The 57,240-nt window shown below is 72.2% G+C and carries 48 protein-coding genes and 1 pseudogene (1 of these 49 only partly in view); 17 read left to right on the top strand and 32 right to left on the bottom strand.

Annotated features, from left to right (window positions below; all coding sequences use genetic code 11):
* Together BIV57_RS08860 and BIV57_RS08855 are read right to left on the bottom strand one after the other, a co-directional pair.
* Window positions 1-574 carry the 5' portion of a hypothetical protein gene (locus BIV57_RS08860; RefSeq protein ID WP_079170157.1) on the bottom strand. It extends 89 nt beyond the left edge of the window, so only the first 574 of its 663 coding nucleotides appear in the window; its start codon is at window positions 572-574; its stop codon lies beyond the left edge, outside the window.
* A gap of 18 nt (window positions 575-592) precedes the next feature.
* Window positions 593-814, bottom strand: a complete 222-nt coding sequence (locus BIV57_RS08855) for a hypothetical protein (RefSeq protein WP_071656133.1) — start codon at window positions 812-814, stop codon at window positions 593-595.
* A gap of 108 nt (window positions 815-922) precedes the next feature.
* Here BIV57_RS08855 and map point away from each other — a divergent pair, with 108 nt between their 5' ends.
* Complete coding sequence (gene map / locus BIV57_RS08850) at window positions 923-1,771, top strand: type I methionyl aminopeptidase (protein WP_071656132.1); 849 nt, start codon at window positions 923-925, stop codon at window positions 1,769-1,771.
* Here map and BIV57_RS08845 read toward each other — a convergent pair.
* Both BIV57_RS08845 and BIV57_RS08840 read right to left on the bottom strand, forming a co-directional pair.
* On the bottom strand, window positions 1,758-2,456 hold the full coding sequence (locus tag BIV57_RS08845; RefSeq protein ID WP_245797488.1) for a bifunctional DNA primase/polymerase: 699 nt from the start codon (window positions 2,454-2,456) through the stop codon (window positions 1,758-1,760). The genes map and BIV57_RS08845 overlap by 14 nt on opposite strands.
* 144 nt (window positions 2,457-2,600) lie before the next feature.
* Window positions 2,601-3,536 carry a proteasome assembly chaperone family protein gene (locus BIV57_RS08840; RefSeq protein ID WP_079170155.1) on the bottom strand — a complete coding sequence of 312 codons (936 nt, stop codon included), beginning with the start codon at window positions 3,534-3,536 and terminating at the stop codon, window positions 2,601-2,603.
* Window positions 3,537-3,745: 209 nt separating this feature from the next.
* Here BIV57_RS08840 and BIV57_RS08835 point away from each other — a divergent pair, with 209 nt between their 5' ends.
* Entirely contained in the window at window positions 3,746-6,205 is a 2,460-nt protein-coding gene (locus BIV57_RS08835) for a polysaccharide lyase 8 family protein (protein WP_139275557.1), read from the top strand.
* Between the two features lie 11 nt (window positions 6,206-6,216).
* Here the strand turns inward: BIV57_RS08835 and BIV57_RS08830 are convergent, their stop codons facing one another.
* Window positions 6,217-6,666, bottom strand: a complete 450-nt coding sequence (locus BIV57_RS08830; protein WP_071656130.1) for a hypothetical protein — start codon at window positions 6,664-6,666, stop codon at window positions 6,217-6,219.
* A 323-nt stretch (window positions 6,667-6,989) separates the two neighbouring features.
* Here BIV57_RS08830 and BIV57_RS08825 point away from each other — a divergent pair, with 323 nt between their 5' ends.
* Window positions 6,990-7,739 carry an endonuclease/exonuclease/phosphatase family protein gene (locus tag BIV57_RS08825; protein ID WP_071656129.1) on the top strand — a complete coding sequence of 250 codons (750 nt, stop codon included), beginning with the start codon at window positions 6,990-6,992 and terminating at the stop codon, window positions 7,737-7,739.
* 6 nt (window positions 7,740-7,745) lie between these two features.
* Here the strand turns inward: BIV57_RS08825 and BIV57_RS08820 are convergent, their stop codons facing one another.
* Complete coding sequence (locus tag BIV57_RS08820) at window positions 7,746-8,666, bottom strand: bifunctional DNA primase/polymerase (RefSeq protein WP_071656128.1); 921 nt, start codon at window positions 8,664-8,666, stop codon at window positions 7,746-7,748.
* A 103-nt stretch (window positions 8,667-8,769) separates the two neighbouring features.
* Here BIV57_RS08820 and aspT (BIV57_RS08815) point away from each other — a divergent pair, with 103 nt between their 5' ends.
* The gene (aspT, locus tag BIV57_RS08815) at window positions 8,770-10,467 is read left to right on the top strand and encodes an aspartate-alanine antiporter (RefSeq protein ID WP_245797486.1); all 1,698 of its coding nucleotides are present in this window, start codon (window positions 8,770-8,772) and stop codon (window positions 10,465-10,467) included.
* A 38-nt stretch (window positions 10,468-10,505) separates the two neighbouring features.
* On the opposite strand, the gene BIV57_RS08810 is transcribed toward aspT (BIV57_RS08815), so the two are convergent.
* The 5 genes from BIV57_RS08810 to BIV57_RS08790 all read right to left on the bottom strand — a co-directional run bounded on the left by BIV57_RS08810 (window position 10,506) and on the right by BIV57_RS08790 (window position 17,648).
* A complete protein-coding gene (locus BIV57_RS08810) occupies window positions 10,506-12,326 on the bottom strand; it encodes a bifunctional aspartate transaminase/aspartate 4-decarboxylase (protein WP_079170154.1) in 1,821 nt (606 codons plus the stop codon).
* A 16-nt stretch (window positions 12,327-12,342) separates the two neighbouring features.
* The gene (gene aspT / locus BIV57_RS08805; protein WP_071656126.1) at window positions 12,343-14,022 is read right to left on the bottom strand and encodes an aspartate-alanine antiporter; all 1,680 of its coding nucleotides are present in this window, start codon (window positions 14,020-14,022) and stop codon (window positions 12,343-12,345) included.
* 157 nt (window positions 14,023-14,179) lie between these two features.
* Complete coding sequence (locus BIV57_RS08800; RefSeq protein WP_071656125.1) at window positions 14,180-15,937, bottom strand: carbohydrate binding domain-containing protein; 1,758 nt, start codon at window positions 15,935-15,937, stop codon at window positions 14,180-14,182.
* A 140-nt stretch (window positions 15,938-16,077) separates the two neighbouring features.
* Complete coding sequence (gene pepE / locus BIV57_RS08795) at window positions 16,078-16,803, bottom strand: dipeptidase PepE (protein ID WP_071656124.1); 726 nt, start codon at window positions 16,801-16,803, stop codon at window positions 16,078-16,080.
* 32 nt (window positions 16,804-16,835) lie between these two features.
* Complete coding sequence (locus BIV57_RS08790; protein WP_071656123.1) at window positions 16,836-17,648, bottom strand: IclR family transcriptional regulator; 813 nt, start codon at window positions 17,646-17,648, stop codon at window positions 16,836-16,838.
* A gap of 104 nt (window positions 17,649-17,752) precedes the next feature.
* On the opposite strand from BIV57_RS08790, the gene BIV57_RS08785 reads away from it, so the two are divergent.
* The 4 genes from BIV57_RS08785 to BIV57_RS08770 all read left to right on the top strand — a co-directional run bounded on the left by BIV57_RS08785 (window position 17,753) and on the right by BIV57_RS08770 (window position 22,182).
* Window positions 17,753-18,736: a DUF1177 domain-containing protein gene (locus tag BIV57_RS08785; RefSeq protein ID WP_071656122.1), complete on the top strand. Its 984-nt coding sequence runs from the start codon at window positions 17,753-17,755 to the stop codon at window positions 18,734-18,736.
* 131 nt (window positions 18,737-18,867) lie between these two features.
* On the top strand, window positions 18,868-20,457 hold the full coding sequence (locus tag BIV57_RS08780) for an OPT family oligopeptide transporter (protein WP_245797490.1): 1,590 nt from the start codon (window positions 18,868-18,870) through the stop codon (window positions 20,455-20,457).
* 45 nt (window positions 20,458-20,502) lie between these two features.
* Window positions 20,503-21,228: an AroM family protein gene (locus tag BIV57_RS08775; protein WP_071656120.1), complete on the top strand. Its 726-nt coding sequence runs from the start codon at window positions 20,503-20,505 to the stop codon at window positions 21,226-21,228.
* A gap of 294 nt (window positions 21,229-21,522) precedes the next feature.
* On the top strand, window positions 21,523-22,182 hold the full coding sequence (locus BIV57_RS08770) for an aspartate/glutamate racemase family protein (protein ID WP_071656119.1): 660 nt from the start codon (window positions 21,523-21,525) through the stop codon (window positions 22,180-22,182).
* Here BIV57_RS08770 and BIV57_RS08765 read toward each other — a convergent pair.
* The 7 genes from BIV57_RS08765 to BIV57_RS08735 all read right to left on the bottom strand — a co-directional run bounded on the left by BIV57_RS08765 (window position 22,155) and on the right by BIV57_RS08735 (window position 27,470).
* Window positions 22,155-23,114: a hypothetical protein gene (locus BIV57_RS08765; protein WP_139275553.1), complete on the bottom strand. Its 960-nt coding sequence runs from the start codon at window positions 23,112-23,114 to the stop codon at window positions 22,155-22,157. The two genes, BIV57_RS08770 and BIV57_RS08765, sit on opposite strands and share 28 nt — an antisense overlap.
* A gap of 133 nt (window positions 23,115-23,247) precedes the next feature.
* On the bottom strand, window positions 23,248-24,123 hold the full coding sequence (locus BIV57_RS08760) for an SAM-dependent methyltransferase (RefSeq protein WP_079170153.1): 876 nt from the start codon (window positions 24,121-24,123) through the stop codon (window positions 23,248-23,250).
* A 58-nt stretch (window positions 24,124-24,181) separates the two neighbouring features.
* Entirely contained in the window at window positions 24,182-25,135 is a 954-nt protein-coding gene (locus BIV57_RS08755; RefSeq protein ID WP_079170152.1) for a helix-turn-helix domain-containing protein, read from the bottom strand.
* Between the two features lie 108 nt (window positions 25,136-25,243).
* Entirely contained in the window at window positions 25,244-25,513 is a 270-nt protein-coding gene (locus BIV57_RS08750; protein ID WP_071656117.1) for a DUF397 domain-containing protein, read from the bottom strand.
* 143 nt (window positions 25,514-25,656) lie between these two features.
* Entirely contained in the window at window positions 25,657-26,010 is a 354-nt protein-coding gene (locus BIV57_RS08745; protein WP_071656147.1) for a DoxX family protein, read from the bottom strand.
* 77 nt (window positions 26,011-26,087) lie between these two features.
* The gene (locus BIV57_RS08740) at window positions 26,088-26,927 is read right to left on the bottom strand and encodes an alpha/beta hydrolase (RefSeq protein ID WP_217651713.1); all 840 of its coding nucleotides are present in this window, start codon (window positions 26,925-26,927) and stop codon (window positions 26,088-26,090) included.
* A 120-nt stretch (window positions 26,928-27,047) separates the two neighbouring features.
* Window positions 27,048-27,470 (bottom strand): Fur family transcriptional regulator, encoded by a 423-nt coding sequence (locus tag BIV57_RS08735; protein WP_071656146.1) that lies wholly within the window; start codon window positions 27,468-27,470, stop codon window positions 27,048-27,050.
* A gap of 171 nt (window positions 27,471-27,641) precedes the next feature.
* On the opposite strand from BIV57_RS08735, the gene katG reads away from it, so the two are divergent.
* On the top strand, window positions 27,642-29,876 hold the full coding sequence (gene katG / locus BIV57_RS08730) for a catalase/peroxidase HPI (protein ID WP_071656115.1): 2,235 nt from the start codon (window positions 27,642-27,644) through the stop codon (window positions 29,874-29,876).
* A gap of 81 nt (window positions 29,877-29,957) precedes the next feature.
* Window positions 29,958-30,845, top strand: a complete 888-nt coding sequence (locus tag BIV57_RS08725) for a hypothetical protein (protein WP_107409513.1) — start codon at window positions 29,958-29,960, stop codon at window positions 30,843-30,845.
* On the opposite strand, the gene BIV57_RS08720 is transcribed toward BIV57_RS08725, so the two are convergent.
* Complete coding sequence (locus BIV57_RS08720; RefSeq protein WP_071656114.1) at window positions 30,838-31,590, bottom strand: helix-turn-helix domain-containing protein; 753 nt, start codon at window positions 31,588-31,590, stop codon at window positions 30,838-30,840. The two genes, BIV57_RS08725 and BIV57_RS08720, sit on opposite strands and share 8 nt — an antisense overlap.
* A gap of 47 nt (window positions 31,591-31,637) precedes the next feature.
* Between BIV57_RS08720 and BIV57_RS08715 the strand changes: the two genes are divergently transcribed.
* Entirely contained in the window at window positions 31,638-32,111 is a 474-nt protein-coding gene (locus BIV57_RS08715) for a PaaI family thioesterase (protein ID WP_071656113.1), read from the top strand.
* Here BIV57_RS08715 and BIV57_RS08710 read toward each other — a convergent pair.
* A complete protein-coding gene (locus tag BIV57_RS08710) occupies window positions 32,082-33,236 on the bottom strand; it encodes a GDSL-type esterase/lipase family protein (RefSeq protein ID WP_217651712.1) in 1,155 nt (384 codons plus the stop codon). The genes BIV57_RS08715 and BIV57_RS08710 overlap by 30 nt on opposite strands.
* On the bottom strand, window positions 33,233-33,817 hold the full coding sequence (locus BIV57_RS08705; RefSeq protein WP_071656111.1) for a TetR/AcrR family transcriptional regulator: 585 nt from the start codon (window positions 33,815-33,817) through the stop codon (window positions 33,233-33,235). Before BIV57_RS08705 ends, BIV57_RS08710 begins: the two co-directional genes overlap by 4 nt.
* 104 nt (window positions 33,818-33,921) lie before the next feature.
* Here BIV57_RS08705 and BIV57_RS08700 point away from each other — a divergent pair, with 104 nt between their 5' ends.
* A complete protein-coding gene (locus BIV57_RS08700) occupies window positions 33,922-34,536 on the top strand; it encodes a DUF1345 domain-containing protein (RefSeq protein WP_139275551.1) in 615 nt (204 codons plus the stop codon).
* 48 nt (window positions 34,537-34,584) lie between these two features.
* On the opposite strand, the gene BIV57_RS08695 is transcribed toward BIV57_RS08700, so the two are convergent.
* The 6 genes from BIV57_RS08695 to BIV57_RS08670 form a co-directional block, all read right to left on the bottom strand.
* Window positions 34,585-35,019 carry a VOC family protein gene (locus tag BIV57_RS08695; protein ID WP_071656109.1) on the bottom strand — a complete coding sequence of 145 codons (435 nt, stop codon included), beginning with the start codon at window positions 35,017-35,019 and terminating at the stop codon, window positions 34,585-34,587.
* A gap of 38 nt (window positions 35,020-35,057) precedes the next feature.
* Window positions 35,058-36,137 carry a glycoside hydrolase family 130 protein gene (locus tag BIV57_RS08690; protein WP_071656108.1) on the bottom strand — a complete coding sequence of 360 codons (1,080 nt, stop codon included), beginning with the start codon at window positions 36,135-36,137 and terminating at the stop codon, window positions 35,058-35,060.
* 210 nt (window positions 36,138-36,347) lie between these two features.
* Window positions 36,348-36,614 carry an acyl carrier protein gene (locus tag BIV57_RS08685; RefSeq protein ID WP_071656107.1) on the bottom strand — a complete coding sequence of 89 codons (267 nt, stop codon included), beginning with the start codon at window positions 36,612-36,614 and terminating at the stop codon, window positions 36,348-36,350.
* 35 nt (window positions 36,615-36,649) lie between these two features.
* Complete coding sequence (locus tag BIV57_RS08680; RefSeq protein ID WP_071656106.1) at window positions 36,650-37,669, bottom strand: beta-ketoacyl-ACP synthase III; 1,020 nt, start codon at window positions 37,667-37,669, stop codon at window positions 36,650-36,652.
* Between the two features lie 78 nt (window positions 37,670-37,747).
* The gene (locus tag BIV57_RS08675; protein ID WP_079170151.1) at window positions 37,748-38,788 is read right to left on the bottom strand and encodes a 3-oxoacyl-ACP synthase III family protein; all 1,041 of its coding nucleotides are present in this window, start codon (window positions 38,786-38,788) and stop codon (window positions 37,748-37,750) included.
* Complete coding sequence (locus BIV57_RS08670) at window positions 38,785-40,518, bottom strand: ThiF family adenylyltransferase (RefSeq protein ID WP_217651711.1); 1,734 nt, start codon at window positions 40,516-40,518, stop codon at window positions 38,785-38,787. The genes BIV57_RS08675 and BIV57_RS08670 overlap by 4 nt, the downstream gene beginning before the upstream one ends.
* A gap of 305 nt (window positions 40,519-40,823) precedes the next feature.
* Between BIV57_RS08670 and BIV57_RS08665 the strand changes: the two genes are divergently transcribed.
* Entirely contained in the window at window positions 40,824-41,210 is a 387-nt protein-coding gene (locus BIV57_RS08665; protein ID WP_079170150.1) for a type II toxin-antitoxin system RelE/ParE family toxin, read from the top strand.
* A complete protein-coding gene (locus BIV57_RS08660) occupies window positions 41,207-41,542 on the top strand; it encodes a helix-turn-helix domain-containing protein (RefSeq protein ID WP_071656103.1) in 336 nt (111 codons plus the stop codon). The genes BIV57_RS08665 and BIV57_RS08660 overlap by 4 nt, the downstream gene beginning before the upstream one ends.
* 402 nt (window positions 41,543-41,944) lie before the next feature.
* Here the strand turns inward: BIV57_RS08660 and BIV57_RS26740 are convergent.
* The 5 genes and pseudogenes from BIV57_RS26740 to BIV57_RS08640 form a co-directional block, all read right to left on the bottom strand.
* Window positions 41,945-42,139: pseudogene (locus BIV57_RS26740) on the bottom strand (hypothetical protein); the annotation flags it as partial.
* A 126-nt stretch (window positions 42,140-42,265) separates the two neighbouring features.
* Window positions 42,266-42,388, bottom strand: coding sequence for a hypothetical protein (locus tag BIV57_RS26380; RefSeq protein ID WP_265736983.1), 123 nt, complete (start codon window positions 42,386-42,388; stop codon window positions 42,266-42,268).
* A gap of 331 nt (window positions 42,389-42,719) precedes the next feature.
* Window positions 42,720-43,928, bottom strand: coding sequence for an McrC family protein (locus BIV57_RS08650; RefSeq protein ID WP_071656101.1), 1,209 nt, complete (start codon window positions 43,926-43,928; stop codon window positions 42,720-42,722).
* Window positions 43,925-46,246: a DUF4357 domain-containing protein gene (locus tag BIV57_RS08645; RefSeq protein ID WP_336445800.1), complete on the bottom strand. Its 2,322-nt coding sequence runs from the start codon at window positions 46,244-46,246 to the stop codon at window positions 43,925-43,927. The genes BIV57_RS08650 and BIV57_RS08645 overlap by 4 nt, the downstream gene beginning before the upstream one ends.
* A 99-nt stretch (window positions 46,247-46,345) precedes the next feature.
* Window positions 46,346-47,791 carry a serine/threonine-protein kinase gene (locus BIV57_RS08640; protein ID WP_071656100.1) on the bottom strand — a complete coding sequence of 482 codons (1,446 nt, stop codon included), beginning with the start codon at window positions 47,789-47,791 and terminating at the stop codon, window positions 46,346-46,348.
* A 316-nt stretch (window positions 47,792-48,107) separates the two neighbouring features.
* Here BIV57_RS08640 and BIV57_RS08635 point away from each other — a divergent pair, with 316 nt between their 5' ends.
* The 3 genes from BIV57_RS08635 to BIV57_RS08625 form a co-directional block, all read left to right on the top strand.
* Window positions 48,108-49,274, top strand: coding sequence for a serine/threonine-protein kinase (locus tag BIV57_RS08635; RefSeq protein WP_245797485.1), 1,167 nt, complete (start codon window positions 48,108-48,110; stop codon window positions 49,272-49,274).
* 159 nt (window positions 49,275-49,433) lie between these two features.
* A complete protein-coding gene (locus BIV57_RS08630) occupies window positions 49,434-52,415 on the top strand; it encodes an SNF2-related protein (protein WP_079170147.1) in 2,982 nt (993 codons plus the stop codon).
* On the top strand, window positions 52,412-57,240 hold a 4,829-nt coding region (locus BIV57_RS08625), incomplete at its 3' end, for a DNA methyltransferase (protein WP_071656098.1). The genes BIV57_RS08630 and BIV57_RS08625, both read left to right, overlap by 4 nt.

The raw sequence follows: 57,240 nt of genomic DNA, 5'->3' as shown, positions 1-57,240 counted from the left end.
GCGGATGGTCCGGGAACTCCTCGTCGTACTCGTAGGAGTCGGCCTCGTTGAAGGGCAGCGCCCCGCGCAGGCCGGGCTGGTAGGGGTGGTCCTGGAAGAGCCCCATCGGGTTGCCCGAGCGGGCGGCGACGGTGGCCTCGCGCATGCCCGTCACGCCCTGCTCCGGCGCCTCGATCTTCAGCACCGCGCTGCACCGGTCGCGCGGCAGCACCAGCACGCCGCCGAAGAGCAGCCCGTGGCCGGGCCCGCCGGGCAGCGGCTGCTTGGCGACCATCCGGACCGCCCGGACGCCGTCCACCACCGCCTGGTCGGCCTCGATCAGGCAGCCGGAGGAGGCGTAGCGCTGCGCCATGGCGGGCCGCAGCAGGTGGATGTCGTCGGGGGACGCCGGCAGGTCCGGAACGGCCGCGTAGTAGTGCGCCGAGATGGTGTGGCCGTAGGGCGTCACCCACGCCCCGAGGACGTCCGGGGCGCCGCCGAAGGCGGCCGGGTCGGCCGGCCGCAGGCCCGTGGTGTCGATGAACACCGGCTGCGGGCGCTGCGGTTGCTGGGGGGCTTGGGGGTGCGGCAGCATGCCCCGCACCCTACCGACTCAATCCGCGTCGTCGGCGCGCCGGTCCTGTGCGTCCCAGGCCTCGTTGCGCTTCTCGGCGGTCTCCAGGGCGTGCGCGGCCTCCTCGCGGGAGGCGTAGGGGCCGAGCCGGTCGGCGGCGCGGCACTCCGGGCCCTCCTCCACCTTGTGGTGCCGGACGCAGTAGTACCACTCGCCGGGTTGCCCGACGGGGTCGGTCGCCTTCCTGCGGAAGATCGGCACGGCGGTCTCCTCTCCTTCGTTTCCCGTGTTGCGTCGACGGTGCTCCGTCGCTGCCAGTCTGCCCAGGGCCGCGCCGCCGGGCGCGCGGAGAACCGTAGACTCGGCCGCATGGCTCCTCTCGTTCCCGGCACCCTCACTCCCACTCGTCCCGTTCCGGCGCACATTCCGCGTCCGGAGTACGTGGGCAGGAAGGCCCCGACGCCGTACACCGGCCCCGAGGTGCAGTCGGCGGAGACGATCGAGAAGATGCGGGACGCCTCGCGGATCGCCGCGCGGGCGATGGAGGAGGCGGCCAAGCACATCGCGCCGGGCGTGACGACGGACGAGCTGGACCGGGTGGCGCACGAGTACATGTGCGACCACGACGCCTACCCGTCCGACCTGGGCTACCGGGGCTTCCCCAAGTCCATCTGCACCTCGCTCAACGAGGTGATCTGCCACGGCATCCCGGACTCCACGGTGATGCGGGACGGCGACATCGTGAACCTGGACGTCACCGCGTTCATCCACGGGGTGCACGGGGACACCAACGCCACCTACTTCGTCGGCGACGTCGACGAGGAGTCGAAGCTGCTGGTGGAGCGGACCCGGGAGTCGCTCAACCGGGCGATCAAGGCGGTCCGGCCGGGGCGGCAGATCAATGTCATCGGACGGGTGATCGAGTCGTACGCCAAGCGGTTCGGCTACGGCGTGGTGCGGGACTTCACCGGTCACGGCATCAACGAGTCCTTCCACTCCGGCCTGATCATCCCGCACTACGACGACCCGCGGGCCGATCTGGAGATCCAGCCCGGCATGACGTTCACCATCGAGCCGATGCTGACGCTGGGCACCTACGAGTGGGACCAGTGGGAGGACGGCTGGACGACGGTCACCAAGGACCGCCGCCGCACCGCCCAGTTCGAGCACACCCTGGTCGTCACCGACACCGGCACGGAGATCCTCACCCTGCCGTGAGTTCCTCCTCCGGCTCCTCGGAGGCGTCCAGCTCCTCCCAGACCTCCGCGATGGCCGCCAGCACCCGCACCGGGTCGGGCGGCGCCGCGCCCGCGACGGGCGCCCGGAACCAGGAAACCGCCGCCCCGGACATGTGTCGGGACGGCGGCAGCAGGACGTAGCTCCCCCGGCAGTGCCAGCGCAGGCCGGGATGCTCGTCGACGGTCTCGGGGTGGCAGTCGAGCTCGCAGGGCCACCACTCGTCCTCGTCGATCGCGGCCCGGCTCGCGGTGAAGAACTGGTAGCGGTCCGGCTCGGTGATGGCCACCGGACCCGCCTCCGGCGCGTCCGCGGCGATCCGGGTCAGCGCGGCGCGCCCGATCGGCCCGGGTACGTCCAGCACGTCGTGGGTGATGCCGGTGGCCGCGACGAAGTTCGCCTCCGGGTCGGCGGCGAGCCACCGCTCCAGATGCGCGGGGTCGTCGGAGGCCTGCGTCTGCCAGCCGAAGGAGACCGGGTGCGCGGCGGGCGTCGGGCAGCCGACGCGGTCGCAGGAGCAGCCGTAGCCGAGGGGGTGCGCGGCGGGGGCGATCAGCAGCCCCGCGGCCTGCGCCGCGGCCAGCAGCCGGGCCCGCTCCTCGGGCCCCGGCCCCGCGCTGTCCGGGGCGGACCGGCGGCGCGGCAGGAGCCGGCTGACGGTGCGCACGGGTTCACGGAGAGGCCGCAGGGGCAGTTGGGGAAGCCGCATCGAACTCCTCTGGCGTGAGCGGGGATCCCCCCATCATCCTCCACCCGCCGCCCGCGATGCACCGTGGTCCGTCGGATTCCACCGGAATCCGTCACGGTTCCGTCATTCGCCGCCGGTTCCGGACTCCCGTTCGGCGAGGAACTGCTCGAACTCGGCGGCCAGTTCGTCGCCGGTGGGAAGCTCGTCGGTGCCGTCCAGCAGCAGGTTGCCGCGGGCCGCGCCGCGCTCGAAGGCGTCGTACTGCTCCTCCAGGGCCGCGACGACCTCCTGCACCTGGCCGGATTCCGCGACCTGCTCCTCGATCTCCTCGCGGGCCTTCTCCTCGCAGGCGCGCAGCTCGCCGACCGGGAGCCGCAGCCCGGAGAGCCGGGAGACGTGCTCCAGCGCGGAGACCGCGGCCGTCGGGTACTCGGAGCGGGCCAGGTAGTGCGGGACGTGGACGGCGACGCCGGCCGCGTCGTGCCCGGAGCGGCCCAGGCTGTACTCGATGAGATTGTCGACGCTCGCCGGGACCTCGAGGCGCTCCTCCATCGGCTGGTGGCCGGCGAGCAGTTCGGGGCGGGTGGCGTGCAGGGTGGCGCCGGTGGGCCGGGTGTGCGGGACGCCCATCGGGATGCCGTGCAGGCCGACGGTGAGGCGCACGCCGAGCCGCTCCACCAGGTGGCGGACGGCGCCGGAGAAGCGGTTCCACTGCCAGTCCGGCTCGGGGCCGGTGAGCAGCAGGTACGGGTTGTCGTCGAGGTCGTGCAGGAGGTGCAGCTCGATCGCGTGGGGCTCGTAGTCCTCGAAGCGGTCGCCGTCGAAGACCATGGTGGGCCGGCGGGCCCGGTGGTCGACCAGCGCGTCGGCGTCGAAGGTGGCGATGAGCAGCCCGTCGTCGGAGGCGAGCAGGTGCTCGGTGGCGAGCACGCCCGCGTTGCCGGCGTCCATGTATCCGGTGAGGTGGTGGATCAGAACGGGGCCGCGTCCGTCGGGGGCACGCAGGACGAGCCGCTCGGGCGCGGACTTGAGCTCGTACAGCTCCTCGGGATTCGCCACAGCGATCGCTGCCTTCCTGACGTCACTGCTTGCAACTGCATTGCACTGTCATGGTGGACAACGCCCGAGGGGCCCCGCCTCTTCCCGTTTCCGGGGGAATTCCCGCGAGCGGACGGCGATTCCCGGCCAGCGGTCCCGCAAAATGATCGATCGATCATTCTGTCGAAGTTATTGACGTTCGATCACTATGGTTCCTAGATTCTGCTGCCGTGACGCATCCCACACCACGCCGCGCCGTGCTCCTCGGCGGTACCGCGCTGGCGGCCGCCGCAGCCGTCCCCTTCGCCCTCGCCGCCCCCGCGGGCGCCGCATCGGCCTCGTCGGCCTCGTCGGCCTCGCCCGCCTCGTCCGCCGCTTCCGGCGCGGACGACTTCGCCGCCGGGCGCGCCCAGTGGCTCGGCATGCTGGTCGGCTCCGGGTGGGACCCGGGGAATCCGGCCCTCGCCGCCGCGCTCCAGCAGATTGAGACCGCGGCCACCGCGGCCCGCGCCAAGCTGGTCCCCGCCGGGCAGCGCACCACCAGCCTCTTCAGCGACGTCACCATCCCCGCCGACCACTCCAGCTCCAGCCCGGTGAGCACCACGGCCGCCCGCCTCAAGGCCCTCGCCCTCGGCTGGGCCACCCCGGGCACCGCTACTCACGGGGACGCCGGGCTGCTCGCCGACATCGCCGACGGCCTGGACTGGTTCACCGCCAACCCCTACGCCACCGGCGTCACCGAGTGGGCCAACTGGTTCGACTGGGAGATCGGCGTCCCGCTCGCCCTCAACGACGCCGTCCTGCTGATCTTCGGCTCCGCCGAGGCGACCGCCGACCGGGTCGCCCAATGGATCGCGCCCGAGCGGCACTTCGTCCCCTCCGTCCCGCTCACCGGCACCAAGGGCGCCGCCGCCAACCGCGTCAACCTCTGCGACGCCGTCCTCGGCCGCGCGCTGCTCACCGAGGACGCCGACGAGACCGCGGCGGCGATCTCCGCCCTGGAGGGTGTCCTCGTCTACAAGGACGGCACCACGGCCGCCGACTACACCCGGGACGGCTTCTACTCCGACGGCTCCTTCACCCAGCACATCTGGTTCCCCTACGCCGCCGGCTACGGCTCGTCGCTCTTCACCTCGCTCGCCAACATCCTGGGCCGGGCGGCCGGCACCCGGTGGGCCGTCACCGACCCGATCATCGCCCAGTGGGTGCACCGCTCCTTCGAGCCGCTCTTCTGGCGCGGCGCCATCATGGACATGACGGCGGGACGGGACGTCTCCTTCGCCACCTACAGCGACCTCGGCAGCGGACGCGCCATCAACCGCTCCATCCTGATGCTGCTCTCCGGCCTCTCCGACGCCGACCGCCCGTCGGTCGCCGCCTTCGTCAAGCGCAACCTGCTGGACGCCGACGGCACCACGCCCCCGACCGGCTGGCCGATCCCCGCGATCGTCGCCGCCGACGCGCTGCTCGCCGACGCCTCCACCGCCCCGCGCGGACCGCTCGCCGAGTCCCATGTCTTCGGCGTGATGGACCGCGCCGTGCACCGCACCGCCGACTGGGCCGTCGGCATCGCCATGAACTCCCCGCGCATCGCCGGCTACGAGACCGGCAACAACGAGAACCTGCGCGGCTGGTACACCGGCGACGGCATGACCTACCTCTACACCGACAACCAGCAGTACGGCGGCGGCTACTGGTGCACCGTCAACCCCTACCGGCTGCCCGGCACCACCGTGGACACCGCGCCGCGCCAGCTGGTCAACATCCCCTGGGCCACCGAGTACCGCAACCCCGAGCCGTGGGTCGGCGGCGCCGCCCTGGACGCGGACTCCGTGGCCGCCGTCGGGATGCGGCTCAAGGCCGACGACTCGGCGCTGACCTGCACCAAGTCCTGGTTCTGCCTGCCCGATCGGGTCGTCGCGCTGGGCGCCGGCATCACCGACCCGGGCGGCCCCGGCGCCGTCACCACGGTCGAGCACCGCCGGCTCACCGGCTCGGCGGCCGGCGAGAGCGCGGCGCTGCTCGTCGACGGGACCCGCCTGGTCCCCGGCGACGGCGACAGCGCGGCCCCCGACGGGGTGCGCTGGGCGCATCTGGAGGGCACCGCCGGCTATGTCTTCCCGCGGCCCGTGACGCTGCACGCGCTGCGCGAGACCCGCACCGGCGCCTACACCGACATCGACCACGGCTCGACGGGCACCGGGGGCCCGAGCTACACCAACCGCTTCCTGACGCTCCATCTGGACCACGGCGCCGATGCGGAGAACGCCTCCTACGCCTACGTCCTGCTGCCGGGCGCGAGCGCGCGGCGCACCGCGGACGAGGCCCGCGACCCGTCGACGTCGGTGGTCGCCAACACGCCCGAGGTGCAGGCCGTCCGCGACGCCCGCGCGGGTGTGCTCGCCGCCAACGTCTTCGCGGCGGGCGGCGGTTCGGCGGACGGCGGCTTCGCCCGGCTGCGCTCGGAGGGGCCGCTCAGCGCGGTGCTCCGCAAGACGGGCGCGACCGCCCGGGTCGCCGTCTCCGACCCCACCCAGACCGCCGACACGGTGACGCTCGACGTCCTGGGCCACTGGACGCGCGTGACCGAGGCGCAGGGCATCACGGCCCGGCGGATACCGGGCGGCCTCCGCCTGACAGCCACCACCGAGTCCGCGGCCGGCGCCCCCCGAACGGCCACGCTCGGGTAGCAACCGCCCCCCTACGACGCCTTCGCCCTCTTCCCCACCACCGCAACCCGCAAAGCGTCGACATCAGTAAGCGTCCCGCTGCCGTCCGGCGGGTAGAGCCACGTCCGCCCCCAACGGGTCGCGCCCGGCATCGGGCACTCCAGCACATCGCCGTGCGACGCCACGGACGAGGCGGGGACGTCGAACTCCAACCACCGCTTCGCCGTGCCCGGCGGCACCAGGAACTTCAACTCGCCGCCCGGGCTCGACTCCAGCACCGGCCCCACCGCGGCCCCCGCGCGCTGGAGCTGCTCGATCGCCTCAGTGCCGACCGAGTTCGACAACCCGACAACATCGAACAGTCTTCCCGCCGGGAGCTGCGACCGGCCGTCGCCCGCCCAGTCGGCAAGGATCAGGCCAGGCTGCTCGCTGGCGCTCATCAGCCAGGAGGTGCCCTTGGTCTGGTCCGGGAGATAGGTCATGTCGTACCTCCAGCTGGGGCAGCGCGCGGCCGGCGCACCTCCCCCTGGGGGCGGCACGGCTGCGAATCCGCGCTGCCCCCGGCGGCGCCCCGCACGGGGGCACGGCACCGGCTGATCGCCGCCATGGTCCGTGGGATTCCATGGTCCGGCTGTTGTTCCGTTCCACCGCATAGACTCGCACGGACGGGGCGCGCGTGGTGAGCCTCGGGACGAATCGTCCCCGGCACGAGTGGAATTCCGCCTCCCGGGGCATACCTCGCGGGCGCGCGTGCGGCAGGCGGACGGCTGTACGGGCCACTTGACGCACCGCTAGTTTATGAGCCGTGTCCAAGATCCTCACCGTGATGACTTTCAACATCCACCAGGCCGTCGGCGTCGACGACAACGCCCGCGACCTGGAGCGCATAGCCGACGTGATACGCCAGGAGGAACCCGACGCGGTCGCCCTCCAGGAGGTCGCCGTCGTCGACGGAAAGGACCAGGCCGACCGCCTCGCGCTGCTCCTCGGCGGGATGCAGGTCGCCAGCGGCCACCGCGACTGCCGCTACAACGTCGGCCGGGACCACCCCGTTCTGCCGTTCGGCATCTCCGTGCTGACCCGCGAGCGCATCGCCGGCCACTCGCTGCACGAGCTGACCAGCGAGTCCCGCAACCCCCGCGAGGTGCTCCGCGTCGACCTGCCCGGCCTGAGCATCTTCGCCGTCCACCCCACCGCGGGCGACGCGGCGGTACGGGCGGCGCAGACCGCGGAGGCGGCCCATCTGGCGGAGCTGGCCCCGCACTCCTCGGTACTGCTGGGCGACCTCAACAGCACGCCGGACGCGGAGCCGATCGAGGCGCTGGCCAAGGAGTTCGCCTTCGACGCCGCGGACGAGCCGACGTGGTACCCGATGCCGAGCGCCAAGGACCTGCGCAAGGGGCGGAACCCCGGGCCGGGGATGCGGCTGGACTACATCGTCCCCGTCCGGGCCGCGGAGGTGAGCGAGACGCGGATCGTCCCCACCCGGGCGTCCGACCACTACGCGGTGGTCGCGAAGGTGCGGACCGACGTCCCCAAGGACATGGGGTACTGAACGGCCTCAGCGGGGCCGGCGCGAGGCGCTGTCGAACGTCGCCTCCGCCTGCATGACGCCGCCGTCCAGGTCCACCGCGAGCGCCGCGGAGATCAGGGCGGTGCGGGCCTTGTCGAGGTGGAGCAGGCCCGCCTCGGCCAGCTCGTGGGCGCGGCAGGCGGCGACGTAGAGCGACTGGTTGCGGCCGCGGCGGGTGCCGGGGACCGCGCCGGCGACCAGCGCCACCAGCTCGTCGATCCGCTCGCCCGCCGAACCGGCGGAACCCGCCGAACCGGCCGAACCCGCCGCGGACGGCGGTCCGCTGACGGTCCGCCGGCGCCGCGCCAGCGCCGCCGGCCAGGGCGCCCGCGGCGGGCGGAACAGCCCGTCGCCCGACCATGCGTAGCGGTGGCCCGAGCGGTGCGGGGACGGGGGCAGCAGCACATAGCCGTTGTGCTTGACGTCGATCCCCGGTAGCAGGGCCCCCGGCAGCTCGGTACCCGGACTGCGGTAGTACAGGTGCAGCCCGTCGCCGCCGGTGATCGCCATGACGGTGCCGGGCAGCGGCCGGCCCGTGCGCCGTTCCAGCGCGCACAGCGAGGCGTAACCGCCGTTGCGCGGATCGACGTCCAGCACCGCCCAGCCGTTGAGCCGGCACGGCGCGCCGATGCCGGCGCCGGGCTCGTCCCGCCACCAGGCGCCCACCAGCTCCGGGTCGGCGCTGGCCGCCCAGAATCCGTGGCAGGTGGGGACGCCGCAGCGGCACTCCTCGGGGCGGTGCGGGACGTACCGGGGGTTGGGCCTGCCCCCGCGCTGGCGGGGGCGGCAGCGCGGGCAGTTGCCGTACGGGGCCTTTCCGCGGCGCACCCGGAAGACCCGCACCCCGAGGCGGGCATAGGCGACCGCGGCGTCCGGCAGCGCGTCCGGTATCTCCACACCCTCGGCCATGGCGACCTCCGTTGCTCTCCAGCTTGACGGCTCGTCGAGCCTCCCGCATCCCTCCGACATCGACGTGCAAATGTGTGCACACATAGATGAAAGGGGACGTCCGGTGCATTGGCTCACCGAACACATCTTCAAGCCGTATCCCGAGCTGCTCGTCTTCATCACCACCGCCCTCGGGTTCCTCTTCGGCAAGGTGCGCTGGAAGGCGATCGCCCTGGGGTCGGTGACCGGCTGCCTGATCGCCGGCCTGCTGCTGGGCTGGGCCACCGGTGTGAGCGTCGACAACACCGTCAAGGCCGTCTTCTTCGACCTCTTCCTCTTCGCCCTGGGCTACAAGGTCGGCCCGCAGTTCTTCCGCGGGCTGAAGAAGGACGGCCTGCCGCAGGTGGCCGTCACCCTGGTGGTCTGCTTCACCGGCCTCGGCGTCTGCTGGGGGTTCAACGAGATGCTCGGCTACGGGCCGGGCCTGGGCGCAGGGCTGCTGGGCGGGGCGCTCACCCAGTCCGCGGTGATCGGCGTCGCCCAGGACGCCATCGGCGGCCTGAGCCTGTCGCACTCCCAGATCGCCGCCGAGCAGAACTACGTGCCGATCGGATACGCCGTCACCTATCCGCTGGGCACCATCCTCTGCGCGATCCTGCTCGCCAACATCGCGCCCCGGATGCTCCGCAAGGACCTGCGGGCGGAGAGCGCCGAGCTCGGCAAGGAGCTGGACGTGCCCGCCGCCGACCCGGACCTCGGCCAGGGCTACTACGAGACGGTGCTGCGCGCCTACCGGGCCGTCAGCGATGCGATCACCGGCCTCACCATCGACGCCTTCGAGCGTCAGCAGAAGGAGCTGGGCCGGCGGGTCTACATCACCCAGGTGCGGCGGGACGGCGCCATCCTCGACCACAACCAGCAGACGGTCGTCCGGGCGGACGACACGCTGGCGGTGAGCGCGCTCCGCGCCGACCTGGTCGACCTCGACCCCGAGCAGGCGATCGGCCCGGAGACCGACGACATGGGGCTGCTCGGCTACCGCACCGAGCATCTGCACGTGGTGGCGTCGGACAGGCAGGTGCTGGGCCGGAGCATCGCCGAACTGCGCGGCGAGCCCTACATGGTGGGCGTCTACATCGAGGAGCTGTGGCGCTCCGGCACGCAGGTGCCCTTCCGGCTCTCCACCACGATCGACCGCGGCGACACGCTGGTGCTGAGCGGGCCCCGGCGGCTGGTGGAGCCGGCCGCGAAGGAGATCGGGGTGCCGGTGCCGACCCGGTTCGCCACCGACATGGTGTGGGTGGGGCTCGGAGTCTTCCTGGGCGGCTGCATCGGCATTCCGGCGCTGCACGTCGGCGGGGTGCCGATCTCGCTCTCCACCTCCGGCGGGGCGCTGATCATGGGCCTGGTCTTCGGCTGGATCAAGGGCCGCTACCCGACGTTCGGCAATGTGCCGCCGGGCGCGCAGTGGTTCATGGACACCCTGGGGCTCTGCCTCTTCGTGGTGGTGGTCGGCATCAACGCCGGGCCGAGCTTCAGCAGCGGGCTGGCGAAGGCCGGCTGGGGGCTGCTGCTGTGGGGGGCGGTGGCGACGGTGGTGCCGCTGCTGGTGGGCCTCGTCCTCGGGCACTTCGTGATGCGGATCCGGACGCCGATCCTGATGGGCGTGCTGGCCGGGGCCCAGACCACCACCGCGGCGATCGGCGCGATCACCGAGGCGGCGGACTCCGAGGTGCCGACGCTCGGCTACACGGTGCCGTACGCGGTGGGGAACGTCCTGCTGACGATCTGGGGCGCGGTGATCGTGGCGTTGCTCGCCTGATCACCGCGCCCCGGTGAGGTGGTGGTGCGTCGGTGCGGCTACTTGCCGCCGGCGCGCCACTCCTCCAGGTACTCCGCGAAGATCTGCTGGAGGTGGTGGCCGATCTTCAGGTAGTCGAGGTCGTCGAGGTTGGCGAGGGAGACCCGCACCGACCACTCCGGCCCGTCGAAGCCGCCGCCGTTGAGCAGCACCACGCCGGTCTGGTCGGCGAGCCGGAAGAGCGGGTCGATCGGCTCGTAGGTCTTCTCCAGATAGGCGGCGAACTCCGGGCCGTAGCCGCGCTCGGCCTCGCCCAGCAGGTCCAGCTCGATGTAGTAGCAGGCCCGCCCGGCGTCCTCGGAGATCTTCCAGCCGCTGCCGAGGCCCTCCATGAGCAGGTCGAGGCGGCGGCGGACGATCGCCTGCACCTTCTGCTTGTAGGCGTGGCCCTCGGGGCGCATCCCGAAGAGCGACAGCAGGTCGATCATCACCTGCTGGGGGGTGGAGAGCCCGGCCGTGTGGTTGAGCGCCACCTGCCGCGAGTCGGCGACCATCCGGTCGATGAACCGCATCTTCGCCGGTTCCAGCGACAGCGTCCCGTACCGCTTGGCGAGCCGGTCCTTCTCCTTCCTGGGCAGCTTGGCGATCAGCTCGTCGATGACGTTGTCCTCGGCGAGGCCGATGACGCCCAGCCGCCAGCCGGTGGCGCCGAAGTGCTTGGAGTAGGAGTACACCAGCAGGGTGTTGCGGGGCAGCGCGGACGCGATGCTGGTGAAGCCGTCGACGAAGGTGCCGTAGACGTCGTCGGTGACGATCAGCAGGTTCGGGTTCTTCTTCGCGACGATGCCCTGGATCTGCTTGGTGACCCGGTCGCTCAGCTCCATCGAGGGCGGGTTGGACGGGTTGACCAGGCAGACCAGCTTGACCTTGGGGTCGGCGAGCTTGGCGACCTCGCTCTCCGGGTAGCGCCAGGCGTGCACCCCCTTCTCGGTGTACATGTCGGCCTGGACGTAGACCACGTCGAAGCCGTAGGTGTCGAGTTCGGGGATCTCGATGTACGGGGTGAAGATCGGCGTCATCAGGGCGATGCGGTCGCCCTTGTGCAGCACGCCGTTCTTCATCAGCGAGTCGAAGATGTAGCACATGGCGGCGGTGCCGCCCTCGGTGGCGAAGAGCTGGAGGCCGCGGGGCGGCTTGCCGCCGTACATCTCGTCCGCGAGATAGCCGCCGACGATCTTCTCGGTGCAGGTCAGGATGCGGTCCGGCACCGGGTAGTTGTCGCCGGTGATGCCGTCGGCGAGCTCGTGGAGGAGGGTGTCGCGGTCCAGCCCGAAGCGGTCGACGGCGTAGTTGACGCAGTCCAGGAGCTGGTAGATGCCGGGCATCTCGGGGTGGCGGCGGACGAAGGTCTCGAACCTGGCGCCGACGCCGGCCTTCTCCGGCATGCCGCCGAGGTCGTCGGCGGTCCAGACGCGGCGGCACTCCTCGACGGCGAAGTGGCCGAGGGCGTAGAAGGCCTCGCGGGGGGCGGTGGCGTTCCAGTTGGGGTTGCCGCGACCGGCGTTGAGCATCTCGGCGCCGATGGCGCCGGGGCGGGAGGAGGCGATGGCCCGCTCCGCGGTGTCGATCAGGACGGACTTCAGCTCGAAGGGGCTGAGCTGGGCGTACCTCTTGATCTGGGCGCGGGTGAAGCCGGTCTCCCGCCTGGTGCGGTCGACGGCGGCCGCCTTCTTCTTGGCAGGGGCCTTCTTGGCGACAGACTTCTTCTTGGTCGGTGCCGCAGCCTTCTTCTTGGCCGGCGCCGCAGCCTTCTTCTTCGCGGGGGCCGTCTTCTTGGTCGGCGCAGCCTTCTTCACGGCGCGCCCGGACGGGGGGGTCATCTGGTGGACCTCTCGTTCAGCTGCCCAGGATCCCGACGAGGACCGGGCCGGTCAGCGGGAGCAGGAAGTTGGAGAGCGCATAGGTGATCGTGTAGCCGAGCATCGGCACCGAGCTCTGCGCGGTCTGGGTGACGGCCGTGATGGCCGGGGTCGAGCACTGCTGGCCGGCGATGGCGCCGATCAGCAGGGGCGGCTGGAGCTTCAGCAGCTTCCAGCCGACGAAGAGCGAGATCGTCGCCGGGACGAGCACCATGAGGATGCCGGAGACCGGCAGCAGCGCCCCGTACTGCTTGAGCAGCGGCCACGCCTGGGTGCCGGCGCTCAGCCCGGTGCAGGCGATGAAGACCGCGAGCCCGAGGTCCTTCAGGGTGGTGGCCGCCTGCGCCGGGAAGGCGCCGAAGGACTGCGTCCGGGAGCGGTACCAGCCCAGCACCAGCCCCGAGATGAGGCAGCCGCCGCCGGTGCCGAAGGAGAGCGATGCCGATCCGGCCTTCACCGAGATCTGCCCCAGCAGCGAGCCCAGCGCAATGCCGATCCCGAGGTAGACGTAGTCGGTGGCCTTGTTGCGCACCGCCGTGCCGATCAGCGCGACCACCTTCTGCACCGCGGCCTTGGGTCCGGTGAGGGTGAGGATGTCGCCGCGGTGCACGATGGTGTGGCCGTCGGCGGGCAGGTGCTGGTCGATGCGGTCGATGCCGGTGACGTAGACCCCGCCCTTGAGCAGGTCCGGGTTGGCCTTCTGCAGGGAGTCGATGGACTGCCGGTCGGCGTCCTTCTGCGTCACCGCGACCTGGGTGGTCGTCAGCTTGAGGTCGAAGCCGGGGATTCCGGCGGTCTCGGTGCCGATCGCGTCGCCGGCCTCGATCACCCGCTCCCGGCGCCCGACGACCAGCACCTGGTCGCCGGCGGACAGCGCGGTGCCGGGCTTCGGCGGCGACTCGATGTCGTCGCCGCGCTTGACGGTCTCGACGGTGATCCGGTTGCCGTACCGGCCCTCCAACTGGGCGACGGTGCTGCCGGCCGCGCCGACCACCTCATAGGTGCGGCCGACCTGCTCGGGCAGCGCCTGCTCCTCGCCGGCGTCGATGGTCTCGATGTCGCCGGCCTGCTGCTCCTCCAGCCTGCGGGAGGCGCTGCGCAGGTTGATCCGCATGATCATCGGCATGAACTGGCTGGTGTAGAGCACGATGGTGATCAGGCCGAAGAGATAGCAGACCGTGTAGGCGGTGGCCACATGGCTCTGGTAGGTGCTGATCTGCTGCGGCGTCAGCCCGCTGAGCTTGCCGATCGCCTCGGTGGAGGTGCCGACCAGCGCGGACTCGGTGGCGGCCCCGGCGAGGATGCCCGAGGCGGTGCCCACGTCCAGGTTGAACATCTTCGCCGCGCCGAAGGCGATGCCCAGGACGCACACCACTTCGATGCCGCAGAGGGCGAAGTAGCGCAGGCTCTTCCGGTTGAGGTTGGCGAAGAACTGCGGCCCGGCCATGTAGCCGAGCGAGAAGATGAAGATCGCGAAGAAGACGGTCTTGACGTCGTCGTTCACGGTGACGTGCTGGGTGCCCAGGATCAGCGAGCAGATCAGCACGCCGCAGATGCCGCCCAGCGAAACGGGCCCGACGCGCAGCTTGCCGACCAGGTAGCCGGCCGCGATGCACGCGAAGATGGACAGCTCGGGGTGGTCCTTGAAAATGCCCATGGCTCCCTCGGGGGGTAGTGCCGCGACCGCGGGGCCCATCGGCGATCGTGTGATCGTCTCGGGCCCCGCGGTGCGACGCTAACCTCGGGAGGGGTGGCGCACCGTCAGGCGCACCCGGCCTGTCCCCCGTTCGGCAGCACCCCCGCCGCGCCGCGCGCTAGGAGAGCGAGAAGCCGTCCGCGTAGACGTTCCCCTGGCCGTACCAGCCGTGCGCGTACACCGTCACGGCGCCGGAGCTGCCGACCGTGAACGGCACCGTGAGCTTGGTCCAGCCGGTGCCGGACGCCCAGGTGGAGGCGGTCGCCCCGCCCTTGACGCCGACGTAGGCGTAGGGGCCCTGCACCCAGGCGGTGAGGGTGTGGGCGGAGCCGGGGGTGAGGTTGACCGTCTGGTCGCACTCGCCGGTCTGCGCGGAGGTGGCGGCGACCTGCAGCGCATGGCTCCCGGAATGCACCGGCGCGGCGACGACGGATCCGCCCTGCTGGCACGTCCACGGGCTGAGCGAGCCGGACTCGAAGCCGGCGTTCTGCAGGGTGCCCCCGCCGGTCCCGCCGCCGGTGACGGTGACCGTGAAGGTGGCGGAGCGGCTGCCGCTCGGGCCCGTCCCGACCACGGTGATCGGGTAGTTGCCGGAGGCGGTGGCGGCCGAGGCGACGACGGTGAGCGTGGCGCCGGCCCCGGCGGTGACCGAGGACGGGCTGACGCTCGCCGTCATCCCGGACGGGGCGCCGCTCGCGGTGAGGGCCACGGTCTCGGCCTGGCCGGAGGTGACGGCGGTGGAGACGGCGGCCGTGGTGGAGGAGCCGGCGGCCACCGACCCCGAGGACGGCGAGACGGCGACGGAGAAGTCGTTGCCGGGCGTGCTGGTGCCGCCGGTGAACGGCTCCCAGGTCTGGGAGAAGTACCAGGTGGACTGGGAGATCCCGGAGCAGCTGTCGGAGCCGGCGGTGCCGGGGCAGCCGCCGTTGTCGCGCTCCAGCGCCCACATGGCGAGGGTGCTGATGCCCTTGGAGACGGCCCAGTTGTAGAGGGTGGGAGCGTCGGCCGTGGTGGTGGTCTCGGCGGCGCCGTAGTCGTCGATGCCGGGCATCTCGGTGACGCCGGTCATCGCCCACAGCTGCGCACTGGTCTTCGACGGGTAGAGCTTGGCCAGTTGGCCGTTGAGGCCCTGGGCGGCGTTCTCGCTGTCGGTGGCCATCTCGTGGGTGGCGCCGTCGTAGTAGTCGAACGTCATGATGTTGACGACGTCGACGCGGGCGCCGTTGGCGACGGCGTTCTTCAGCACGTTGAGGCCGCTGGCGGCGAGGCCGCTGGTGGTGGAGGGCAGGGTGTAGGAGAACTGCACGGTGCGGCCGTTGGCGGCGGCCCAGTCCTCCACCTGCTTGACGGCCTGGTTGCGGCGGGTGATGCCGGCGCTGTCGGTCAGCGAGTTGTCCTCGATATCGAGGTCGATGCGGCTGACGTTGTAGGTGGTGACGACGTTCTCGTAGGCGGCGGCGATGGAGGCGACGTCGGTGCAGCTGTCCGCGATGTCGGTGCCGGTGTCGTCGGCGGTGTAGCCGCCGAAGGAGGGGATGGCGTCGCCGCCGTTCGCCTGCAGCTCGGCGATGTCGCTGCCGTAGGTGGAGGCGGCGACGGGCTGCGAGGTGTCGCCGTCCCAGTAGGGCGTGCAGGAGCCCTTGCCCGCGGTCTGGAGGAAGGCGAGCGTCAGGTACTTGTTGCCGGAGGCGGCGGCCGTGGTGGCCATGTCGTCGCCGGCGTAGGTCTCGAAGTAGGGGGCGAAGACGTGCGCGGGAAGGGGCTTGGCAGCCGCGTGGGCCGGGGCGGCGGCGCCGCCGAGGGCGAGGAGGGTGCCGGCGCCGGCGGTGGCGAGCGCGGTGACGGCGGCGCGGAGGCGGCGTAACGGTCTTCTCATGCGTCACTCCGAAGCGTGGGAGGCCATGACCATGCCATGGTTGGTCCAGACCACTTCCCCGTCAAGGGTCTGGACCAATCCCCTGCGCCCCTACTCCGCGCCCACGCCCGCCCCGGCACCGGACGGACCGCGACGGACCGTCAACCCACGTCGAACCGCCCCTGGGCCCCCAGCAGTTCGCCGAGATCCGCTCCCGGGCCCCACTCCCGCGGCTCCGCGCCCCGTTCGAACACCCGCGCCCCCGCGTCGATCCCGCCCAGCGTCAGCCGCGCGCCCTCGCGCCGCAGCCACGTCCCCTCCCGCAGCCCCACCACCGGAACGTCGTTCTCCTCCAGGAACTGCACCAACCGCTGCTCCCGCGTCTCCCCCTGGTGCGTCGACCCCGCCACCGGATCCACATAGTGCGGATTGATCTGGAACGGCACCAGCCCCAGCGCCTCGAACGACGGCGGCTGCACGATCGGCATGTCGTTCGTCGTCCGCAGGCTCGGGCACGCCATGTTCGTCCCCGCGCTCGACCCGATGTACAGCGCCCCCGACGCCACCCGCTCGCGCAGCGCCGCCACCAGCCCCGTCGCGTACAGCGACTTCAGCAGCCGAAAGCTGTTGCCGCCCCCGACGAACACCGCCTCCGCGGCCGCGACCGCCGCCGCCGGATCGTCCGCGGCGTGCGCGCCCGCCACCTCCACGCCCAGCGGCGCCAGCGCCTTCGCCACCTGCGCGGTGTACCCGTCCCGATCGGCGAGCGCATACGGCACGAAGACCAGCCGCCGCGCGCCGCCCAGCGCGTCGGCGATCTCCTCCCGGGCGTGCTCCAGATACCCGCGGCCCGGCGCACTCGAATTCGACAGCAGCAACAGCCTCATGACGCTCCCTCAGCAGACATCTACACAGATCCTCAACGCCGCCGCGCCCCGCGCGGCGGCCGCGGCGTCAGCGCGGCCCCCACCTCGCCCGCCGCCGCCAGCAGCGGAGCGACCAGCTCCGCGCGCCGCGGGCGCAGCTCCCCCTGCGGCCCGGCCAGCGACAGCGTCCCGACCGTGCGCCGCGCCACCACCACCGGCGCCGCCAGCGCCGCGGTCTCCGGGTCGTACTCGCCCTCGGAGTAGGCGTAGCCGTTCCGCCGCACCTCGGCGAACCGCTCCTCCAGCGCCACCGGATCGGTCACCGTGTGATCGCCGAACCGCGCCATCGGCCGACCGTACAGCAGCGCCGCCCGGTCCCCCGCCGGCAGCATCCCGAAGTAGGCCCGCGACGTCGCCCCCGCGTGCGCCGGGTACAGCTCCCCCGCCAGCCCCTGCACCCGCAGCGGGCCGGCCGCCCCGTCCACCGTCGCCACGCAGCGCATGTGCACCCCGTCCGGGACGGCGAACAGCGCGCCCACGCCGACCTCTTCGGCCACCTGCCGCAGCACCGGCAGCACCAGGCCGGCCAGCCCCCCGTCCCGCTCCCACACCCGGGACAGATGCCACACCGCCGGGCCCAGCCGGTAGCGCCGCGTCCGCTCGTCGGAGACCAGGAAGCCCCGGTGCGCCAGCGACGCCAGCAGCCGCTGCGCCACCGACTTGTCGAAGCCGAACTCCGCGGAGACGTCCGAGACGCCCCACTCCGGGCGCTCCCGGTCGAAGCAGAGCAGCACGCTCAGCACCCGGTCCGCGGTCTGCAGCGGCGGCCGGGGCTCCCCCGATGCGCTGGATATCCCAGAAGTCATGACGAGAGAGTAAAGCATCCCGGATATAGAGAAGCCATTGCGCTGACGACGAACCCGGAGAGAACCTGACCGCCGAACGACCACCCCCGTCAGCGGAGAACCCCTTGCTGAAGCACGTCCTCGACGTCGTCGAACTCCTCGACCGCCCGCAGACCGACGGCGAGCTGCTCGCCGCGCACCTGCGCGCCGCGCGGGCCGCGGCCGGCGCCGGCACCGAACCCGCGACCGCCGCCGCCCCGCGGATCGAGGTCACCCCGGTCGAGGGCGACAAGGGCCGCACCGACTTCGTCCGGGTGACGATCCCCGGCCGGCGCGGCCGCACCGCGGGCGGCGACGCCCCCACCCTCGGCATCCTCGGCCGGCTCGGCGGCGTCGGCGCCCGCCCGGAGCGGATCGGCCTGGTCTCGGACGCGGACGGCGCGGTCGCCGCGCTCGCCGCCGCCGCCAAGCTGCTCGACATGCACGCCCGCGGGGACGTCCTGGACGGCGACGTGATCGTCTCCACCCATGTCTGCGGCTGGGCCCCCACCCGCCCGCACGACCCGGTGCCGTTCATGGACTCCCCGGTCGACATCCTCACCTGCAACCGCCAGGAGATCGCGCCCGAGATGGACGCGGTGGTCTCCATCGACACCACCAAGGGCAACCGGCTGCTCAACCACCGCGGCATCGCCCTCTCCCCGACGGTCTGCCAGGGCTGGATCCTGCGGGTGAGCGAGGACCTGCTCGGCGTGCTGGAGTCGGTGACCGGCGAGCCGGCCCGCGTCCTGCCGCTGACCACCCAGGACATCACCCCGTACGGCAACGGCGTGCACCACATCAACTCGATCCTGCAGCCGGCCGTCGCCACCGACGCCCCGGTCGTCGGGCTCGCCGTCACCGCCGCGACCGCGGTCGCCGGCTGCGCCACCGGCGCCAGCCACGAGACCGACATCGCGGCCGCCGCCCGGTTCGCCGTCGAGGCCGCCAAGGACTTCGGCCGCGGCGCGGCCGCCTTCCTCGACCGGGACGAGTTCGAGCGCCTCGTCGAGCTCTACGGGCCGATGACGCGGCTGCAGTCCGCGGTCGGAGCCGAGCTCGCCACCTGATCCGCCCCTCCCCCACCTCCCCCTCACCGCCCCCGGAGCCCGAAGTGACCGAGCAGCCCGCGCCGGCCGCCGCCGCGCCCCCGCGCCACCCGCGCGCACTGGAGCCCGTCACGCTCGCCGTGACCGTCGTGATGTCGGTGCTCGGCGCGCTGATCGGCGTCGTCCTCATCACCACGCTGGGCGTCTCGCCCAACACCTCGGTGATCGGCGCGCTCATCGCCATGCTGGTCGGACGCGTCCCGCTGGCCATGATGCGGCGGATGCGCTCGCCGCACCGGCAGAACCTGGTGCAGTCGGCGATCTCCGGTTCGACGTTCGCGGCGGCCAACTCGCTGCTGACGCCGATCGCCGTGCCGTTCGCGCTGGGCCGGCACGACCTGGTGTGGCCGATGCTCGCCGGCGCGACCATCGGGCTCGCGGTGGACAGCTGGGTGCTCTTCCGGGTCTTCGACTCCAAGCTGCTGCCGGCGACGGCCGCCTGGCCGGCGGGCGTCGCCGCGGCCGAGACCATCAAGGCCGGCGACTCCGGCGGCCGGAAGGCCGCGGTGCTGGGCGCGGGGGCGCTGGTCGGGCTGGTCGGCGCGCTGCTCAAGCTGCCGACCAGCGCGGCGGGGGTAGCGTTCCTGGGCAACGTCTGGGCGCTGCTGATGTTCGGCGTGGGCCTGACGGTGGCGCAGTACGCGCCGGGTCTGCTGGATGTGAACCTCAATGCGGAGCATGTGCCGCACGGGCTGATGATCGGCGCCGGGCTGGTGGCGCTGGTGCAGGCGCTGCTGCTGATGCGGAAGAAGCGGGGACCAGCGGCGGAGCCGGACGCCGAGGCCGGCGCGGCGGTGACGTCGGAGCCGGAGGTCCCGACCGTCCCCGAGACCCGGCTGCGGCGCGGACTGCTGCAGGGCATGGGCCTCTTCACCATCGGCGCGATCGTCGTCGCGGTGGGCGGCGGGGTGGCGGGCCGCATGTCCGTCCCGGCGCTCATCGGCTGGGTGGCGCTCGCCGCGGTCGCGGCGCTGGTCCACCAGCTGATCGTCGGCCTCGCCGCGATGCACTCGGGCTGGTTCCCGGCCTTCGCGGTGACGCTGATCGTGCTCATCGTCGGCCTGGTGCTGCACATCCCGACGGTGCCGCTGGCGCTGCTCGTCGGCTACACCGCCTCCACCGGCCCGGCGTTCGCCGACATCGGCTTCGACTTCAAGGCCGGCTGGCTGCTGCGCAAGGACGCGGTGCCGTGGAAGCCGTTCGAGCTGGCCGGCCGGCGCCAGCAGTACATCGCGCAGCTCGTCGGGTTCGCGGTGGCGCTGGTCGTGGTGGCCGTCGCCTGGCACAGCTTCTTCGCGGACGGGCGCATCCCGCCGGTCTCCAAGGTCTACGCGGACACCATCGGCGCCGGCCTCGACCCGGGGACGATGACGACCATGCTGCTGTGGGCGATCCCCGGCGCGCTGATCCAGTGGCTCGGCGGCTCGTCGCGCCAGATGGGCGTGCTGCTCGCCACGGGTCTGCTGGTGGCGACGCCGAACGCGGGCTGGATGGTGCTCGGCGCGCTGATCGTGCGGCGCGGCTATGTGCTGTGGCGGCGGCGCCGGCTGGCGGACCGCGGCGACCGTGCGGCGGTCGCCGCGAGCGACGAGGCGGCCCAGGCGGACATGTCCCTGGTCGGCGCCGGCCTGGTCGCGGGCAGCTCGCTCAACGACGTCGGCCAGCTGACCAAGGCGCTGTAGCCCGCGCGGCGTTCGACCACCACCGACCGGAACCGGAGCCCCGCCGTGACCACCCTCGGCCTCGTCACCATCGGCCAAGCCCCCCGCACCGACGTCCACACCGACGCCGCGCCCCTGCTGACCGGCATCCGCCTCGCCGAGCACGGCGCCCTCGACGACGACGTCTTCGACGGCCCCGCCGACGCCACCGCGGCGCTCGCGCCCGACCCCGGCGAGGCGCCGCTGGTGACGCGGCTGCGGGACGGCGGGTCCGTGGTCCTCGGGCACCGTGCGCTGATGCCCCGTCTGGAGCGGGCGGTGGCCCGCGCGGAGGGGGACGGCGCGGCGGCGACGCTGCTGCTGTGCACGGGGCGCTTTCCCGCGGTGCGGTCCGCGCGCCCGCTGCTCTTCGCCGAGACGCTCTTCCAGCGGGCCGCGTCGGCGCTGGTCGGGGAGGCGCCGGTGGGCATCGTCTGCCCGCGGGCGGACCAGGCGGCGGACGTCGCCGCCCGCTGGTCGGCGCTGCTGCCGGGACGTGTCCGCGCGCTCGGCGCCACCCCGTACGCGCCGCCGGCGGAGGCGCTGGCGGGGGTGGCGTCCGCGGCGGCCGAGCTGGCGTCGGCGGGCGCGGAGTGGCTGGTGCTGGACTGCGTCGGCTACACCGAGGAGATGCGGTCCGCGGCGGCGCGGGCGGCGGGGGTACCGGTGCTGCTGGCGCGGTCGATGGCGCTGCGGCTCGCCGCGGAGGCGGTCTCCGCGGGGGCGGCGGCGCGCCGCGGTGCGAACGGCTGACGCCCGTGCCGCGGTCCACCGTCGGGCAGCCGGACAGTTCCCCCCGCCCCCGAACGGCGCGGCCTCCGCGGGGGCGGCGGCGCGCCGCGGTGCGGTGCGAACGGCTGACGCCCGTGCCGCGGTTCGCCGTCGGGCAGCCGCGCAGTCCCCCGCGCCCCCGCCCCCGAACGGCGCTGCGCGCCGTCGCGCGCCCGATCGCCACTCACCCACGACCACGCGCCGCAGCCGGACACCGGCAGAATCCCGGCCCGCGCCGACGCGGTGCGGTTGCCGTTGACGCAAGGAGGTACGTCCATGTCCATCTCCGCTCCGCTCGCCGTCGTGCGGGTGCTCAGCTCGGACGATCCCGAACTGGTCGACGATCACGGCCGGCTGCTTGAGGCGCGGTTCGGGCTGCCGACCGTCTCGCGCTGCATCCCGGACCAGCCGCACGGCATCCACGACGACGCCTCCGAGCGCCGCGCCGAGCCGAAGATCGTCGAGCTGGTCCGCGCGTTCGCCGCGCAGGGCGCCTCCGCCGTCGTCATCAGCTGCGCCGCCGATCCGGCGGTCGCCGCCGCCCGCGCCGCGGTCGACGTCCCGGTGATCGGGGCGGGTTCGGCCGCCGCCGGGGTCGCGCTGGGGCTCGGCGCGCGGATCGGCGTGCTCGGCATCCGCGACGAGGCGCCCGCGCCGATCGCCGCGCTGCTCGGCGAGCGGCTCACCGCCTCCCGCCGGCCGGAGGGCGTGCACACCACCACCGAGCTGCGCACCCCCGAGGGGAGCCGGGCCGCACGCGCCGCCGCCGCTCGTCTGGTCGCGGACGGCGCCGAGGTGCTGCTGCTGGCCTGCACGGGGATGACGTCCCTGGGCCTGCGCCCCGTCCTGGAGCGGGAGTTGGGCGTTCCGGTGGTCGACCCGGTCCTCGCGGCCGGGCTGCTCGCCTCCTACACCCGCCCGGCCGACGCGAGCTGAGCGGCGAGCCCCTCGACGCGGATCCGCCGGTCGAGGTAGAGCAGCGTCAGCAGGATCGCCAGCAGGCTGCCGCCGATGGCCGCGGCGAGGGCCGGGCCGAGGGCGGAGACCAGCAGGTTGCCGGCCAGCGGCCACCCGGTGGCCAGCGCGGGCGGGAACGCCAGGTCGGCGACCGCGGTCGCGGCCTGATGCAGCGTCAACGCCGCGGCCGCGCCGACGAGGCCGCCCACCGCGCAGACCGCCAGCGAGCGCGGCCACGCCCCGCGCGTCAGCGCGGACGAGCGGCCCAGCGCCCCGGCCGCGGACGTCCCCGGCCGCTCCAGCACCACCGCCGGGACGGCCAGCGCCCACTGCACCGCGAGCCATGCCGAGACCGCGCCGGAGGCGGCGAGCCCGCCGATGCCCACCTCGATGCTGGGCGCCGGCCCGACGCCGCCCCCGCTCACCAGCAGCAGCGGCAGCAGGCCGACCGCGACGATGCCCAGTACCGCCAGCACCACCAGCAGGTTCGTGCCGATCAGCCGGGGCAGCGCGCGCAGCGCGGCGCCCCACGCCTCGCGCGCCGCGAGCGGCTCGCCCAGCACGGCGCGCCCCGCGAGGTGGACGCCAGCGGCGGCGATCAGCAGCGCGCCGAGCCAGACCAGCAGTTGGGCGGCGCCCAGCGCGCCGAGCAGCGAGGGCAGCGCGCGGGCCACCCGCAGCGCGGCGTCGCCGCGCTCGTCCTCGCCGGCGCCCTCGTCGGTGAGCACCCGGAGCGGCTCGGCGAGGTGCCGGAGGCGGGCCCGGAGGAGGAGGCCGACGCCGACGTACGCCAACTGCCCGGCCAGCGCGGACGGGAGGGCGACCAGGGCGAGCACGCGGCGGTGCGCGCCGAGCACCGCGAAGCCGGCCCGCAGGAGTTCGCCGAGGCGGAGCGGCCGCAGGGGGATCACACCGGGATGCGGTGCGTCCGCTCCCGCGTCGGGCGCCGTCGCCACCATCCCGTCCTGCCTCCCCTGCCTCGGCCTCGGCGAATCCCCCAATCTTTACCGACGCTTGACCAAATGTCGAGGCGGAGTACGTCCGTCAGGCGCGCTTGATCCCCACCCCGGCCGCGCACTTCAGGCCGGTCTCGGGGATGCTCTCGTCGCGCCACCAGTCCGCGTCCACCGCCCGCGGCACCGGACCGCCCTCGGCCGCGGGACCGTTCCGGCGGGGCCACCACTCCTGGACGCTGTCCACCAGGCCCGGCTCCAGCAGCTCGAAGCCGTCGAAGAAGGGCAGGATCTCCGCCTTGGAGCGGAAGCACATCGGCGACGGCGACCCCTCGGAGATCTGCTCCAGCGTCGCCCGCGCGGCGGCATCGCTGCCGTCGCTGCTGAACTGCGTGATCGCCGCGTAGCTGCCCGGCGCCATCCGGTCGCGGTACGCGGCCATCAGCGCGCGCGGGTCCTCGGCGTCCGTCACCAGGTGGAAGAGCCCGATGAAGAGCATCAGCACCGGCTTGTCGAAGTCGATGAGGCTCCGCACCTTCTCGTGCCCGAGCAGCGCCTCGGGGTCGCGCACGTCCGCCTCGATGGCGACGACGCCCCGCTCCTTCGCGGGCAGCGCGTTGTTCATCACCGTCACCAGCGGGTCGTAGTCCGCGTAGACGACGCGCGCGTCCGGCAGGGTGGCCCGGGCTATCTCGTGGACGTAGGGCCGCACCGGGATGCCGGAGCCGATGTCCAGGACCTGGTCGATGCCCTGACGGGCGCACAGATCGGCGAGCCGCAGATAGAACCGGGTCTGCGCCTTCCCGAGGACGGGCAGGTCCGGGGCCATCGCCATGACGGCCTCGGCACCCTCCCGGTCCACCGGGTAGTTGTCCTTGCCGCCCAGCACGAAGTTGTACGCGCGGGCGTGGCTCATCACCGTCGGGTCGCCCGGCGGCGGGGTCTGGACGTGGTCGGTCTCGGTCACGGGGATCGTCGCTTCCTCGGGGCTCGTGCCGACGGCCGCACCGCGTGCCGGGACCGCGTCAGCGGTCCAGCTCGCGGGCGATCCGGCGGAGGGTGTCGGGGGTGTCCTGCCAGGGGTCGGCCGTCTGGCAGAGGCGGTCCATCACCTGGGAGTAGCGGGCCACGTCGGCCGGCTTGTCCAGGTAGAGGGCGCTGGTGAGCTGCTCCAGGTAGACCACGTCGGCGAGTTCGGGCTCGTCGAAGCGGATGACCGTGAACGGCCCGCCGGCGGCGGCGTGGCCGCCGCGGCGGAAGGGGATCACCTGGAGCGTGACGTTGGGGCGCTCCGCCGCCTCGACGAGGTGCTCCAGCTGGCGGCGCATCACCGCGGCGCTGCCCAGCGGGCGCGCCAGCGCGGCCTCGTCGACCACGGCCCAGAGCATCGGCGGCTCCTCCTGGTCGAGGAGGCGCTGCCGCTCGATCCGGAAGTCGACGCGGCGCTGCAGCTCCTCGTCGGCGGCGTCGACGTGCTCGAGCAGGACGACGGCGCGGGCGTAGTCGGCGGTCTGCAGCAGGCCCGGGACGAACTGCACCTGGTAGGTGCGCAGCCGGGCGGCGGCGCCCTCCAGCCCCAGGTGCATCTGGAACCAGTTGGGCAGCAGATCGCTGTACTTCTGCCACCAGCCCGGGGAGTTGGCCTCGCGCGCGACCTCCATCAGGGGTGCGCGGTCGGCCGGGTCGGTGAGGCCGTAGAGCGCGAGCAGGTCGTCCACGTCGCGGAGCTTGAAGCTGACGCGGCCGCGCTCCATCCGGCTGATCTTCGCGGGCGAGGCGCGGATGGTCTCGCCCGCCGTCTCGGCGCTGATGCCGGCGGCCTCGCGGAGGCGGCGCAGCTCCAGGCCGAGCATCACCCGGCGGATGGTGGGGTCGGCGCGCGAGTAGTTCAGCACACGACCCGCCGGCGACTCGGAGACCCGACCGCGCTGCGGTTCGCCGTCGAGGTCCGATGCGGTGAACGGCTGGTTGGCCGCCATGGGTGCGCCTCTCACGATCAGTTCGGTGGGGTCTGAAGTCTTCCAGAGCGATCGGCGCATGGACAGGTGGATCAGCCAATCAGTCGAGATCGATTGGCAATTGACACTTCATCGGCTCGATCCGCCGCGGATCAGGTCGTCGAACTCGCCCTCCTTCGCCGCCCGCAGGAAGTCGCCGAGAACGGCGGTGCTGCACAGCAGCGCGACCCCCTGGGGGTCGCGGGAGTTGCGGACGGCGACTGTGCCGGCGGCGACGGGGGCGAACTCCACGCAGTCCCCGCTGGGGTTGCTGTGGGAGCTCTTGCGCCACGCGGCGCCGACGAGGCTGGGGGCGGGGACGGCCGAGGGCGCACCGGTCGGGAACGGCTCGCTGCTCATGGTGGATCAACTCCGGCAGGGCTTGGTGCAATTTCCTTTGCACGTACGAACGTTCTTGCACGGGCACGGTACCCTGACCATCCGTCAGTCCGCATGGGTTATGCACTGATCAACGATCAACGGCCCCGGCCGTCATCGGTTCGTCACCCGGCCGCGACGGTGAACCCCAGCACCGCGGCGCACATCAGCAGCATCCCCGTCGCGTTGAGGAAGAGGTTGCGGCCGAAGTCCCGGGCGCGGACGTGCGCGCCGACGGCGATCAGGAAGTAGAGGACCAGCGCCGCCGAGGTGAGCACCGCCAGCGGCGGCCACCAGATCCCGATCACCAGCCCGGCCGTCGCCGCGGTCTTCAGCACCGGCAGCAGCCGCCAGTACCGCCGCGGGAACCCGACGTCCGTCAGGCACTGGCGGATGAACACCATCGGACCCACGCACATCACAGCGTCGCCGAACTGGACAGCGGCAAGCGCGGCCGGCGGCCACCAAGGATGGATCATCGTCTGCACGTCCCTCGTCTCGCATCGACCGATCGGATCGGTGATACGACGGGACGGGCGCCCGGTTCCGTGACAGGTCAGCTCGGACGGCTCCGCCGCGGCAGCCCGCCCTCCCGGATCAGCCACTCGGCGGCGATGCCGTCCAGCACCTCGGCCTCCTTCAGCCGCGGCGCCGGCTCCAGGCCCGGACGCGGGGCGAACGGATGGCCCAGCCCCGCCACCTCGGCCGTGCCGGCCGGCACCGCGGCCGCCAGCGCGGCGGCGTCGCGGCGCAGCTCGGGGTAGTCCTCGCTGCCGCTGACCAGCAGCAGCCGGGCGCCGGCCGCGGTGATCTCGGCCGCCCGGTCGACGAAGTCCAGGCGGGCCGCGGCGGCCTCGGACTCCGCGTCCCAGCGGTAGCCGGGGCTGATCAGGTCGACCACGGTGTGCGCCCGGAGCGCCGCGTTGACGACCACCGCGGCGGCCACCGGCACCTCCCGGCGGACGATCGCGGCCAGCACCGCCGCCCCGCCGGCGGACCCGCCGACCAGGCAGAGCGGCCCGTTCTCGGCCAGCTCCAGCCGGGCGCGCAGCCCGGCGAGGACGGCGGGCAGCTCGGCGGCGGCGCCCTCGACGACCGGGACGAGGTACTCCCGCACCGCGTCGGCGTCGATCCGCCGCCCGATCTCGGCGTGCTGGTCGCCGGTGGGCGCCCGCCGCCCGCAGAGCGGCGCGGCCAGGTAGACGCGCCACACGTCGAGGTCCGCGAGCGGCAGGGCGGCCGCCATCGCCGCGTCGGTGCACGGCGCGTCCGTCTCGTGCCAGGCGACGACGAGCCCGGCGGCCGGATCGGGGGCCCCGCCCGCCGGCGGCAGAGGCGACACAGGCGGCAACGCGGTGAACGGGACTCCGGCGACGGTGCCACTCAGCGGATTCATCATCGGACCATACGACATGACGCGCTGTCAGCGGTGCACGCCCCGTCGCGCACGCCGCGCACGCCGCACGCTGCACGCCGCACGCCGCCCGCCGCGCTCATCCGGCTGCCGCCGAGCACCTCATCCGGCCGCCGCCGCGCACTCCGGGCAGAGCCCGCGGTACGTCACCTCCACCCCCGTCACCGCGAACCCGTAGCGCTCCGCCTCCGGCAGCCCCGCCACCAGGTCCCCCACCGGGTGCACGTCGCGCACCGTGCCGCACCCCCCGCACACCAGGTGCTGGTGCGGGTTGCGGGCGTTGGGGTCGTAGCGCTTGGCCCGCCCGTCCGTCGAGACCTCCAGCACCTCGCCCAGCGACACCAGCTCGCCCAGCGTGTTGTAGACGGTGGCCCGGGAGATCTCCGGCAGCCGCAGCGCAGCCGCCGCCAGGACCTCGTCCGCCGTTACATGCACGTGCTGCCCGTCGAGCACCTCCGCGACGACACGCCGCTGGGACGTCATCCGCCAGCCGCGCGCACGCAGCCGTTCCAGCAGGTCGCTCATGGCGTCCACCTCTTCGCGCTCGTCGGGCCCCGACTTGATGGGGTACATGCTTGGCTAGCTTCTTGACTTGGACTCCGTCCATCGTAGGATCGGCTGCGAGACAGCCCAAGGGGCGGGGAGGCCTCGGATCCGGCGGCCTTTCCGCACCCCCGCCTGGAGGTTAGGACTCTCATGGCTGACCAGAACGACGCCACCGCCGCGCATGCGGAGCATGAGGCCCAGGGCGGCGGGTGCCCCGTCGCGCACGGCCGCGTCAACCCGACCCGGGGCGACGCCAACCAGGAGTGGTGGCCCAATCGGCTGAACCTGAAGATCCTGGCGAAGCAGCACCCCGCGGCCAACCCGCTGGGTGAGGACTTCGACTACGCGGAGGCGTTCGGCTCCCTCGACCTGCCCGCCGTCAAGCGGGACATCGCCGAGGTCCTCACCACCTCCCAGGACTGGTGGCCCGCCGACTTCGGCCACTACGGCCCGCTGATGATCCGGATGGCCTGGCACAGCGCCGGCACCTACCGGATCAGCGACGGCCGCGGCGGCGCCGGCTCCGCCCAGCAGCGCTTCGCCCCGCTCAACAGCTGGCCCGACAACGTCAGCCTGGACAAGGCGCGCCGCCTGCTGTGGCCGGTGAAGAAGAAGTACGGCAAGAGCCTCTCCTGGGGCGACCTGATGATCCTCACCGGCAATGTGGCGCTGGAGTCGATGGGCCTGAAGACCTTCGGCTTCGGCGGCGGCCGGGTGGACGCCTGGGAGCCCGACGACGACGTCTACTGGGGCCCGGAGACCACCTGGCTGGGCGACGAGCGCTACTCCGGCGACCGCGACCTCGAGGAGCCCCTCGGCGCGGTCCAGATGGGCCTCATCTACGTCAACCCGGAGGGCCCCAACGGCAATCCGGACCCGATCGCCGCCGCCCGCGACATCCGCGAGACCTTCCGCCGGATGGCGATGAACGACGAGGAGACGGTGGCGCTGATCGCCGGCGGCCACACCTTCGGCAAGACGCACGGCGCCGCCCCGGACAGCAACGTCGGCCCGGCCCCCGAGGCCGCCCCGCTGGAGGAGCAGGGCCTGGGCTGGCGCAACTCCTTCGGCACGGGCAAGGGCGACGACACCATCACCTCCGGCCTGGAGGTCATCTGGACCACCACGCCCACCCGCTGGGGCAACGGCTTCTTCGACAACCTCTTCGGCTACGAGTGGGAGCTGACCCAGAGCCCGGCGGGCGCCAACCAGTGGGTCGCCAAGGACGGCGCCGGCGCCGGCACCATCCCGGACGCGCACGACTCCGCCAAGAGCCACCCGCCGACCATGCTGACCACCGACCTCTCGCTGCGCTTCGACCCGGTCTACGGGCCGATCTCCAAGCGCTTCCACGAGAACCCGCAGGAGTTCGCCGACGCGTTCGCCCGCGCCTGGTTCAAGCTGGTGCACCGCGACATGGGCCCGGTCGTCCGCTACCTCGGCCCGGAGGTGCCGCAGGAGGAGCTGATCTGGCAGGACCCGCTGCCGGCCCGCGAGGGCGCGCTGGTCGACGCCGGCGACATCGCCGCGCTCAAGCAGCAGATCCTCGCCACCGACCTGACGGTCGGCCAGCTGGTCGGCGCCGCCTGGGCGTCCGCCTCCACCTTCCGCGGCAGCGACAAGCGCGGCGGCGCCAACGGCGCCCGGGTCCGGCTGCAGCCGCAGGCGGGCTGGGACGTCAACAACCCGGCCGACCTAGCGGCGGTGCTGCGGACGCTGGAGGGCGTGCAGGAGTCCTTCAACTCCTCGGCCTCCGGCGGCAAGAAGGTCTCCCTCGCCGACCTGATCGTGCTGGGCGGCTCGGCGGCCGTGGAGAAGGCCGCCCAGGACGCGGGCGTCACGCTCCAGGTGCCGTTCACCCCGGGCCGGGTGGACGCGACCGCCGAGCAGACCGACACCGAGTCCTTCGAGGCGCTGGAGCCGAAGGCGGACGGGTTCCGCAACTACCTCGGCAAGGGCAACCGGATGCCGGCCGAGTACCTGCTGGTCGACCGGGCCAACCTGCTGACGCTGAGCGCCCCGGAGATGACGGTGCTGGTCGGCGGCCTGCGCGTGCTGGGCGCCAACCACCAGGGCTCCCCGGTGGGCGTCTTCACCGACCGTCCGGGCACCCTCAGCAACGACTTCTTCGCCAACCTGCTCGACATGGGCACGGTGTGGAAGGCGACCTCGGAGGCGCAGGACGCCTACGAGGGCCGGGACGCCGCCACCGGCGAGCTGCGCTGGACCGGCAGCCGGGTCGACCTGGTCTTCGGCTCCAACTCCGAGCTGCGCGCGGTCGCCGAGGTCTACGCGAGCGACGACGGCAAGGAGAAGTTCGCCCAGGACTTCGCCGCGGCCTGGGCGAAGGTGATGGAGCTGGACCGCTTCGACCTGCGCGGCTGACGACGCCCGCACCGAGCGACCCGCGGCCGGTCGCCACGCCCCGAGGGGTGGTGGCGGCCGGCCGCGGGGTATGTTCGCCCCATGTCGAATCCGGGGGACCCGAACAACCCTTACGCACGGCCGGACCAGCCCAATCCCTATGGTCCACCGCCGTCCCAGCAGCCCGCCCGGACGCCGACCCAGCCGTCGTTCCCGCAGCAGTCGGCGCCCGCCGCCCCGCAGCCGCAGGGCTACGGCGGGGGCTACGCCCCGCCGCCCGCCGCCGCGCCCTACCCCGCGCCCGCGGGCCCCGGCACCGGCCCCGGCGCGGGCGCGTCCTCGGGCTCGCGCGGCAAGGGCTGGCTGTGGGGGCTCGGCGGCGCCGTCGCGGCCTCCGCGGTGTGGGCCGCCGCCGTGCTGGCCACCGGCGGCAGCGGCGGCGGGGACGCGGCGCCGGGCCTCGCCGGCTACCGCTACACCACCGACCTGTGCGCCAAGACCGATGTCTCGCCGTTCACCTCCAACGGCTTCCAGAAGGAGACCGGCGACAGCGGCACGATCCCGGCGGCCGTCCGGCGGCCGACGATCGACACCATGCAGTGCACGATCAACATGAAGGGCGCGGGCTCCGGTTCGAGCTCCACCTCGTACTCCTCGGCCTACCTCTACAGCAGCCTGATCCTGCACAAGAAGCAGGACCCGAAGACCGAGTTCGCCGACGGGTACCTCTCCTACACCGCCGACAAGTCCCCCAGCTACCACTACACGGTGGACAGGGTGCCGGGCATCGGCCAGGAGGCCTACCTCGTCACCCAGGTCAACACGCGCTCCAGCAGCAACGTCTACGAGATCCTGGGCGTCCGCGACCACGGCACGACCTACCAGGTCACCTTCTCCAGCTACGCCTCGGGGTCGGCGAAGCTCAGCTCCGGCAAGGCCGCCCAACTGCTGGAGCAGAGCGCCCGGTCGACGCTCGCCGCGCTCAAGTAGCGCGGTGCGCGCCGGGCGTGCGCCCGAAGGTGCGGCGGAAGACGTCGATGAAGGCGCTGGGGGTGGCCCAGCCGCAGCGGTGCGCCACCGCCGTCACCGGCAGCCCGTCGCTGAGCAGCACCAGGGCGTGGTAGAGCCGCAGTTGGGTGCGCCATTGGGGGAACGTCATGCCCAGCTCGGCGCGGAAGAGCCGGCTGAGGGTGCGCTCCCCCGCGCCCGCGCCGGCCGCCGCCCCGAGCGCGGCGAGCGGCCGGCCGTCCGCCGGGTCCCGGCTCAGCAGCTCGCAGACGGCCACCAGCCGGGGGTCGGACGGGGTGGGCAGATGCATCGGCCGCTGCGGCGAGGCGCGCAGCTGGTCCAGGAGCACGGCCCGCATCCGGCGGCGCTCGGCGCTCGCCCCCTGCCCGGCCTCCCGGGTGTAGGCGAGGATCAGCTCGCGCAGCAGCGGACGCACCGTCAGCGCGGCCGGCTCGGCGAGCCCCAGCGGGTTGACGGACCGCGGCAGGCCGATGGTGTGCAGATCGAGGTCGCCGTGCGCGGTGTGGGCGTGCGCGGTGCCGGCCGGCACCCACAGCGCGCGGGTGCCCGGCGCCACCCAGGTGCCGGCGTCGGTGGTGACGGCGAGCACGCCGCGTCCCGCGTAGAGGATCTGGTGCTCGTCGTGGCGGTGCGCGTCGATGCTCTCGCCGGCCGCCAGCGGCAGCACCGCGGTGGAGGCTCGCGGGGTATGGCGGACTTTCGACACAATCGAGCATTCTACGGGGGCACGGCAGCAGCGACACGGAGGTCGAGATGGATCCCGAGCAGCACCAGGACGCGCCCACCCCGGAGCTGGAGTACGCGCGGCGGACGCTGGCGGCCCAGCCGTTCAGCGTCCATCTCGGGGCGCGGGTCGCCGCGTTCGGGGACGGCGGCGCGACGCTGGAGCTGGAGGTGCGGGACGAGCTGCGGCAGCAGAACGGCCATCTGCACGGCGGGGTGCTCGGCTACGCCGCCGACAACGCGCTGACGTTCGCCGCCGGGGCGGCCGCCGCCGAGCCGGGGGCGGCGCTGCTGACCACGGGGTTCTCCATCGAGTATCTGCGGCCGGCGCGGGGCGTGCTGCTGCGTGCCCGCGCGCACGCGGTGCGCGCCGGGCGGACGCGGATCACCTGCCGCTGCGACCTGCTGATGGTCGACGGCGACGGGGCGGAGACGCTCTGCGCGATCGCGCAGGGCGCCGCCGCCGTGCTGCCGTCAGCTCCCGGTTCCGGACAGGGCGAGTGAGGCGAACCGCTCGCCGATCCGGCGGTGCGCCGCCGGGTCCGGGTGGAGGTTGTCGGGGAGCGGGAGTTCGGCGGCGTCCGCCTCGCCGTAGAGGTCCAGTCCGTCGACGTAGCCGAGGTTCGGGTCGTCGGCGGCGCGCTCCTTGACGATCCGGGCCAGCTCGGCGCGGATCACCGCGAGGGTGAGCTTGCCGGCCGCCACCTCCTCGGGGTCGCCCGTCGCGGTGAACGCCACCCGGCCCTCGGCGAGCGCGGCGGTGTCGAAGGCGGCCGGGCCCGGGACGGCCTCGTGGATGGCGCAGTGGATCGCCGAGACCACCACCAGCGGCGTCGTCGGATGCCCGTCGCGGACGGTGTCCAGGAACCCGTGCACGGCCGGGGTGAAGATGCGCAGCCGCATCCCGTCGCTGTTCACCAGGTTGATGCCGAGCTTGATGCTGATCAGGTCGGCCGGGGTGTCGCGGATCGCCCGGGCCACGAACGGGTCGAGCAGGGCGCTGCCGCCGAAGCCGAGGTTGACCAGCTCGACGCCGGCGCGGGCGGCGGCGACGGCCGGCCAGGTGCCGGTCGGATGCGCGGCGTTGGAGCCGTGGCTGATGGAGCTGCCGTGGTGCAGCCAGACGCGGCGGCCGTCGTCCTCCGCGACGGGGCGGACGGGCGCGTCGGTGCGCAGCGCGACCAGGCGGGTGGCCTCGTCGTGCGGCAGCCACACCTCGACGCGCTTGTCGCGGGCGGGCAGGCCGTCGAAGCGGACGGTGCGCGCCGGGCCCTCGGTGAGCCGCGTCGATCCGGTGGCCATGTCGAGGGTGAGCACGTCGCCGTCGTCGACGCTTGCCTGGGCGGCGAGTTCGCCGTCCACCAGCAGGTCGTAGACGCCGTCGGGGCGCGGCGGGGCGCCCGGGTAGTGCCGCTTGGTCGCGACGACGTCCAGCTCCAGCACGGTGGCCGCGGTGCGCAGCACCAGCCGCACGCCGGACGGCTGCGCCTCGGCCATCGCCAGTTGCCCGTCGGGTATGCGGCGCCGCGCCGCGGCGGGCAGCCGGTGCGGCACCAGGCCGCGTGCGGTGGGCTCCAACTCCAGGGCGCCGCGGACCAGTCCGTCGTCGATCGTTGTCGTGATCATCATTTCTGTCTCTCGGATGGGGTGGGCCAACTCCGCAGCAGCGCGTCGAGCGCGCCGAGGATCTCCGTCCAGCTCTGCCGGGGCTCCGGGTCGCTGTGGTCGAAGCCGCCCGCGCCCTCCAGCCCGACGAACCCGGCGAAGACGCTGCCCAGTAGGCGCACGGCGTGCGTCTGGTAGGGCTCGTCCAGGTGGTAGCCGCGCAGCAGCGCGCGGAGCATCTGCGCATGCCGGACGCCGGCGCTGGCGGCGGCGGTCTCGGGGTCAAGCCGGAACCGCGCGGCGGCGAACCGGCCCGGATGGGCGAGGGCGTAGTCGCGGTAGGCATCGCCGAACGCGACCAGCGCGTCCCGCCCGGACCGCCCGGCGACGGCCTCCGCGACCCGGTCGGCCATCTCCTCCAGCGCCAGCAGCGCGATCCGCGTCTTGAGGTCCTGCGCGCCCTTGACGTGCGCGTACAGGCTTGCCACCTTCACGTCGAACCGCCGCGCCAACTCCGAGGGCGTCACCCCCTCGAACCCCACCTCATCGGCCAACTCCGCCCCGGCCGCCACCACCCGCTCAGCACTCAGCCCGGCCCGCGCCATCACACCGCCTAAAGCTCTTCGGAATTTGCCTAATGTCTTTAGGAAGCGTAGCACGCGGCGCGCCGACCCGGGTCCGGTGACGCTCTGTGCGCGAGACTGCGCGGGTGGATGTGGGCAGATGGGCGGCGTACGGGGCCGCGCGGGTGGTGGAGCTGGTGATGGTCGGGCTGGGGGTGTTCATGGTCGCGGCCGACCAGGGGGAGTTCGGGGCGATGGCGCTCTGGGACCTGCTGGCGCTGGCCTACCTCGGGGCGGGGTTCGTCGCGCTGCGGCGCTCGCGGGCGGAGGACTCCCCGGAGTACCTGCTGCGGACGCCCACCGGCTTCCCGGGGCTCCGCTTCAACTTCCTCTTCTCGGCGATGGCCAGCGCGATCGGCGCGCTCGCCGCCATCATGACGATCGTCGAGAAGGACGACAGCGACGTGAAGGCCGTCGCCGGCCTGGCGATGATCTGCGCGTGGATGCTGCTGCACGCCGGCTACGCGCGCATGTACTCGGCGGTCGACCAGAAGTCCGGCGGCCTGGCGTTCCCCGGCGACCAGGCCCCCAACCGCACCGACTACATGTACTTCGCCTTCACCGTCGGCGCGTCCTTCGCCGCCTCCGACGTCTCCGTCACCACCCGCCGGATGCGCTGGCAGGTGATGGTCCACGGCGTGGCGTCCTACTTCTACAACGCGGCCGTGGTGGCGCTCGCCATCGGCCTGCTCAAGTCCTGACCGCGGACCCGGCGCCGCCCCCGTCCCTGCCCCCGCCCCCGCTCCTGCTCAGTCGAGGCAGAACTCGTTGCCCTCGACGTCCTGCATCACGAAGCAGGACTCGTTCTCCTCGTCGGCCAGCAGCACCTGGAAGAGCGAGGCGCCCAGCGCCACCAGCCGGTCGCACTCGGCCTGCAGCACGGCGAGGCGCTCCTCGCCGACGAGGCCGGTGGCGGTGCGCACATCGAGGTGGACGCGGTTCTTGACGACCTTGCCCTCCGGCACCCGCTGGAAGTACAGCCGCGGCCCCGCGCCCGTCGGATCCTGGCAGGCGAAGGAGGCGCCGCGCCGCTCCGGCGGCTCCGTCGCCCAGAAGTCCGCCCAGCTGTCGAAGCCCTTCGGGGGCGGCGGCACCTCGTAGCCCAGCACCTCGCACCAGAAGCGGGCGACCCGCTCCGGCTCGGCGCAGTCGAAGGTGATCTGGACCTGCTTGATCTCCGGCATCCGATCATCCTACTGACGCCGCCCCCGCCCCGGCGGCGTCATCCCGTCCGCTCCAGCAGAGCGACGCCGATGTGCGCGTCCGCCATGCCGTAGAAGACGAACCGCCTGCCGTCGACCTCCTCGATAGCGGTCGGGAACACCACGTTGGGCACCGTGCCCGAGCGCTCCTCCGCGGCCTCCGGCGCCATCAGCGGCTCGCGGGAGCGGGCGAGGACGCGCGCCGGGTCGGCGGGGTCGAGGATCATCGCGCCGGCCGCGTAGGACACGCTCTGGTTCTGCGCCCACGGGTCCTCGATCGCGCCCGAGACGCCGTGGTGGATCAGCAGCCAGCCCTCCTCGACGCGGATCGGCGCCGGCCCGGCGCCGATCTTCAGCTCCTCCCAGGAATGCTCGCCGAGCGCGACCGGCCGGTGGTGGCGCGGCCGGGCGAGCGCGGTGATGTCCCGCTCGACCTCCTCGGCCGGCGCATAGGAGATCCAGATGCCGGGCCGCTCGTCGGTGAGGCCGGCCGGCAGGTGGACGCCCTCGCCGGGGCGGAACCAGCCCAGGTCCCACATCGGCCGGTGCAGCATCGCGTAGCTGGGGGTGCCGTCCGGACCCGGCACCGGCTCGGGGAAGTGGACGACGTCCTTGTTGGGGAAGAGGTTGAGGTCGGTGTCGAGGCCCGGCTGGTACGCGAACTGCACCGGCCCGAGGCGCGTCCAGTCGACGAGGTTCTCCGAGACGGCCAGGGCCGGCCTGGGGCCCAGCGGGCCGAACGCCACATAGGACATGACGTGCCGTCCGAGCCGCGGCACCCAGGTGGTGCGCGGGTCCTCGACGCCGGCGTTGTTCCGGCCGCGCTCCCAGCCCTCGTCGGGCGCGAGGACGGTGCCGCGGCGCCGCACCCCGGCGGGCGTGCCCCCGTCGTCGAGGACGACCTCGGCGAGGCCGACACGGGAGACGTTGCCCTTCGCCACGAGCCGCGGCAGCAGGTGCAGGACGCCGTCGGGGGTGCGGCCGGAGGCGGGGTTGAGGACGCCCTCGGCCTCGTCGGCCGCGCCGGGCAGCGGCGACATCACGACGCCCTTGCGGACCAGGCGGTAGGGGATCTCGGCGGGAGTGGTGTGGTTGCTCATGCGGCGATTCGGCCCTCGGCTCCGGAGTCGGTGGGGGTGGCGCGGGCCGGCCCGACCGGTCCCCGGGGCGGGCACTCGACGGCCGGCAGCGCCACGTCCGCCGCTCTGCCCCCGGCGGCCACCGGCCAAACCGGATCGCCGCGCCGGCCCGAAGTGCGCCGGGCCGCCGGGGTCCTGACGGCCGCCCGGGGCCGCGCCGCCCTCGGGCGGCTACCGCGGCGAAGCCTCCTGGTGGCGGCTGCGCTCGCGGAGTTCCGCGAGCGTGTTCGCCGCCTCCAGGACGGTCTGGTCGGAGCGGAGGGCGCCCTCGTCGATCGGGAAGCCGAGCCGGTCCTCCAGGATCAGGGTGAGCTCGACCATGACGAGCGAGTCGAGGGCGATGTCGCCGAGGACGGTCTCGGGGGCGGCCTCGCCGGGCGGGACGTCGAACTTGCCGGTCAGCGTCTCGACCAGGGCGTCGTACGGGTTCTCGGACATGATGTGCCTTTCGTCGGTGGCGATGTGAAGCGGTCTCAGGTCGCCGGCGGGTGCTGCAGGTCCGGCAGGTCGGGCCAGGTGAGGGCCGCGGCGCCCCAGGTCGCCCCGCCGCCGAAGGCGGTCAGCAGCACCCGGTCGCCGGTGCCGAGCCGGCGCTCGCGGCGGCCGTGCGCGAGGGCGAGGGGGATGGACGCCGCGGCGGTGTTCCCCACCCGGTCAAGGTTGACCAGCGCGCGCTCCGGCGGCAGCCCGAGCCGCTCCGCGACCGCGTGCAGAATGCGGATGTTCGCCTGGTGGCCGACGAGATGGTCGAGGTCGTCGACGGCCCAGCCGGTCCGCCGCAGCACGGTGTGCGCGGACTCCGTCATCCGGCGCACCGCGGCCATGAAGACGGGCCTGCCGTCCATCCGGAAGTAGGGGTCGGCATGCGCCTCGTCGTCCGGGTGGGCGCGCTGCTCGCTGCCTCCGGCGCGGACGGTGATGAGGTCGGCCAGGGTGCCGTCGCTGCCCAGGTGCACGGCCTCGATCGCGCCCGCCTCGCCGCGGGCGCCGGCGCGCAGCAGCACCGCGCCCGCGCCGTCGCCGAAGATGACGCCGGTGGTGCGGTCGGACGGGTCGAGGAGGGTGCTGAAGGTCTCGGCGCCGATCACCAGGGCGCGGCGGGCGGCCCCGGCCGCCACCGCCGAGGCGCCGGCCTGCAGCGCGTAGAGGAAGCCGGTGCACACCGCGGCGATGTCGTAGGCGGCCACCCCGGTGAGCCCCAGCTTGGAGGCGACCGTGGGCGCGGTGGCGGGGCAGGGGCGGTCGGGGGTGGTGGTGGCGACGATGACCACGTCGGCGTGGTCCTCCCCCGCGCTCGCCAGCGCCCGGCGCCCGGCCTCGGCGGCCAGGTCGCTGGTCGCCGTCCCGGCTCGGACGTGGTGGCGCTGCACGATCCCGGTGCGGGTGCGGATCCACTCCTCGGTGGTGTCGAAGCGCTGGGCCAGCTCGTGGTTGGTGACGACGTGCGGCGGCAGATGTCCTGCGACCGCGGCGACGACTGCTGCGTGGGCCATGCGGGCGGGCAACCTCCTGTGAGGCCGCGGTCCGGGTCCGGGACCGCGGCGCGGGTGACGGTGCGTCGGTGCGTCGGTTCAGGGCTGCCGCAGGACGAGCGTCCCCCAGTGGAAGCCCGCCCCGATGGCGGTGACGACCGAGGTGTGGCCCGACCGCAGCGCACCGGCGCCGACGATGCGGTGGAGGGCGGTGAAGACGCCGGCCGAGCCGGTGTTGCCGAGGCTGTCGAGGGTGACGGGCATGCGCTCCGCGGGGATCCCGAGGCTTCGGCGGGCGGCCTCGAGGATGTTGAGGTTCGCCTGGTGGAAGAAGTAGTGGTCGATGTCGGCGGGCGTCAGGCCCGCGCGTGCCACGGCCGCGCCGATGCTCTCCGGGAGCCGGGTGGTCGCGGTCTCCCAGACGGCGCGGCCGTCCATGCTGACGTGGTGGCCGCCGGCGGCGACCGTCTCCGCGCTGGTGGGCCGGCGGGAGCCGCCCGCGGGGATCTGCACGGCGTAGGAGAGTTGGGAGCCGATGTCGTAGGAGAGCAGGCCGGCGCCCTGCGACGCGCCGGCGCGGGTGAGGACGACGGCCGCGGCGGCGTCGCCGAAGAAGACCCGGGCGGTGCGGTCGGACGGGTCGATCACCCGGGAGGCGCAGTCGGCGCCGATGACGGCCACCGTGCCGAACGCGGGGTTCTGCAGCAGATGGGCGGCGATCAGCAGGGCGTGCACCCCGGAGGCGCACGCCGCGTGGCTCACGTCCAGGGCGAGCGCGCGGGCCGCGCCGAGGGCGTCCTTGACGACCACCGAGGTCGAGGGCATCGGCTGGTCCTGGGTGTAGCTCGCCACGATGACGGCGTCCAGGTCCGGCGCCTCGACCCCGGCCGCCGCCAGCGCGGGTCGGACCGCCGCGACGCACATGTCGGAGGTGGCCAGCTCCGGGGCGAGGCGGCGGCGTTCGCGGATCCCGGTGCGCGAGGTGATCCAGTCCCCGCTGCGGTGCGTGACCCGGGTGATCTCCTCGTTGGTGACGACGGCCGGAGGGATGTGCAGGCCGCTGCCGGCCACGGCGAAGGAGCCCGACGGGCCCGTCCCCGAGTGGGAGGCGGACGCCGCCGGGAGAGCGGCTGTGGTCATGTCAGGACGTTCCGCTCCGCCGAGGTGAGCAGGTCGAGGTCGGTGTAGTAGCGCCCCGAGGGGCGGGGCAGGCCCAGCAGGATGCGGCGGGCCGCGTCGGCGGTGAGCGCGCCGCCCAGCGCCACCCCGGACGCCAGCTGGGGCCAGCTGCTGAGGGTGGTCCCGATGCGCGGGATGGCGGCGGCCATCTCGGCGCTGATGCTGCTCCGTCCGACCATCGCGAGGATGATCTCGATCAGTTCCTGCGGGCCGGGGTCGGCCAGCTCGTCCGCCGTGGCGTCGCCCAGCAGCCCGTGCAGCAGCGGCCGTTCGGGCTCCAGGTCGAAGCGCTCCACGTCGAGCAGGCCGCGGTCGTTGGCGTCCATGACGACCGGGATCCGCAGCTCGCGGGCCCACTGCCGGGCCACCATCTTGATCCGCGGGGTGTCGCACTCCTCGACGAGCAGGTCGATGGGGCCGTGCCCGCCGGTGAAGAACTCCCGGATCACCTCGTCGGTGAGGCCCTCGGTGTAGATCTCGATGTCGAGCCAGGGGTCGATCTCCGCCATCTGCCGCGCGGCGATCACGCACTTGTTGAGGCCCAGGTGGTGGACGCCGGCCCGCAGCCGGTTGAGGTTGGAGACGCTCAGCTCGTCGAAGTCGGCCAGCTTGTAGGCGCCGGCGATGCCCTCCATCGCGAAGGTGAGCGCGGCGCTGCTGCCCACCGAGAGCCCGATGATGCCGACCCGGCGCTCCAGCAGGTCCCGCTGCTGCGGGCGTTCGATGCGGCCGCGGTTGCGGTCGGTGCGCACCAGCCGGAACTCCTCGCGCGGCAGCAGGTGCACGAGCCGCCCCGACCACGGGTACCACGCCCAGGTGCCGTACTCCTCGACGGGCCGCCCGGCCAGCTGCTCCGTGACGGCCCGCTCGATGCCGTCACGCGATCCGCGCAGGCTCGGCTCGCGGCAGGTGACCAGCTCCTCCAACTGCGCGCCGAGGGTGTCCAGCTCCTCCCGCACCTGCCCCGAGCCGCGCAGCTCCTTGACGGCCCGGGCGTCCTCGTCCCGCGCCGCGTCGAACAGCTCCGCCCGCCAGCGCGCGTCGCCCTCGGGCCGGCCCGCGGCCTTCCTCGGCGCGGGCCGCACGGACGCCGCCGCCTCCCCGGCCGACGTCACCATCCCGGGAAAGGCCCGCTCCAGCTCCTCCACCAGAGCCGCGTGCTCACCCGCCCGCTCCGCCGCCCGGTACATCATCACCACGACGTCCTCGGTGTACTGCTCCGCATAGCGCCGCGTCCCGTCGACGGGCCGGAACCCGAAGCGCGCATGGAAGACGTCCTGCCCGTCCGCCGTCCCCGAGGTGCCGACCATGGCCCTGGCCCCGAGGTGGCGGGCGGCCCCGATCGCCGCCGCGTTGAGGTGGATCCCCAGCCCCAGCTTCCGCGCCCGGTGCTCCACCACCAGCCGGCTGTGCTCGTAGGTGTCGGCGGCGTCGAGCCCGTGCTCGCGCAGCAGCGCCGCGTACCGCTCCGCCCCGAGGAACGCCCGCGTCTGGAACTGCTCCCCGACCTCCGGGACGCACAGCCGCACATACCCGAGCGCCTCCCCGTCCCCGTCCCGGGCCACGAAGTGCCAGGCCCCGAAGTCCAGCTCCTGGTCGTCCTCGAACTCCCCGAGGGCCGTCCGGAAATCGGGCCTCCGCCCGTGGTCGAAGAGGATCCGCGCCCGCAGCCGCCGCACCCCCTCCGCCACCTGTCCGGCCCCATCCCCACGGCCCAACCAAAACGCGGCCACCCGCCACCCCGGCCCACCCGATTCCGGATGTTCCAGCACGTCAGCCCTCCTGTCGTCAGGTACCGCAAGCGCACCCTCCGGCACACTCCCGCCACAACAAACGATCAGGACCCGCAGTCGTTACGCTCCGTTTTGCCGGATTGGTGACAAGCCCTCACCCACGGCCCGCGGACGCTATCGAGAACACCCGAGCGAGGCTTGTCGGCCACCAGCGGTCCTCCGCTCCACCCTCGCGCAAGTAAAGGATTTGCTACACTTCCGCTGTGGAGGAGTGGGAGATCCGCGTCACCAATGAGTTCCTCGACTGGGTGGGCACGCTGGATCCGAAGTCCAAGGCCCAGGTCGTGGACGCCATCGACCGGCTCGCGGAGGCCGGCCCCGGGTTGGGACGACCGCTCGTCGATCGGATCGCCGGCTCGAGCGTCCACAACCTCAAGGAGCTCCGGCCCGGCTCGGCCGGCAGCTCCGAGCTGAGGGTTCTGTTCGCGTTCGACCCATGGCGATCCGCCGTCCTGCTCACCGGCGGCGACAAGTCCGGCAACTGGACATCGTGGTACAGGCACGCCATCCCCCGCGCCGAACAGCTGTACGCCGAGTATCTCGCAGAACGCCAGGCCGAACCGAACACGAACGAGGAGGAACAGCAATGACGGACTTTCCCAAGTGGAGCGATGTCCGAGCCGACCTCGTCGCCGACGCCGGCGGGGAGCAGGCCGTGGCCGACGCCCGCCGCCGCAACCAGGCCTACATCGACGGCCACCGCCTCGCCGAGCGCCGCAAGGCGCTGAACCTCACCCAGACCGAGGTCGCCGATCGCATGGGCGTCACCAAGAGTCGCGTCTCGCAGATCGAGCGCGGCGAGGTCTCGACAATAGAGGCCGTCGCCCGCTACGTTTCGGCACTCGGCGGCCACATCCAGATCTCCGCGGTCTTCGGCGACGACCTCTACATTCTCCGCGGCACCGACACACACGCCGCGTAGCGCGGCAGGCGGTGGCCATGCGGACGCAGTGTTCGTGGTCAATCAGCCGGGCGTCGACGCCCGAGCGTCTCTCCTCGGCACGCGGCGGGCCAGTTCGGCGAGATCGGTGACCCAGCCGCCGTTCCGCCACACCACATTCGACTCGCCTGAGGGCCTCCCGGATGGGGCAAGGCTCTGACTCCGCCCAGAGACAGGCCGAAACAGGCCCCAGAACCCCGATGGATCCACTCCGGCCGCGAAGACGAAAAAGGGCTCCCGACCTGCTAGTTCGCAGATCAGGAGCCCTCTCCGACGCGGTCGGCGGACGAGTCGGCCCGTACGCCGGGGACAGTCTGACGCTCAATCAGCACCATGCGCGACGTGCGGCAATGCCCTTCGGCAGTCCGGCCCGTGCACATTCCGTGCACAGGCCGAGGCCACCAGCTCGCCGAGGCGTACCAGTCCGGCCCGGCGCTCCTCCCGGGTCTCGGTGGGACGAGACTCGTGCAGGCCCGCGTTGACGGTGAGCGCCTCGAGGTCCACCCAGCCGATGATGCTGGTCAGGACGAGCTCGCCGCTGCCCCCGGCCACGTCCACCACGAGCTTCAGTCCGGCCTCCAGCTGCAAATGCGACTTGGGCATCCGGCTGCGGCTCGCCGCGCCCGTGACCTGCTCGCTCGCCACCTCGCCGACATCGGCGAGAAGCCCGACCCCGCCACCACTGCCATGCATGATGCCGATGTCCTAGCCCGCCTTGATGTTGACCCAGGGGTTGTCATAGAAGTCGGGCGGCATCGCATCGCCACGCAGAAACGCCTCGTACTCCTCCCGCTCGTCCTCGATGTCGTAGACCGGCAGCGTCTCCATCTCTCAGCATGGAGACAGCCCTCCAACAGCAACGCGGGGACGACCACGGCGGTCTCGTTCTCCGGGAGCCCGAGGTCGGCGAGGTCACCGGGGTCGGTGACCCTGAACCCCTGGACCACCAGGTTCTCCCCGTCCTTGCGCCTCATGGTCGGGCACGGGCTGCACTCTGAGTAGACCTTCCCCAGCGCCACCAGGGCCCCTTGCTGTTGGCCGACTGGAACGAGTTCGACCCTTCCGGCCAGCCATGCACAGGGTCAAAACAGAGCCCTTTCCCGAACGGGAAAGGTCCTCCGATCCGGCGACGCAGCCGGCCAACCGCCAGGCCCCGGGTCTACCGCCGCGATGCGGCGATGCCAGATGCGATCCGGTCGACGTCCCGGAGCAGCGGCTTAGGGTCCTGGTCCAGGTCCAGGACGTGCTGGACGAGTTCGACGTCCGCGCCGGCGATCACATGGCGGATGGCAGGTTCCGTGCCGCGGGCGTAGACCAAGTGTCCGGAGCGCACACCGAGGGCGGTACAGTACGCGAGCATCTGGTACAGGTCGGCGTCCGGGAACCCGGCGGGCTTCTCCGCCTTGTACTTGGCGTCGGCGACGCCGACCGGCCGCCCCGTGTCTGCGTACCAGACCAGGTCAGGGCGCATCCGGATACGCCGGTCCGCGTCGAGGTGCCAGGGGTCCTGATCTCGGCAGTACCCGCCATACCTGGTGAGCGCCCGGCCCAGGGCGGTGCAGACGAACGCCTCGTAGACGGTGGCGAGGTTCAGCAGGAAACCGTCGATGCGGACGCTGCCGTCCTGCTGCTCGACCGAGCCGCCGCGCAGCACCAACTCGGCCAGCCGCAGCGCCGGCTGATAGCGCGCATTGAGTCGGCTCGGCCGCCAGGCGGGCAGGTCGGCGCCGCGCACCAGCGGGGCGACCTCCACCTCCAAGATCCGCTTAAGGCGGCGCAGCCGACGGCGGACCGCGGACCCGGGCGGCAGCCCGGGCAGGGCCAGCAGCGCGGTGGCGGCGGCCAGCAGCAGCCGGTTCTCCGCGATGTCCGCGGTGAACTCGTCGTAGCCGACCTCCAGGGGGACGGGCACGCCTGGGCGCAGCCGCAGCTGGTCGTGCTCGCGCAGGCGCCCGCGCAGCACCGGGAGGCTATCCTCGGTGCGCCGGTAGCCCTGCAGCAGGCCCTGGCGCAGGGCTCGCTCGGCCTGGCGCTCGAACAGCTGGGCCATGGCGGGTAGCAGTTCCGCGGCAGCGTCGACCTCCACCGCCGCCCCGTCCCGCCAACCGGCCGGATCGAGCCGGAAGGACAGCAGGAAGAACAGCCGACGGATCGGCAGCTTAGGGGCAATGCGCAGTTCGATGTCGCCGAAGCGGGCCACGCCCACCCGGTCCAGCGCCCGGACCTCCCACAGCACCGGATCGCCCGGGACGGGACGGGCATCGACGGCCCGGGAGTCGATCAGCCGGCGGCCGGTGTCCGGATCGAGCGGCACCAGCGCCGCCTCCCCGCGCTCGACCAGCCGCACCACCCGGGCCGGAGCGGTCACGGCTGCCCGGCCGGCGTGCTGCGCGCGGCGACCGCCCGCCGGAGCGCCTCCAGGCCGTAGGCGGCGGGGACGTCCAGGCCCTCGCCGTAGTGCAGCTCCTCCAGCAGCGGCAGGATCGCGGTGCGCCAGGCCCGGTCCAGCCCGCGCCCGTCGGCGTCATAGACCGAGTCACGCATCAGATAGGACGGACCGATCTTCACATCGCGGTCCCGGATGCGGGAGTTGAGCTCGTCGAGCAGCTCGGCGACGTCCTCGCGCCCGGGGTGGCGGAGGGCGATCCAGCGGCGCAGCAGGCCCTGGGCCGGTGGCTCGTCCGGGTGCAGCGGCAGGAACGCGAACCGGCGGCGCATCGCGGCGTCGACCAGCGCGATGGAACGGTCGGCGGTGTTCATCGTGCCGATCAGGAACACGTTCGGCGGCATGCTGAACTCGCCGGAGTACTGCAGGTCGACGGTGCGCTTGCGGTACTCCAGCAGGAAGTACAGCTCGCCGAAGACCTTGGCGAGATTGGCGCGGTTGATCTCGTCGATGATCAGGAAGTGCGGGGTGGACGGGCTCCCCGCGGCCTGGTCGCACAGCCGCCGGAACGGGCCGGGACGCAGTTCGAACCCGAGCCCGGCGCCGCCGGCGGAGACGGCGGGGCGGAAGCCCTCGAAGAAGTCCTCGTAGGCGTAGGAGGGGTGGAACTGCACCAGTTTGACAGCCGCTCGGCTCCCGGCCGCGTCCTCGGCGAACGCCTGGGCCAGGAAGGTCTTGCCGGTGCCGGGCGGGCCGTGCAGGATCAGCTGCTTGCGGTCCTGCAGCAGGTCGCGGACCTCCTGCAGCCACGCGCGGGGAACCAGCAGACGCTCGGCCAGCTCCGCCGACGGGTCGGCCAGCAGCACCTCGCGGACCGCGGCCGCCACGCCTGCGGCCACGGCCGTGGCCGCGTCGCCGTCCGCCTCGCCGACGAGCAGCTCCCCGTCCTCCAGCAGGCTCTGCAGCACCTCCAGGACCTGCGTGAGGTCGACCACCTCGCGCTGGCTGGAGAGTTTGGCCTGCACGGCGTCGGGCAGTCCGTCGGCCTCGATCGGCTCACTGTGCCACTCGACGGGGCGGCGCAGGCTCGCGCGCCCGTCGGGGTCGAGGCCGGGGCTCGGGTCACCGGCGAGGGTGCCGAGGAACAGGTCGTCCCCGGAGACCGCGACGATCAGGTCGTCCACGCGCATCCGGGTCAGAAACGCATACAGCTCATCGGTCTTCTCGGCGCGGGCGTTGTAGGACAGGTGCTCGTACCCGTCGTCGACGACCGCGCGCAGCTCCTCCTTGCCCATCCCCGCGCCGACGTCCTCCTCGGTCAGGCGCGAGGCAGCGAGCGAGCAGTACCCCTCGGCGATCCAGTCGGGGACCAGGTCCTCGCCGCTGGCGGCCAGGCCGCGCACCAGCCAGGCGCGCCGCGTCTCGGCGCCGTCCCGGCCGACCACCTCGTGCATGCTGCGGCCGTCGGTCGTCTGCCACTGGCGCCACCCGTTGGAGCTGGTGCCCCGCAGCACCTCCGCCGCAGACGACGGCGAGGAGAACTCGATGTCGCGGGTGGTCTCGTACCATCCCGGCCACTTCTCGGACCGGGTGAAGGAGCCGTCGGCGATCAGCTGCTGACGCATCCGATGGGAGGCGGGCAGGCTCTTCTCCAGGGACGGGACGGCCTCCACACGGGCGGGCGAGCCCGCGTAGACCAGGAACTTGGGGACGCCGCGCTGGGACTCCTCCGTCAGCAACCGCCCCCGGGCCACCGCGTCCCCGTCCGGCATCCTCGCGTCGAACTCGACCGACGGATAGGTCCTCGGCCGCCCCGGATCCTCACCCCCCTCGGCCAGCGCGACCAGTCGCTCCTCGGCGTTGTTCCTGACCACACGGAACACCGTCAGCAGCGAGCCGAGGGAGCGGCGCAGGTCGAGCTCGATGCCGCCGAACGCCACCTCGCGCCGCAGCCATTGGACGGCACGGGTGTGGCGGGCATCCTCGGGAAGGTCGGACCGGTAGAGGTAGGGGCCGGTCACGCGGCCGAACGCATACGCCTGTCCGCGCCTGACGGACATCACCACCAGGTCGCCGACCTCGATCGTGTCCCTGAACGCCCACAGCTGCCCCGCCCAGTTGGCGATCGTCGCGGGCTTGGCGTCGGGCACGCCGACGCGCAGCCGTTCCGCGACCTCCTCCCGCGACACGGCGTCGGTCAGGTCGCCCACCTCGCTGAAGCCGACGGTGGCAATCCCCTGTTCCAGCGCCAGTTCCGCCCGCTCCCCGCTCCGCCCGGCCCGGACCATCCACGCGGTCATCGCCCCTCCTCACCCGCCACAGCTCTCCGCCGCCTGCGCCGAAGCTACCAACGCCCCGTCCCGCCTCACGTGCGCGACACACAAACTTCCGATGACCCGTCAGGTCGACGGTCTGGGCGACGTCCCCTGTTCGCTGCTCGTCGCTTTATCGAAGCGCGTCAGCGCCTCGTGGAGTTTCGTCAGCTGGCGCAGGATGCCGGCCCGTTGTTCGACCAGCCCGCCGACCGGGGTGAATCTGCTGTCGGCGATGACCGCGCCCACGGTGTCGCGCAGTGCGGTCAGTGCGGCCTTCGGGAGGATCCGGTCGGCCCTGTTCTCCGCCTCGGCGACGACGGCCTCGGCTTGCCGTTCGGCCGCCTGCACAGTCTGCCGGGCGCGGCGCGCGGCGGAGGCGCGGAGCCCCTCGGCCTCCAGGCGCAGCTGCTCGGCGCGGTGTTCGATCTCCGTCAGCCGCCTCTCCGCCTTCTGCTGCCGTGCGGCCAAATCCCGTTCGGACTGCTCGCGCCGCTTGGCCAGATTCGCTTCGAAATCAGCCGCGGCCTGCGCGGCCTTGGCGCGAGTCTCCTCGTAGAGGGCTTCGGCGTCGTCCCGGAGCATTGCTGCCTCGGCCGCGGCGTCGGAAAGCAGCGCATCTGCCTGCTTGCGGGCGGCTTTGGACAGCGCGGCCGCCTCGCTATCGGCAGCGGCCCGGTCCGGGGAAGGCGTCGCATCGAGAGCACTCAGCCGGCCCAGAACCTCGCCGGCCGTGGCGGGGCGGTTCCCCGGCGCGCGGGCCAGCAGGTCGAGGACGAGCGCGTCCAGCGCGGGCGGGACCGTCCGGTTCAGCTCACGCGGCGACTCGATCCGCCCCTCGAAGAGCAAGTGCATCTGCGCGTAGGGGTTGTCGGCCTTGTGCGGAGGCCGGCCGGTGAGCATGAAGTAGAGCAGGCAGCCGAAGGAATACAGGTCGGTGCGGTGATCCACGGCACAGTCGCCGCGCGCCTGCTCCGGTGACATGTACAGCGGGCTGCCGATGACCTTGCCGGTCACGGTGAGGCCACTGACGAGCATCGTGTCGCCGAGGAACTTGGCTATGCCGAAGTCCAGGACCTTCAGATCGCCCTCGGCGTTGAACATGATGTTCTCCGGCTTGATGTCCCGGTGCACGATGCCCTGCCGGTGCGCGGCGTCCAGAGCGGCGACGATCTGCAACGACCAGGTTGTGGCCAACTTCCAGGAGGGGAGATTCTGCAGGACCGCTTCACGCAGGGTCCGACCTGTCAGCCGCTCCATCACCATGTAGAGGACGCGTTCGCCGTCCAGAACGGCCTCGCCGCAGTCGTGGGCGATGACCGTGTACCGTCCGGGCAGTTGGGACGCCGATCTGATCTCGCGGCGGAACCGGAGGAAGGTCTCGTCCTCGCCCATCTGCGGGAGCGCAGTAACGAGCTTGACCGCCACGTCCCGTTGCATCCGCGCATCACGGGCCGCCCAGACCTCCCCCATCCCGCCCCGTCCCAGCCGCTCGACGAGTTCGTACCGGCCGTTGAGGAACTCCCCGCGCATACCCCGCCCCTTCCCACTCTCCCCAGGTGGCAAGAGCCTAACCAGTAGGCATACCCAGCGGACCGGGTCGCGGAGAAATTCGAACGGAGCGTTGTCCAGGGCACCGACGCCAGCAGCGATCTCGGGGTGCGGCAAGCCGGAGCGCTTACAGAGACGGGGCAAGCCGGTGGTGACGGTGGTCAGGGAACACAGAACATGACTATTGGTCAGGAACCCATCGCCATGGGCAAGTTCGGCGGGTTACGCTGAGCAGCGGTGGTCCAGCGATAGCAGGGCCGGGGTGGAGCAGAGGGGTACGACGGGTCCGATGGGGGACATGCCCGAGAAGATCGGCCGCTATACGGTCGTGGAGATGCTCGGCTGCGGGGGGATGGGCGAGGTCTACCGCGCCTACTCGCCGGCCGGCGACCCGGTGGCCGTCAAGCTGATCCGCTCCGACAAGCTGGACCCCGTGGCGCGCGCCCGCTTCGAGAAGGAGGCGGAGATCGCGCGCACCATCATCGGCACCAACCGCGTCGCACGATTCCTCGATGCCGATCCGTACGCCGACCGCCCGTGGCTGGCGATGGACTACGTGCCGGGCCGCACACTGCTCGACTACGTGAACCAGGAGGGCCCGCTCCCGTCCGTTCTGGTGGCGAGTCTCGGGGCGCTGCTCTCGGAGGGGCTCGCCGCCGTGCACGCCGTCGGCCTGCTGCACCGCGATCTGAAGCCGCAGAACATCATCCTGGGCGACTACGGTCCCATCATCATCGACTTCGGGCTCGCGGCGTTCGCCGATTCCGGGCACGGCACGCTCTCCAATCCGGGGACCGTCATCGGGACGGTGCGCTGCATGCCGCCGGAGCAGGCGGCCGGCCAGACGAAGGTCACGCCCGCCGCCGACATCTATGCGCTCGGCACGGTGCTGCTGTTCGCGGCGACGGGGCACTACCCCTATGACGGCCTAGAGTGGGCGGTCATCGCCGACCTGGTCCGCAGGCCCGATGTGGCTCCCGACCTGAGCGGCCTGCCCCAGGAGTTGAGTCTCCTCGTCACCGGGATGATGGCCCACTCCCCCGCGGATCGCCTCAGCCTGGACACGGCCGCGTCGATGTGCACCGATCTCATGGCGGCCGCAAAGGTCATCCCCGTCCAGGCACGCAACATGCTGGTCGACCGGACGGCGCCCAAGCCGCTCCGCCCCGTCCTCCTGGAACAGGTACTCACCCCGCAGTGGGAGGCCATCCAGGAACGCCTGAGACAAGCGGCGCTGCAGGACGAAGACGACGAGGACGGCCCGCTCGCCGATGGCGCCGATGTCGGCGCCGACACCAGCGCCGCCCAGAGCGGTGACGACGTCGACGAGGCGGACGTGCCGTCACCGTCGCCGCCTCCCGAAGCGGACCGGCCGACCGCTCCCCGCAGGACGCCGCGAAAACCGGCGTCCGAGCGGGTCGCGGACGAGCTGCGCGAAAGGTATGCGGTCCACTCGTCGCTGTGACAGGGCGTCAGTAACCCGGGGGCGATCCCGAACCGCAACGCTCGAACTCGGTTGATTCGGGCGGCATTCGGCCATGATGGTGTCAGGAAACTAGTGAGCTGGCGAGGGTGCGCAGTGGAGCAGCCGGTGAGTTTCGAGGCGGGGGCCTCTGCTGAGGGGATGCGGCCCGAGGAGGGTACCGACTTCCGGGAATGGCAGCCCGACGACGACGCGGTGCGGCGGCAGCGCGGCGCCGCCGAGCCGGTCGGCTTCTCCGCGGGCGCGCAGGTCGAGGTCCGCGAGGAGCAGTGGCTTGTCCGCAAGGTGGAGAAGACCGCACGGGACGGCTTCCGGATCGAGGTCACAGGTATCTCTCCGTTCGTTCGCGATACCGAGGCCGTCTTCTACAGCTGCCTCGACGACATCCGGCCGCTCGACCCCCGAAGGACGAAGCTCGTCGCCGACGACTCGCCGAACCACCGTCGGGCCCGCCTCTACCTGGAGGCGGTGATCCGCAAGACGCATCTGCCGCAGACCGAGCACGGCCTCGCCCTCGCCGGCAACTTCCTGATGGACCACCAGCTCCACCAGCTCCGCCCCGCAGAGCTGGCGCTGTCGATGAAGAACGCCCAGCCCCGGGTGCTGATCGCCGACGTGGTGGGCCTCGGCAAGACCCTGGAAATCGGCGTGCTGCTGGCCGAGCTGATCAGGCGCGGACGAGGCGAACGCATCCTGGTCGTCAGCCCGCAGCACGTGCTGGAGCAGTTCCAGCGCGAGATGTGGACCCGTTTCGCGATACCCCTGGTCCGGCTGGACTCCGCCGGCGTCCAGCGGATGCAGCAGGAGATACCCGCCGGCCGCAACCCCTTCGCCTACTTCAAGCGGGCGATCATCTCCATCGACACCCTCAAGAACAAAAACCTCTACGGCCACTACCTCGAGAACACCAAGTGGGACGCCGTCGTCATCGACGAGTCGCACAACCTCGTCAACCGCGGGTCCGAGCGCAACGAGCTCGCCCGCCTGCTCGCTCCGCGCACGGACGCGCTGCTCCTGGCCTCGGCCACCCCGCACAACGGCGACCCCAGGTCCTTCGCCGAGCTGATCAAACTGCTCGATCCGGCGGCGATCGCCGATCCCACCGACTATCGGGTCGACGACCTCGATCACCTCTATCTCCGCCGCACCAAGACCTCCCCCGAGGTCCGCGACTCCCTCAAGGGCTCCTGGGCCGACCGCGGGCCGTCCACACCCATCCATGTCCAGGCGTCCGCGAAGGAGGACGCGGTCTTCGAGGCGCTGGCCCGCGACTGGATCCCCCGCGACGGCAGCGGCGAGTCCGCCGGCAGCCACCAGCTCACCGGCTACAACCTGTTCAAGAAGTTCCTCTCCTCGCACAAGGCACTGCTGTCGACGATCACGTCCAGCCAGCAGCGGTTCAAGTACCGCAAGCGTCCCCCGAAGCCGGCCGAGGTCGAGGCCTTGCAGCGGCTCCACGACCTCGCCGCGCAGATCACCGACGACGACTCGGCGAAGCTGCGGGCCCTGATCGACCAGCTCCGCGACCTGAACGTAGGGCCGGACTCCGACACCCGCGTGGTGGTCTTCTCCGAGAGCATCCCGACCCTCACCTGGCTGGCCGAGGCGGTCCCGCCGGCTCTCGGCTTCACCAAAGACGGCAGCGTCGATGACAAGAAGCCCTGGCTCGCCTACGGCCACCAGGGGCGCGGCGGCGCCATCCAGGTGATGCACGGGGACGCCAACACCGACCAGGAGCAGATGGAGATCGTCGAGCGCTTCGGGCTGCGCGACGACCCGGTGCGCATCCTGTTCACCGGCGACATAGCCTCCGAGGGCGTCAACCTCCACCAGCACTGCAGCCAGCTGGTCCACTTCGATCTACCGTGGTCGCTCATTCGGATCGAGCAGCGCAACGGCCGCATCGACCGCTACGGCCAGCAGGTCAGCCCCGAGTTCCGCGCCTTGGTGCTCGTCAGTGCGGTGCCGTGGCGCACTGATCCCAGGACCGGTGAGCCCCGCTCCCTCGACGACCGCCTCGTCGGCGAGAAGCTGCTGAAGCGCGAGGAGGAGGCCCACAAGATCGAGGGCTCGGCGGAGGCCGCAGCCGGTACCGACCGCGCCAAGGACGAAGAGGACCGGCTGACCAGGGACCTGATCGCGGGCAAGACCGTGGAGCAGTCCCTGGTGGACGCCAAGCAGGGCGTGACCGGGTTCCTCTCCAACCTGCTCGGACAGGTCGGCGCCGTTCCGGAGCACAAGGACGTGCCGCACGCCGTCATCCCCCGGCTCTTCGACAGCACGGCCGCATACTTCGAGGAGGCCCTGCGGCAGGTCACCCGCACCGACCCCGCCGACGAGCTGAGCCTCCGTCATGAGGATGACGGCACCATCGCCTTCGAGCCGCCGCGCGACCTGCTCTACCGGCTGCGCGCCCTGCCCAAGTCCTACCTCGACGAGCAGCGCATCCTGCCCACCGACCAACGCCCCGGCCGCATCCTCGTCACCTTCGACAAGCGCCTCGCCGATCGACGCCTCAAGGCGGCCCGCGACTCCTCGACCTCCCAGTGGCCCAACGTCTCCTACCTCACCGATGTCCACCCCGTCCTCGACTGGATCACCGACAAGGTCCTGGTCGAGGTCGGCTACCACGAGGCTCCCGTCCTGGCGGCAGACGTCGAGGGCCCGATCTACCTGATCCAGGGCACCTACTCCAACGCCCTGGGTCGGCCGACCGTGCTGGAGTGGATGGCCGTCCGCGGGCTGCCGGGCGCCCCGGAGGTGACGGCCATGGACAACGCCTTCCTGGAGGAGTGCGGCGTCGGGGCACGGATGCCGGGGCGATCCGTCCCACTCGACCGGGATTTGCTTCAGGCCCACGTTCCTGCCGCGGTCGACGCGGCCCGCGACTATCTCAAGGCCCGCGAGGCGGAGTACCAGGACCGGACCGCCGCGGCCCTCGAGCCCTATCGCAAGCGCGTCACCCACTGGCAGCAGGAGGCCCTGTTCGCCGGTTCGCGGCCCAATAAGCAGCAGGTCAGAAAGACCGCGGGCCAGCAGTTCGATCTGATCAGGAAGCTGGAGACCGCCGGCGAGCCGATGCTGCGCCTGCTGGCGGTCCTGGAAGGCGGCGGGGAGCGATGAGCGCGGAGTTCGACTCACTCAACAACAGGGGCGAATACTTCGCCGCCCACTACTTCGCCGAGCAGCTCGGCGCCGACCTGAAGAAGGGTCTCCTCGCGACCTGGACGATGCGCGAACGCGATGAGCACGACGCGCGGGAGACCCCCCGTCAGCTGCTGCGTGCGCTTCGCGCCGGCTACCTTACCGACGAGGCCCGCGGCTACTTCGCGGAGCAGGACCAGCGGGACCGGGAGGCGGATACCGACGGGCCGCAGCTCCATACCTACGACAACGCGGAGTGGTGCAAGCGCCTTACGGAGTGGCACCAGCAGGTGCTGGCCGCGCTGGGCTTCCAGGTTGCGGCTCCCGGTGAGTTGACGGTTCATCGAGCAGGGCGCCAGCACGCCGTGCAGGTGGCCTTCGAGGGCGAGGGGATCATTGCCCTGGACTGCGGCTGGGCGAAAGACTCCGATTCCGCGATCGACGGCGACGGCCCGGGTCGGCTGATCGCCCCCTGTCAGATCAGCGGCAGCGAGACGATTCGATCGGGCGCGGCGCTCGCCGAGTGGCTGTTCCACAGCAACCTGGGCGACGAGAAGGGCCCCCAGCCGCGCTTCGTGCTGCTGTTGGTCGGCGGCGTCGTGGTGCTCGCCGACCGCAACCACTGGGGCGAGGGCCGCTACCTCGCCGCCAACCTGGACGCCGCGTTGGAGCGCAACGACCGCGCGCAGGGCGGCGAGCTGGCCACCATCGCTGCCCTGTTCAGCCGCGAGATGCTCACCCCGGGTGAGAACGGCGAGGCCCCGCCGATCGACGCGCTGCTCAAGGCCTCGACGGACAACGCGGTCGGCGTCAGCGGCGAACTCCGGCACGGCCTGCAGCGCTCGGTCGAGATCATCGCGAACGAGGTCCTGGCCCGCTTGGACGAGACGGGCCTCACCCCGCCCGACATCGAGGACCCGGCGGTGCCCATCGCCAAGGAGCTCACCCGCGAGTCGCTCCGGTACCTGTATCGGATCCTGTTCCTGCTCTACGCCGAGGCCCGCCCCGAGCTCCAGATACTCCCGGCCGACGACGGCTCCTACGAGGCCGGCTACTCCATGGCCCGGCTGCGCGAGCTGGTCGCCCGCGACGAGCAGCTGACCGAGGAGCGCGCCAAGAACGGCTTCCATCTCTTCGCCTCGTTGGACGTGCTGTTCAACAAGGTCAACTTCGGGCATCGGATCCGGGGCACCGAACCCGATGACGACCTCCCGGGCGACGACGAGGAGACCCGGAAGGCCAAGGCGGCGCGCCGGAGCGGGGACAAGGGGCTTCGCTTCGAGGCGCTGCACAGCAAGCTGTTCGAGCCGGGCGCCATCCGCCTGATCGGCCGCCAGATCGCGGACCCGCGCATCGACGAGGACGACCCGGATGCCGATGCCGGGCCCGAGTTGCTGGACCTTCGGCTCCGCAACGAGGCCCTGCACGAGGTGCTGCGGCTGCTGACGATGAAGAAGGCCGCCAAGCGCGGCCAGCGCGGTGGCTTCATCTCCTACCGCAACCTCGGGATCAACCAGCTGGGCGCGGTGTACGAGGGCCTGATGGCCTACACCGGCTTCATCGCGGACGCGGAGCTGTGCGAGGTCGCCAAGAACGGCAACCCTGAGGGCGGCTCCTGGATGATCCCGTCCTCGAAGCAGAAGGACTACCCCGACGAGGTGTTCGTCGAGTACGGCGAGGAGGACCGGAGGAAGGGGCTGCGGGGACGGAAGAAGTACCCGCCGGGCTCGTTCGTCTACCGGCTCGCCGGCCGTGACCGCCAGACGTCCGCCTCGTACTACACGCCCGAGTCGCTGACGAAGGTCACCGTCGAACTGGCGCTGAAGTACCGCCTCGACCAGGAGAAGGACGAGGCCGGCAACACCATCAAGACGCGCGCCACCGAGCTGCTGCAGTGGAAGATCTGCGAGCCGGCGCTGGGCTCCGGGGCCTTCCTCAACGAGGCCATCAACCAGTTGGCGGAGGAGTACCTGCGGCGTCGGCAGGAGGAGCTGAAGACCTCCATACCGACGGCCGACGTGCTGGACGAGAAGCGGAAGGTCAAGGCGTACATCGCGCTCCACAACGCGTACGGGGTGGACCTCAACGACACAGCCGTGGAGCTGGCCGAGGTCTCGCTGTGGCTCAACACCATGCACCCGGGCATGCAGGCCCCCTGGTTCGGGCTGCACTTGCGGCGCGGCAACTCGCTGATCGGGGCGCGGCGGGCGGTCTACGCGGGCAAGGACGTGGTCGCGAAGGACAAAGCATGGCTGAAGACCAACAAGGACGCGCTGCCGCCGACGGAGCTCCCGTTCCTGAGGGACGGTGAGCGGCAGGACCTCCCGAAGGGCGCCATCCACCAGTTCCTGCTTCCGGCGGTTGGGTGGGGTGCCGTCGCCAGCGCCAAGGAGGCGAAGGAGCTGGCACCGGAGGAGACCGCCCAGCTGGCGAAGTGGCGCCGCGGCATCCTCAAGCCGCCGAGCGGCGAGCGGAAGGGCGGGCGGAGGAGCGAGCTCGAGCGCCTTCAGGCGGTGGCGCGGCGGGCGGAGCTGCTGTGGGAACTGGTCGTCCGCCGCATGGAACTGTCGGAGCGTGAGATATCGCGGCACATAGAGGTCTGGGGCGCAGGTAAGGACGACCCGGAGTACGCGTTCCTTCGTCGTCCTGAGTCGGTGGTGAAGAAGGAGAAGGTCTACCGCGACCTCTTCGAGAAGCAGGGCACGCCGTACTGGCGGCTGAAGACCGTCATGAACGCCTGGTGTGCGCTGTGGTTCTGGCCGGTGGACAAGGCGGGGCTGGTGGACGGGACGGCGGCCGACTACGACCCGGAGGAGGAGGTCGTCGTCACGGCGGCGCTGGAGGCGCTGCCACATGTGGGAGAGATCCCCCAGCAGCGTGCGGCGCCAGTCGTCGAGACTCAGGAGGTCGAGCCGGCGGCTCCAGCCCCAGCAGCTCTGCGGTTCTCCGAGCAGATCAGCATCTTCGCACTCGGCGACGAACAACCGGCCCTGGACGAGGGCTTGGCGACGGAGCCGCCGGCGGCGCCCACGCGAACGAAGGGCCGCAAGCCCGCCCCACGGATCCCCGCCCGAGCCCGCCACATCCCGATGCGGTCCATGGCGGACTGGCTCGACTTCGCCGAGGCCACCTTGGGCACGTTCGGCGAGCGCGACAACCTCTTCGAGGTCGGCACTTTCAGCTCCCTCGACGACCTCGACACGTATGAGGAGTCGCTGCCAGCGCTCATGGGGATGGATGCGGCGGAGTCGCTGGCGTTCCGGTTCCCATGGCTCCACGAGGTCGCGGACATCGCCGGGGAACAGGGGTTCCTGCACTGGGAGTTGGACTTCGCGCTGGTCTTCGCCGGCCCCGGTGGGTTCGACCTTCAGATCGGCAACCCTCCGTGGGTGCGGCCGGATTGGAACGAAACGTCCGTGCTGGCCGAACTAGAGCCGTGGTTCGCACTCAGAACCAAGCTATCAGCTCAGGATCGCAGTAGGCGTTCCGATCGTTTGCTTACAGAGCGCGGAGCGCGTGCATACCTTCTTGTCGAACTTGCAAATACAAGCGCGACGAGCACCTTCCTAGCCTCGAAGCAGACCTACCCTCTCCTTGCAGGAACCCGCCCTGACTTCTATCGAGCCTTCATGACGTGTACTTGGCGCCACACTTCAAGAAATGGAGCGGCCGGCCTCCTCCACCCGGACACACATTTCAACGGTGACAAGGAGGCAGCCCTCCGAGCTGCAGCCTATCGACGTCTCCGCGTCCACGGCGACTTTGTGAACTCGGGCCAGCGGTTCTTCCCTCGCCCGATCGGCGATACTTCGCACTTCGGCGTCCACATCTACGGCAATGAGAAGGAGACCGGCTTTCAACACCTCTCATGGCTGGTGTCGGCTGATGCGCTACGCCTCTCTCCAACCCACAACGGCGCAGGCGACATTCCGGGGATCCGCTACAAGAACGGCGAGTTCGACGAGCGTCCCCATCGGTCCCGTGTGGTCTGGGTTGATGATGCGCAACTTGCCGTCTGGCAGCGCCTACTCGACGAGGAGGGTTCCCCGCTCGAACAGGCGAGACTTCTCTTCCCTGTCAGCACCGCCGAGGAACAGGCTATCCGAGCCTTGGCCGATTACCCGGTGCGGCTGAGGTCGCTCTCACCGCAGATCACTCGAGGTTTCGATGAAAGTGGCGCCAAGGAAGAGAGGCTTATCGATTACAACCGCTCCGAGGGAGACTCCGGAGAGTACCAACCTCGTACATGGCGCGAGGTCATCCTGAAGGGCACTCAACTGAGCGTCGCGACACCAATTTTCAAACGCCATGACGCCAACTCCAATGATCCCTACGGTCGGGATCTAGCCTCGCTTCCATCGGACTTCGTGGCCGATACTGCCTACGTGCGTATCGCGGATCCAGCCCGATTCCGATCAGAACAGGACCGATGGCTGGATCACCGTTCCCTCACCTGGGCCCGCAACAGCGACACGGCGATTGCGCGGGCGCGGTCATACCTGGCAGAGAAGGTGGGCCTTGACGAGGACGAGGTTCCTCACAAGGAGATCGACGCCCTGTTCACCCGGCTGGCGCGCAGGCGCTACGCCACCTTCCCGCGGCTTGCCTGGCGATGCATGATCGCGCCTAATACCGAGCGCGCACTATATGCGGCCGTAATCCCCGCTGGCCCCACTCACGTTGACGCCACCCAAAGTTTGATCATGCAGACCTTAGCCGACACGATCCTCGTGGCCGGCTTCTGGGCGTCCTTGCCTATGGACTACTACCTGCGTGTCACCGGACGATCGCATCTTCGCCAAGC

Origin of the sequence: Mangrovactinospora gilvigrisea (genome assembly GCF_001879105.1) — a bacterium.
Classification (GTDB): domain Bacteria; phylum Actinomycetota; class Actinomycetes; order Streptomycetales; family Streptomycetaceae; genus Mangrovactinospora; species Mangrovactinospora gilvigrisea.
This window is presented reverse-complemented; position numbering and strand designations above follow the sequence as displayed.

Excerpts from the sequence above, each read along its gene's own strand:
- map (WP_071656132.1), top strand. The coding sequence starts at position 923 with ATGGCTCCTCTCGTTCCCGGCACCCTCACTCCCACTCGTCCCGTTCCG.
- BIV57_RS08830 (WP_071656130.1), bottom strand. The coding sequence starts at position 6,666 with ATGACCTATCTCCCGGACCAGACCAAGGGCACCTCCTGGCTGATGAGC.
- BIV57_RS08820 (WP_071656128.1), bottom strand. The coding sequence starts at position 8,666 with ATGGCCGAGGGTGTGGAGATACCGGACGCGCTGCCGGACGCCGCGGTC.
- BIV57_RS08810 (WP_079170154.1), bottom strand. The coding sequence starts at position 12,326 with ATGACCCCCCCGTCCGGGCGCGCCGTGAAGAAGGCTGCGCCGACCAAG.
- aspT (WP_071656126.1), bottom strand. The coding sequence starts at position 14,022 with ATGGGCATTTTCAAGGACCACCCCGAGCTGTCCATCTTCGCGTGCATC.
- BIV57_RS08800 (WP_071656125.1), bottom strand. The coding sequence starts at position 15,937 with ATGAGAAGACCGTTACGCCGCCTCCGCGCCGCCGTCACCGCGCTCGCC.
- pepE (WP_071656124.1), bottom strand. The coding sequence starts at position 16,803 with ATGAGGCTGTTGCTGCTGTCGAATTCGAGTGCGCCGGGCCGCGGGTAT.
- BIV57_RS08790 (WP_071656123.1), bottom strand. The coding sequence starts at position 17,648 with ATGACTTCTGGGATATCCAGCGCATCGGGGGAGCCCCGGCCGCCGCTG.
- BIV57_RS08780 (WP_245797490.1), top strand. The coding sequence starts at position 18,868 with ATGTCGGTGCTCGGCGCGCTGATCGGCGTCGTCCTCATCACCACGCTG.
- BIV57_RS08770 (WP_071656119.1), top strand. The coding sequence starts at position 21,523 with ATGTCCATCTCCGCTCCGCTCGCCGTCGTGCGGGTGCTCAGCTCGGAC.
- BIV57_RS08755 (WP_079170152.1), bottom strand. The coding sequence starts at position 25,135 with ATGGCGGCCAACCAGCCGTTCACCGCATCGGACCTCGACGGCGAACCG.
- BIV57_RS08750 (WP_071656117.1), bottom strand. The coding sequence starts at position 25,513 with ATGAGCAGCGAGCCGTTCCCGACCGGTGCGCCCTCGGCCGTCCCCGCC.
- BIV57_RS08745 (WP_071656147.1), bottom strand. The coding sequence starts at position 26,010 with ATGATCCATCCTTGGTGGCCGCCGGCCGCGCTTGCCGCTGTCCAGTTC.
- BIV57_RS08740 (WP_217651713.1), bottom strand. The coding sequence starts at position 26,927 with ATGAATCCGCTGAGTGGCACCGTCGCCGGAGTCCCGTTCACCGCGTTG.
- BIV57_RS08735 (WP_071656146.1), bottom strand. The coding sequence starts at position 27,470 with ATGAGCGACCTGCTGGAACGGCTGCGTGCGCGCGGCTGGCGGATGACG.
- katG (WP_071656115.1), top strand. The coding sequence starts at position 27,642 with ATGGCTGACCAGAACGACGCCACCGCCGCGCATGCGGAGCATGAGGCC.
- BIV57_RS08725 (WP_107409513.1), top strand. The coding sequence starts at position 29,958 with ATGTCGAATCCGGGGGACCCGAACAACCCTTACGCACGGCCGGACCAG.
- BIV57_RS08715 (WP_071656113.1), top strand. The coding sequence starts at position 31,638 with ATGGATCCCGAGCAGCACCAGGACGCGCCCACCCCGGAGCTGGAGTAC.
- BIV57_RS08710 (WP_217651712.1), bottom strand. The coding sequence starts at position 33,236 with ATGATGATCACGACAACGATCGACGACGGACTGGTCCGCGGCGCCCTG.
- BIV57_RS08705 (WP_071656111.1), bottom strand. The coding sequence starts at position 33,817 with ATGGCGCGGGCCGGGCTGAGTGCTGAGCGGGTGGTGGCGGCCGGGGCG.
- BIV57_RS08695 (WP_071656109.1), bottom strand. The coding sequence starts at position 35,019 with ATGCCGGAGATCAAGCAGGTCCAGATCACCTTCGACTGCGCCGAGCCG.
- BIV57_RS08690 (WP_071656108.1), bottom strand. The coding sequence starts at position 36,137 with ATGAGCAACCACACCACTCCCGCCGAGATCCCCTACCGCCTGGTCCGC.
- BIV57_RS08685 (WP_071656107.1), bottom strand. The coding sequence starts at position 36,614 with ATGTCCGAGAACCCGTACGACGCCCTGGTCGAGACGCTGACCGGCAAG.
- BIV57_RS08680 (WP_071656106.1), bottom strand. The coding sequence starts at position 37,669 with ATGGCCCACGCAGCAGTCGTCGCCGCGGTCGCAGGACATCTGCCGCCG.
- BIV57_RS08675 (WP_079170151.1), bottom strand. The coding sequence starts at position 38,788 with ATGACCACAGCCGCTCTCCCGGCGGCGTCCGCCTCCCACTCGGGGACG.
- BIV57_RS08660 (WP_071656103.1), top strand. The coding sequence starts at position 41,207 with ATGACGGACTTTCCCAAGTGGAGCGATGTCCGAGCCGACCTCGTCGCC.
- BIV57_RS26380 (WP_265736983.1), bottom strand. The coding sequence starts at position 42,388 with ATGGAGACGCTGCCGGTCTACGACATCGAGGACGAGCGGGAGGAGTAC.
- BIV57_RS08645 (WP_336445800.1), bottom strand. The coding sequence starts at position 46,246 with ATGACCGCGTGGATGGTCCGGGCCGGGCGGAGCGGGGAGCGGGCGGAA.
- BIV57_RS08640 (WP_071656100.1), bottom strand. The coding sequence starts at position 47,791 with ATGCGCGGGGAGTTCCTCAACGGCCGGTACGAACTCGTCGAGCGGCTG.
- BIV57_RS08635 (WP_245797485.1), top strand. The coding sequence starts at position 48,108 with ATGCCCGAGAAGATCGGCCGCTATACGGTCGTGGAGATGCTCGGCTGC.
- BIV57_RS08630 (WP_079170147.1), top strand. The coding sequence starts at position 49,434 with ATGCGGCCCGAGGAGGGTACCGACTTCCGGGAATGGCAGCCCGACGAC.